46 protein-coding genes, 3 tRNA genes and 1 pseudogene are annotated in these 41,784 nt (G+C 66.4%); 28 read left to right on the top strand and 22 right to left on the bottom strand.

The window, feature by feature from the left end; translation table 11 throughout:
- Window positions 1-103: 103 nt before the first annotated feature.
- Entirely contained in the window at window positions 104-1,159 is a 1,056-nt protein-coding gene (locus E1832_RS02890; protein ID WP_133358234.1) for a proline racemase family protein, read from the bottom strand.
- Between the two features lie 140 nt (window positions 1,160-1,299).
- Here E1832_RS02890 and E1832_RS02885 point away from each other — a divergent pair, with 140 nt between their 5' ends.
- From E1832_RS02885 to E1832_RS02855, 7 genes are all read left to right on the top strand, one after another.
- Window positions 1,300-1,923 carry a hypothetical protein gene (locus E1832_RS02885; RefSeq protein WP_133358233.1) on the top strand — a complete coding sequence of 208 codons (624 nt, stop codon included), beginning with the start codon at window positions 1,300-1,302 and terminating at the stop codon, window positions 1,921-1,923.
- 358 nt (window positions 1,924-2,281) lie between these two features.
- Window positions 2,282-3,403, top strand: a complete 1,122-nt coding sequence (ribB, locus tag E1832_RS02880) for a 3,4-dihydroxy-2-butanone-4-phosphate synthase (RefSeq protein ID WP_133358232.1) — start codon at window positions 2,282-2,284, stop codon at window positions 3,401-3,403.
- Window position 3,404: 1 nt separating this feature from the next.
- A complete protein-coding gene (locus E1832_RS02875) occupies window positions 3,405-3,956 on the top strand; it encodes a 6,7-dimethyl-8-ribityllumazine synthase (protein ID WP_133358231.1) in 552 nt (183 codons plus the stop codon).
- Complete coding sequence (gene nusB, locus E1832_RS02870; protein WP_133358230.1) at window positions 3,953-4,441, top strand: transcription antitermination factor NusB; 489 nt, start codon at window positions 3,953-3,955, stop codon at window positions 4,439-4,441. The genes E1832_RS02875 and nusB overlap by 4 nt, the downstream gene beginning before the upstream one ends.
- A 133-nt stretch (window positions 4,442-4,574) precedes the next feature.
- A complete protein-coding gene (locus E1832_RS02865; protein WP_133358229.1) occupies window positions 4,575-4,910 on the top strand; it encodes a hypothetical protein in 336 nt (111 codons plus the stop codon).
- 449 nt (window positions 4,911-5,359) lie between these two features.
- Window positions 5,360-5,830, top strand: coding sequence for an MmcB family DNA repair protein (locus E1832_RS02860; RefSeq protein WP_133358228.1), 471 nt, complete (start codon window positions 5,360-5,362; stop codon window positions 5,828-5,830).
- Entirely contained in the window at window positions 5,827-6,009 is a 183-nt protein-coding gene (locus E1832_RS02855; protein ID WP_206020987.1) for a hypothetical protein, read from the top strand. Before E1832_RS02860 ends, E1832_RS02855 begins: the two co-directional genes overlap by 4 nt.
- Here the strand turns inward: E1832_RS02855 and E1832_RS02850 are convergent.
- On the bottom strand, window positions 6,006-6,212 hold the full coding sequence (locus E1832_RS02850) for a DUF6324 family protein (RefSeq protein WP_133358227.1): 207 nt from the start codon (window positions 6,210-6,212) through the stop codon (window positions 6,006-6,008). The two genes, E1832_RS02855 and E1832_RS02850, sit on opposite strands and share 4 nt — an antisense overlap.
- A gap of 78 nt (window positions 6,213-6,290) precedes the next feature.
- On the opposite strand from E1832_RS02850, the gene E1832_RS02845 reads away from it, so the two are divergent.
- Together E1832_RS02845 and E1832_RS02840 are read left to right on the top strand one after the other, a co-directional pair.
- On the top strand, window positions 6,291-6,773 hold the full coding sequence (locus E1832_RS02845) for a GNAT family N-acetyltransferase (RefSeq protein ID WP_133358226.1): 483 nt from the start codon (window positions 6,291-6,293) through the stop codon (window positions 6,771-6,773).
- 44 nt (window positions 6,774-6,817) lie between these two features.
- Window positions 6,818-6,894, top strand: a tRNA-His gene (locus tag E1832_RS02840).
- Window positions 6,895-6,944: 50 nt separating this feature from the next.
- Here E1832_RS02840 and E1832_RS02835 read toward each other — a convergent pair.
- Complete coding sequence (locus E1832_RS02835) at window positions 6,945-7,253, bottom strand: DUF6476 family protein (protein WP_133358225.1); 309 nt, start codon at window positions 7,251-7,253, stop codon at window positions 6,945-6,947.
- Between E1832_RS02835 and E1832_RS02830 the strand changes: the two genes are divergently transcribed.
- Window positions 7,252-8,295, top strand: coding sequence for an RluA family pseudouridine synthase (locus E1832_RS02830; RefSeq protein WP_133358224.1), 1,044 nt, complete (start codon window positions 7,252-7,254; stop codon window positions 8,293-8,295). The two genes, E1832_RS02835 and E1832_RS02830, sit on opposite strands and share 2 nt — an antisense overlap.
- Here the strand turns inward: E1832_RS02830 and E1832_RS02825 are convergent.
- A complete protein-coding gene (locus E1832_RS02825) occupies window positions 8,249-8,932 on the bottom strand; it encodes a DUF4386 domain-containing protein (protein ID WP_245513785.1) in 684 nt (227 codons plus the stop codon). The genes E1832_RS02830 and E1832_RS02825 overlap by 47 nt on opposite strands.
- A 311-nt stretch (window positions 8,933-9,243) precedes the next feature.
- On the opposite strand from E1832_RS02825, the gene rpoH reads away from it, so the two are divergent.
- The 3 genes from rpoH to E1832_RS23075 all read left to right on the top strand — a co-directional run bounded on the left by rpoH (window position 9,244) and on the right by E1832_RS23075 (window position 10,840).
- Window positions 9,244-10,140, top strand: a complete 897-nt coding sequence (gene rpoH / locus E1832_RS02820) for an RNA polymerase sigma factor RpoH (protein ID WP_133358222.1) — start codon at window positions 9,244-9,246, stop codon at window positions 10,138-10,140.
- A 170-nt stretch (window positions 10,141-10,310) separates the two neighbouring features.
- A complete protein-coding gene (locus E1832_RS22385; protein ID WP_165978778.1) occupies window positions 10,311-10,475 on the top strand; it encodes a hypothetical protein in 165 nt (54 codons plus the stop codon).
- A 233-nt stretch (window positions 10,476-10,708) separates the two neighbouring features.
- Entirely contained in the window at window positions 10,709-10,840 is a 132-nt protein-coding gene (locus E1832_RS23075; protein WP_280960196.1) for a hypothetical protein, read from the top strand.
- A 60-nt stretch (window positions 10,841-10,900) separates the two neighbouring features.
- Here the strand turns inward: E1832_RS23075 and E1832_RS02815 are convergent, their stop codons facing one another.
- On the bottom strand, window positions 10,901-12,088 hold the full coding sequence (locus tag E1832_RS02815; RefSeq protein WP_133358221.1) for a dipeptidase: 1,188 nt from the start codon (window positions 12,086-12,088) through the stop codon (window positions 10,901-10,903).
- Window positions 12,089-12,223: 135 nt separating this feature from the next.
- Between E1832_RS02815 and E1832_RS02810 the strand changes: the two genes are divergently transcribed.
- Window positions 12,224-12,493 (top strand): DksA/TraR family C4-type zinc finger protein, encoded by a 270-nt coding sequence (locus E1832_RS02810; protein ID WP_133358220.1) that lies wholly within the window; start codon window positions 12,224-12,226, stop codon window positions 12,491-12,493.
- Window positions 12,494-12,512: 19 nt separating this feature from the next.
- Here E1832_RS02810 and E1832_RS02805 read toward each other — a convergent pair whose 3' ends face one another.
- From E1832_RS02805 to E1832_RS02790, 4 genes are all read right to left on the bottom strand, one after another.
- Window positions 12,513-12,761: a hypothetical protein gene (locus E1832_RS02805; RefSeq protein WP_133358219.1), complete on the bottom strand. Its 249-nt coding sequence runs from the start codon at window positions 12,759-12,761 to the stop codon at window positions 12,513-12,515.
- Between the two features lie 125 nt (window positions 12,762-12,886).
- Window positions 12,887-14,722, bottom strand: a complete 1,836-nt coding sequence (locus E1832_RS02800) for a M3 family oligoendopeptidase (protein WP_133358218.1) — start codon at window positions 14,720-14,722, stop codon at window positions 12,887-12,889.
- Window positions 14,723-14,854: 132 nt separating this feature from the next.
- Window positions 14,855-15,811, bottom strand: a complete 957-nt coding sequence (locus E1832_RS02795; protein ID WP_133358217.1) for an alpha/beta hydrolase — start codon at window positions 15,809-15,811, stop codon at window positions 14,855-14,857.
- Entirely contained in the window at window positions 15,811-16,101 is a 291-nt protein-coding gene (locus tag E1832_RS02790) for an SCP2 sterol-binding domain-containing protein (RefSeq protein ID WP_133358216.1), read from the bottom strand. Before E1832_RS02790 ends, E1832_RS02795 begins: the two co-directional genes overlap by 1 nt.
- A 69-nt stretch (window positions 16,102-16,170) precedes the next feature.
- Between E1832_RS02790 and E1832_RS02785 the strand changes: the two genes are divergently transcribed.
- The 6 genes from E1832_RS02785 to E1832_RS02760 all read left to right on the top strand — a co-directional run bounded on the left by E1832_RS02785 (window position 16,171) and on the right by E1832_RS02760 (window position 22,318).
- Window positions 16,171-16,740 carry a tetratricopeptide repeat protein gene (locus tag E1832_RS02785; protein ID WP_133358215.1) on the top strand — a complete coding sequence of 190 codons (570 nt, stop codon included), beginning with the start codon at window positions 16,171-16,173 and terminating at the stop codon, window positions 16,738-16,740.
- A 33-nt stretch (window positions 16,741-16,773) separates the two neighbouring features.
- Window positions 16,774-19,791 carry a helicase-related protein gene (locus E1832_RS02780; RefSeq protein ID WP_133358214.1) on the top strand — a complete coding sequence of 1,006 codons (3,018 nt, stop codon included), beginning with the start codon at window positions 16,774-16,776 and terminating at the stop codon, window positions 19,789-19,791.
- 19 nt (window positions 19,792-19,810) lie between these two features.
- Window positions 19,811-20,191 (top strand): RNA-binding S4 domain-containing protein, encoded by a 381-nt coding sequence (locus tag E1832_RS02775; RefSeq protein WP_165978777.1) that lies wholly within the window; start codon window positions 19,811-19,813, stop codon window positions 20,189-20,191.
- A gap of 64 nt (window positions 20,192-20,255) precedes the next feature.
- Entirely contained in the window at window positions 20,256-20,594 is a 339-nt protein-coding gene (gene fdxA / locus E1832_RS02770; RefSeq protein WP_133358213.1) for a ferredoxin FdxA, read from the top strand.
- Window positions 20,595-20,875: 281 nt separating this feature from the next.
- Window positions 20,876-21,385: a CarD family transcriptional regulator gene (locus E1832_RS02765; protein ID WP_133358212.1), complete on the top strand. Its 510-nt coding sequence runs from the start codon at window positions 20,876-20,878 to the stop codon at window positions 21,383-21,385.
- A gap of 129 nt (window positions 21,386-21,514) precedes the next feature.
- Entirely contained in the window at window positions 21,515-22,318 is an 804-nt protein-coding gene (locus E1832_RS02760) for a potassium channel family protein (RefSeq protein WP_245513784.1), read from the top strand.
- Here the strand turns inward: E1832_RS02760 and cobS are convergent.
- On the bottom strand, window positions 22,315-23,085 hold the full coding sequence (gene cobS, locus E1832_RS02755; RefSeq protein WP_133358211.1) for an adenosylcobinamide-GDP ribazoletransferase: 771 nt from the start codon (window positions 23,083-23,085) through the stop codon (window positions 22,315-22,317). The two genes, E1832_RS02760 and cobS, sit on opposite strands and share 4 nt — an antisense overlap.
- A gap of 80 nt (window positions 23,086-23,165) precedes the next feature.
- Here cobS and cobT point away from each other — a divergent pair, with 80 nt between their 5' ends.
- Complete coding sequence (gene cobT, locus E1832_RS02750; RefSeq protein WP_133358210.1) at window positions 23,166-24,182, top strand: nicotinate-nucleotide--dimethylbenzimidazole phosphoribosyltransferase; 1,017 nt, start codon at window positions 23,166-23,168, stop codon at window positions 24,180-24,182.
- A gap of 75 nt (window positions 24,183-24,257) precedes the next feature.
- Here cobT and E1832_RS02745 read toward each other — a convergent pair whose 3' ends face one another.
- Together E1832_RS02745 and E1832_RS02740 are read right to left on the bottom strand one after the other, a co-directional pair.
- On the bottom strand, window positions 24,258-26,144 hold the full coding sequence (locus E1832_RS02745; RefSeq protein WP_133358209.1) for a monovalent cation:proton antiporter-2 (CPA2) family protein: 1,887 nt from the start codon (window positions 26,142-26,144) through the stop codon (window positions 24,258-24,260).
- A 21-nt stretch (window positions 26,145-26,165) separates the two neighbouring features.
- Window positions 26,166-26,621 (bottom strand): Lrp/AsnC family transcriptional regulator, encoded by a 456-nt coding sequence (locus E1832_RS02740; RefSeq protein ID WP_133358208.1) that lies wholly within the window; start codon window positions 26,619-26,621, stop codon window positions 26,166-26,168.
- A gap of 158 nt (window positions 26,622-26,779) precedes the next feature.
- Between E1832_RS02740 and hppD the strand changes: the two genes are divergently transcribed.
- On the top strand, window positions 26,780-27,895 hold the full coding sequence (gene hppD, locus E1832_RS02735) for a 4-hydroxyphenylpyruvate dioxygenase (protein ID WP_133358207.1): 1,116 nt from the start codon (window positions 26,780-26,782) through the stop codon (window positions 27,893-27,895).
- 102 nt (window positions 27,896-27,997) lie between these two features.
- Here hppD and tpiA read toward each other — a convergent pair whose 3' ends face one another.
- The 5 genes from tpiA to E1832_RS02710 form a co-directional block, all read right to left on the bottom strand.
- Window positions 27,998-28,750 carry a triose-phosphate isomerase gene (gene tpiA / locus E1832_RS02730; protein ID WP_133358206.1) on the bottom strand — a complete coding sequence of 251 codons (753 nt, stop codon included), beginning with the start codon at window positions 28,748-28,750 and terminating at the stop codon, window positions 27,998-28,000.
- A 116-nt stretch (window positions 28,751-28,866) separates the two neighbouring features.
- Window positions 28,867-29,247: a HesB/IscA family protein gene (locus E1832_RS02725; RefSeq protein ID WP_133358205.1), complete on the bottom strand. Its 381-nt coding sequence runs from the start codon at window positions 29,245-29,247 to the stop codon at window positions 28,867-28,869.
- A 312-nt stretch (window positions 29,248-29,559) separates the two neighbouring features.
- Entirely contained in the window at window positions 29,560-29,922 is a 363-nt protein-coding gene (locus tag E1832_RS02720; RefSeq protein ID WP_133358204.1) for an SUF system Fe-S cluster assembly protein, read from the bottom strand.
- An 83-nt stretch (window positions 29,923-30,005) separates the two neighbouring features.
- Window positions 30,006-31,412 carry a 30S ribosomal protein S6--L-glutamate ligase gene (gene rimK / locus E1832_RS02715; RefSeq protein ID WP_133358203.1) on the bottom strand — a complete coding sequence of 469 codons (1,407 nt, stop codon included), beginning with the start codon at window positions 31,410-31,412 and terminating at the stop codon, window positions 30,006-30,008.
- A 130-nt stretch (window positions 31,413-31,542) separates the two neighbouring features.
- Window positions 31,543-32,724 carry an MFS transporter gene (locus E1832_RS02710; protein ID WP_133358202.1) on the bottom strand — a complete coding sequence of 394 codons (1,182 nt, stop codon included), beginning with the start codon at window positions 32,722-32,724 and terminating at the stop codon, window positions 31,543-31,545.
- 122 nt (window positions 32,725-32,846) lie between these two features.
- Here E1832_RS02710 and tgt point away from each other — a divergent pair, with 122 nt between their 5' ends.
- Window positions 32,847-33,977 (top strand): tRNA guanosine(34) transglycosylase Tgt, encoded by a 1,131-nt coding sequence (tgt, locus tag E1832_RS02705; protein WP_133358201.1) that lies wholly within the window; start codon window positions 32,847-32,849, stop codon window positions 33,975-33,977.
- 12 nt (window positions 33,978-33,989) lie between these two features.
- Here tgt and E1832_RS02700 read toward each other — a convergent pair whose 3' ends face one another.
- Window positions 33,990-34,694 carry a winged helix-turn-helix transcriptional regulator gene (locus E1832_RS02700; RefSeq protein ID WP_133358200.1) on the bottom strand — a complete coding sequence of 235 codons (705 nt, stop codon included), beginning with the start codon at window positions 34,692-34,694 and terminating at the stop codon, window positions 33,990-33,992.
- Window positions 34,695-34,861: 167 nt separating this feature from the next.
- On the opposite strand from E1832_RS02700, the gene E1832_RS02695 reads away from it, so the two are divergent.
- Entirely contained in the window at window positions 34,862-35,236 is a 375-nt protein-coding gene (locus tag E1832_RS02695; RefSeq protein WP_133358199.1) for a group I truncated hemoglobin, read from the top strand.
- Window positions 35,237-35,262: 26 nt separating this feature from the next.
- On the opposite strand, the gene E1832_RS02690 is transcribed toward E1832_RS02695, so the two are convergent.
- Window positions 35,263-36,723, bottom strand: coding sequence for an SLC13 family permease (locus E1832_RS02690; protein ID WP_133358198.1), 1,461 nt, complete (start codon window positions 36,721-36,723; stop codon window positions 35,263-35,265).
- Between the two features lie 231 nt (window positions 36,724-36,954).
- On the opposite strand from E1832_RS02690, the gene lon reads away from it, so the two are divergent.
- The 4 genes from lon (at window position 36,955) to E1832_RS02670 (ending at window position 40,333) form a co-directional block, all read left to right on the top strand.
- On the top strand, window positions 36,955-39,366 hold the full coding sequence (gene lon, locus E1832_RS02685) for an endopeptidase La (RefSeq protein WP_133358197.1): 2,412 nt from the start codon (window positions 36,955-36,957) through the stop codon (window positions 39,364-39,366).
- A gap of 181 nt (window positions 39,367-39,547) precedes the next feature.
- Window positions 39,548-39,934: an HU family DNA-binding protein gene (locus tag E1832_RS02680; protein WP_245513783.1), complete on the top strand. Its 387-nt coding sequence runs from the start codon at window positions 39,548-39,550 to the stop codon at window positions 39,932-39,934.
- A 131-nt stretch (window positions 39,935-40,065) separates the two neighbouring features.
- Window positions 40,066-40,140, top strand: a tRNA-Val gene (locus tag E1832_RS02675).
- Window positions 40,141-40,257: 117 nt separating this feature from the next.
- Window positions 40,258-40,333: transfer RNA gene (locus E1832_RS02670), tRNA-Val, on the top strand.
- Window positions 40,334-40,386: 53 nt separating this feature from the next.
- Here the strand turns inward: E1832_RS02670 and E1832_RS22845 are convergent.
- From E1832_RS22845 to E1832_RS23240, 3 genes and pseudogenes are all read right to left on the bottom strand, one after another.
- The gene (locus tag E1832_RS22845; RefSeq protein WP_245513782.1) at window positions 40,387-40,974 is read right to left on the bottom strand and encodes a tyrosine-type recombinase/integrase; all 588 of its coding nucleotides are present in this window, start codon (window positions 40,972-40,974) and stop codon (window positions 40,387-40,389) included.
- Between the two features lie 100 nt (window positions 40,975-41,074).
- Entirely contained in the window at window positions 41,075-41,395 is a 321-nt protein-coding gene (locus tag E1832_RS22840; RefSeq protein WP_245513780.1) for a hypothetical protein, read from the bottom strand.
- Window positions 41,396-41,409: 14 nt separating this feature from the next.
- Window positions 41,410-41,559, bottom strand: a pseudogene (locus E1832_RS23240) (excisionase family DNA-binding protein); the annotation flags it as partial.
- Window positions 41,560-41,784: the final 225 nt, after the last annotated feature.

The raw sequence follows: 41,784 nt of genomic DNA, 5'->3' as shown, positions 1-41,784 counted from the left end.
GTCGTGGCGCTCCCGTGACGAACTTGTCCCATAATGCTTCCTTCCATTCCGACGAAAGGATCACACCATCAAACCGTGGGATCAAACAGCTAGGGTCTGCGCCCTATCCCCACATGTCGCCGACCGTATACCCGGTCTGGAACGGATCTCCGGGGTCCAGCGTCCAGTTCGCGGTGCCGTGGATCCAGCCCTGGCCGGCCAGCGTGGGGATGATGGCCGGATGGGGCCCGACCCGGGTTTCCTCGATGATACGGCCGGTGAAGGTGGTGCCGAGCGGCCCCGCGTTGACGTAGTCCTGCCCCACCTCCAGCTGCCCCCTTGCGTGCATCACCGCCATCTTGGCGCAGGTGCCGGTGCCGCAGGGGGAGCGGTCGAGGATGCCGCTGGCGCGGTCGGGCCGGGCCGGATCAAACGGGCCGGTCGACAGCGTGATCGCCCCGCGCCCGTGGGTGCCGGGCGCCTGCGGCGGACCCCAGAGATTGGTGATGGTGGGACCGGTGATCGCCGGGTTCTCGGGGTGGGCGACGGGGAGCTGTTCGGCCGTCGCATGGCGGATCGCCTCGGACACGCGGACGATCTCGGTGCCGTTGGCGCCGTCGAGCGAGACGCCCAGCGGCGCCGCCTCGGCCAGCACGTAGAACATGCCGCCCCAGGCCACGTCGACGGTGACGGGGCCGAGGCCGGGCACCTCGATCACCGCGCCCAGGTGCACGGCGAAGGCGGGAACGTTGCGGAACTCGACGCGGGTGACCTTTCCGGCCTCGCAGGTCGCGCGTACGCCGATCAGGCCGGCTGGGGTTTCCAGCGTCAGCTCGGTCAGCGGCTCGCGCATCGGCAGGATGCCGGTTTCCAGCAGCACGGTGGTCACGCAGATGGTATTGGAGCCGGACATCGGCGGGTATTCCGTCTGCTCCATGATGATGAAACCGGCATCGGCGCGCGGATCGCAGGGCGGCACCAGCGCGTTGCAGCACAGCGCGGGGTGACCGCGCGGCTCGCGCAGCATGAGCTGGCGGATGTCGTCGGCGTTGGCCTGCATCCACTGCATCTTTTCAAACACGCTGTCGCCGGGAATGGGCGGGAGCCCGCCGGTGATGACGCGGCCCGGCTCCCCCTCGGCATGGGCCTCGATGGTGGTGATCATCCGGGACAGGCGCATGGTTGGGCCTCCTTTGCTGCACAAAAAACAGGCTAAGCGCCAGGCGGACGCCCGGTCCAGAGGCGATCGGGCCGGGCGGGTATGGAAAACCCGGCTTTGAGCGGCTTACGTCGAAAATTGAGCGTTGGAGGAATAAACCCATGAGCGTCGCGACATTTCGCCCAAAGAAGCGGCCCGGTGCCGAGAGTGTGCCCGAGGCCCGGATCGGCCATAACGGCGGCCCGTCGATGGAGCCGGGCGCGGTTCTGCGAACCCATCAATGGCGCCGGGCGCAGCGGGCGTTGATGCCCAACGCGATCCCCAAGCTGGTGCTGCAGATGCGCATAAAACGCGCGGCCGAGCTGGGGATGGACTACAAGACCTACGCCAGGGTGCGGCAGTATTCCGGCGACGATATCACCGGGCTGCTGTTCTCTTCCAACGCGCTGAGGCTCTTTGCCGGCGATGCGCGGATGCCGCAGCCGCAGGCGCGGACGCTGGAGGCGGTCAAGGGCGCGCGGCGGCTGGTGCTGGTGCACCGGCCGCAGACGCCCGAGGCGGTGCTGCTGCGCAATCCGGTGCTGGAGGGCGGCGATGCGGCGCCGCGGTTCACCGACAGCTGGTCGCAGATGCGCGAGCGGATCGAGGGGCTGCTGCGCGGTCAGCGGCTGTCGGGGAGCCGGGTGCTGGTGATCGGCGACGCGCCGCTGGAGGCCGAATGGGTCGCGGCGGGGCGGGCTGCCGGGTATCTCGGCGCGCAGGAGTATTTCCGGCAGGTGGGGTGAACGGGGGCTGATTGCCCGGGGTGAGCGATAGAGCAAGCCGCGCGAGAGCCGGACCGGGGGCTGGCGCAGCGACGGAAGTTCGGCGCGCTTAATAGTTGCCAAATCCTGACGACCTCTGATTGATGCGCCTCTGTTGACACAGCGCCAGACCGTGGGGACGGTCCGGCGCTCGCGCGGCGGCCTGCGGCCTTGATTCCGCGCTGGTGGCTTGTTTCTGAGGGAGAGCTGCGGGCTTTCGAACGCGGCTTTGCCCCCAGTGCAGACCGGATGTGCGCATCGTCACCGCTGCGCGGGGCTGGCATTCGCGGCTGCTGTGGTCTATCTGCGCGGGGACTGCTGCAAGAAAGGCTTCTGCCCCATGAGCTTTGAAACCCCGGGCCCGGTCGAGGCCGGGCTGCGCGACGCGATCAGCCCGATCGAGGAGATCATCGAAGAGGCGCGCAAGGGCCGGATGTTCATCCTGGTCGATCACGAGGACCGCGAGAATGAGGGCGATCTGGTGATCGCCGCCGAGTTCGCCGATGCCGAGGCCGTCAACTTCATGGCCAGCCACGGGCGCGGCCTGATCTGTCTGCCGATGACCGCAGAGCGGATCGACCGGCTGGGTCTGCCGATGATGGCGGTGAACAACTCGTCGCGCCACGAGACCGCCTTTACCGTGTCGATCGAGGCGCGCGAGGGGGTCAGCACGGGGATTTCCGCAGGCGACCGGGCGCTGACCATCGCCACCGCGATCAACGAGCAGAACACCATGGCGAGCCTGGCCACCCCCGGTCATGTGTTCCCGCTGCGGGCCAAGCGCGGCGGTGTGCTGGTCCGCGCGGGCCATACCGAGGCGGCGGTGGACATTTCGCGGCTGGCGGGGCTCAACCCCTCCGGCGTGATCTGCGAGATCATGAAGGAAGACGGCACCATGGCGCGGCTGCCTGATTTGGTCGAGTTCTCCAGGGAACACGGGCTGAAGATCGGTACGATTTCCGATCTGATCGCCTATCGGGCGCGGCACGACAATCTGGTGTTCGAGACCTCGCGCTCGACCGTGATCTCGGAATTCGGCGGCGAATGGGAGCTGTGCATCTTTACCGACCAGACCCACGGGATCGAGCATGTGGTGATGATCAAAGGCGACATCTCGACGCCGGCGCCGGTGCTGACGCGCACCCATGCGCTGCACGAGGCGTCGGACATCCTGGGGCTGGGGCCGAAGCCCGCGCGCGAGCTGCCGCGCGCGATGGAAATCATCGCCGAGGAGGGGCGCGGGGTGGTCTGCCTGTTCCGGCAACCGCGCAATGCGCTCTATGCCGCCGAGGACGACGGGCCGCGCACCATCAAGCAGACCGGGCTAGGGGCGCAGATCCTGTCCAGTCTGGGTCTGCGGGATCTGATCCTGCTGACCGACAACCCGCGCACCCGCTATGTCGGGCTCGACGCCTTTGATCTGACAATCGCGGGCACCCGCCCGATTCTGGGAGAGGGCTGACATGGCCGGACATGAAACCCACTACATTCTGCCGCGCCCGGAATTCGATACGCCGGTGAAAATGCTTATCGTGGTGGCGCCCTACTACAAGGACATCGCCGACAACCTGATCGCCGGCGCCAAGGCCGAGATCGAGGCGGCGGGCGGAACCTGGGACATCGCCGAGGTGCCCGGCGCGCTGGAGGTGCCGACCGCCATCGCCATGGCCGACCGCCATTCCAATTTCGACGGCTATGTCGCGCTGGGCTGCGTGATCCGGGGCGAGACCACCCATTACGACACCGTCTGCAACGATTCGAGCCGGGCGATCCAGCTGATGGGATTGCAGGGGCTCTGCATCGGCAACGGCATCCTGACGGTGGAGAACCGCCGCCAGGCCGAGGTGCGCGCCAACCCCGAAGATCAGAACAAGGGCGGTGGGGCGGCCGCTGCGGCCTTGCATCTGATCGCGCTCAGCCGTAAGTGGGGCGGCCAGAAAAAGGACGTGGGATTCAAGCCCCCGTCCGAGACCATCCTCCTAGCCGGGGACAACGACGGATCCCACACCGCATGAGCACCACGGGCGCGCCCCTTTCGGGCAACCAGAAACGCAAGATGAAATCGGCCGCACGGCTCTATGCCGTGCAGGCGCTGTTCCAGATGGAGCAGACGGGCCAGACCGCCGAAGGGGTGGTGCGCGAATTCCTCGACCATCGCTTCGGCACCGCCTTCGAGGAGGACGGCGCCGAGATGATCGAGGGCGATGCGGAGCTGTTCCGCAAGCTGGTGGCCGATGCGGTGAATTATCAGGCGCGGATCGACCAGATGACCGACCGGGCGCTGGTGGCGAAATGGCCGATCGCGCGGATCGACCCGACGCTGCGTGGGCTGTTCCGTGCCGCGGGCGCCGAACTGATCCAGTCCAACACGCCGCCCAAGGTGGTGATCAGCGAATTCGTGGATATTGCACGCGCCTTCTTCCCCGAGGGGCGCGAGCCGAAGTTCGTCAACGCGGTGCTCGATCACATCGCGCGCGAGGCCCGGCCGGAGGCGTTCTGAGCGCCGCCGTGGCCTTGGGCTTGCCCGTTTCCTTGCCATATTGGCGGCAAACCGCCCCTGCGACGACATGCGCGGCGGTTGGCCATGGACGCCGGCCCCGCGCGTGATACCATTGGGGCATTGGAGACGAGACATGCCCAAACTGATCAAGCTTTACATCCGCAATGTCCTTATCGGCTTCGCCATCGCGGCGGCCTTCGTGGCGATGCTGCTATGGTTCAATGTGATGAACCTGTGGCATCTGGTCAGCGGCTCGGACGTCGGCATTTTGGCCGTCGTGGTGCTGTGGTTCGCCCATGGCATCGTGTTCGCCGGGGTGCAGTTCGCCTGGGCGGTGATGGCCATGGCCGAACCCGACGACAGCGGCCCGCGCGGCAACACGCCGGTGCGCAGCGGCGAGTTGCGCCCGGTGATGGTGCCGGCCGAGGACACCAGCAAGCGCGCCCGCCGGCTGCATCGCCGCCGCTGAGGCCGCGGGCTTGCCGGCCATGATCCCGCGACATGTCGCGGGACGCGAGGAATTGGGCGCCCTGGAGCAATTCTCCGGGGCGTCTTGATTCTCGGGGGGGCTGTCGGGAAGATATTTCAGCGGAGGATATGTGGCGGGACCACCGCAAACGTGCGGTTCGATTCCCGAGGACCTGTATGTACAGGTGGGCGCCAGGTAATCAGGCCAGGACCTGAACAGAGCCAGCCCCCTCGGAAATGTTTAAGGCCACCGGAATGCTACCAGTCACAGGAAGGGCAGTGCCCGCCACCAGACACAGGTAGGACGTTGCCGGGTCCGTAGCAAGGGGCGATTATGCCAATGCGGATCGCGGGTGGCCGGACGGGGCAGGGCGGGGATTTTACGCCTGGAAAAGACGGCGGCGTCGGGCCGGGCTTGATTTTTGTTCCTGTATTGTTCACATTTGCCGCATGAGTGAGACTATGCAACCCGGACAGCTTCTTGCCCGTGGGGTGTCCCGTCAGCTGCGCCGCCATGGCTTTGTGTCGATCGAGGAATTCGTGCCCAGGCGCGGGTTGAGGGTGGACGTGATGGGCCTTGGCCCCAAGGGTGAGCTTTGGGTGATCGAGTGCAAGTCGGGCCGGGCCGATTTTCAGTCGGACAGCAAGTGGCAGGGGTATCTGGAGTGGTGCGATCGCTATTTCTGGGCCGTGGATCTGGCCTTTCCCACCGATCTGCTGCCGGCTGAGACGGGCCTGATCATCGCCGATGCCTATGACGCCGAGATCCTGCGCATGGGGCCGGAGGACAGGCTGGCGCCGGCGCGGCGGAAGGTTCTGATCCAGAAATTCGCCAGCCACGCGGCGCGGCGGTTGCAGGCGTTGCGCGATCCCGGCGTGGCGACCCTGATCGCTCCGGCAGCCGAGGAGGAAGGCCGATGATGATCAAGTATTACTATCCCGATGGCGATTGGTGTTATCGTGCGCTGCACAGCGCGCATGCGGTGTTCCACCGCGACGGCAAGCTGATCGCCCGCGCGGAGAAGCCCGATCAGAGTGGGCTTTACGAGTTCGAGATCACCGGGTTCGAACTGATCGGCCCGGGAGAGATCCACCGTTAGCGGCGCTTGCCGCCGCCTTCTGTCACCGCGCGGGCCTGGGCCGCGGCGGCGCGAATCTCTTCCGCGATTTCCTCGGCCTCTTCGGGCTCGAAATCCATCGGAACCTCGATTCCCTGCGATTCGATAAAGATGCGCACCATTCCCTGGTCGGTTGGACCGATCTGCAGGTTGGCCTCGATCTCGCGTTCGGTGTTGATGCTCATGGCGGCCTCCGGTGTTCAGGCGCCCCTGCTATCGCGCGGAGGGTTGAGAATCAAGCCGGGTTGGGGGTTGATGGGCCGATGAGCGATATGATTCTGCGCCCCTTTTCCGCCGATGATACAGCCTGGCTGATCGAGCGGCACCAGACCCTTTATCGCCGCGACGAGGGGTTCGACGACACATTCGGTCCGCTGGTGGCGGATATTCTCGCCGATTTCGACGCCGGACACGATCCGCTGCGCGAACGCGGGTGGATCGCCGAGCAGAACGGCGCGCGGCTGGGCAGCATATTCTGCGTCGACGCGGGCGGCGGGACCGCCAAGCTGCGGCTGTTCCTGCTGGACCCGAAGGCGCGGGGCAAGGGGCTGGGCAAGCGTCTTCTGGCCATCTGCATGGGGTTCGCGCGCCAGACGGGATACCGCGACATGGTGCTCTGGACCCATGAAAGCCACCGGGCCGCCTGTGCGCTTTATGCCGCCGCCGGATGGCGCCTGACCGAGAGCAAGCCGGTTCATTCCTTTGGCGTCGATCTGGTCGAGCAAAGCTGGCGGATTGATCTGTAAACTGCTTGCATTCGCCCGAACGGTTGGCTAAATCGCACCCCAGTGCCGCCTTAGCTCAGTTGGTTAGAGCGCTGGATTGTGGATCCAGAGGTCTCCCGTTCAAGCCGGGAAGGCGGTACCATTCCCCCCCCCCCTGACAGGCCATGAACGATGCAGGCCATATCTGGCCGGTCACTCGATCCCGACCGTCTGGCGGAGCTTTCCGCTGGTGGCGTCGAAGATCAGGATCCGCTGATCGTCCGTGACCACGGCGTACCAACCAGGCCCCATGGTCACCGCCAGCGCCTGCGCGCCGCCGGGCAGGGTGATCGTCTCCGGCAGGGGCGGGGTCTTGTTCGACAGCCGCGTGACAAGCAGGCCGACGACCACTACAAGGCCGACGATCATCACCGCGGTGAGCGTGGTGACCAGAAGGCGCAACAGGCGCAGGTTCCCCGGCTCGGGGGTGGCGTCGTCGGAGTGGGGCAGGGGATCAGTCATGGCCAGCCGTATTGTCGGTTTCGAGATCGCGGCTGCTCCGCCGCCCCGCCTTGATAAGGCGCTTGCGCGCGATGTGCCAGATGAGGCGGCGCTGTCGCGCACCCGGCTGGTCCGGCTGATCGCCGAGGGCGCGGTGCGGATCGACGGCGTTGCGGTCACCGACGCCAAGGCGCGGGTGGCCGAGGGCGCGCAGATCGAGATCGTTCTGCAGGCCGCGGAGGAGAGCCACATCGGCCCCGAGGCGATCGCGCTCGATGTGGTCTATGAGGATGACGAGCTGATCGTGGTGAACAAACCCGCCGGCATGGTGGTGCATCCCGCGCCGGGCACGCCCTCGGGCACCTTGGTCAATGCGCTGCTGCACCATTGTGGCGACGATCTGTCGGGCGTGGGCGGGGTCAAGCGGCCCGGCATCGTGCACCGGATCGACAAGGAGACCAGCGGGCTTCTGGTGGTGGCCAAGACCGACGCGGCACATCACGGGCTGGCGGCGCAGTTCGAGGTGCATACCGCCGAACGGCTATATCAGGCGGTCTGCTATGGCGTACCCGAGGCCAGCGATCCGCGCCTGCGCGGCATCAAGGGCGTGAGTTTCGAGCCCGGCAACATCATGAAGATCACCACCCAGCTGGCCCGCCACAGGACCGACCGGCAGAAACAGGCGGTGCTGTTCCAGGGAGGGCGGCATGCGGTGACGCGGGTGCGGGTGGAGGAGCGGTTCGGCACGCCGCCGGTCGCGGCGCTGGTGGCCTGCTGGCTGGAGACCGGGCGCACCCATCAGATCCGGGTGCATATGGCCCATGCCGGTCACGGGCTGATCGGCGATCCGACCTATGGCGGCAAGCGCAAGCTGGCGGTGAAGGCGCTGTCCGAGGTGGCGTTGGAGGCGGTGCGCAGCTTCCCGCGGCAGGCGCTGCACGCCGCCGTTCTGGGCTTTGACCACCCGGTGACGGGCGAGGCGCTGCGGTTCGAGGCGCCGCTGCCCGAGGATATGGTCAGGCTGCTTGAGGCACTGCGCGGGGGCGCCGCAGACCCCGGATGATGAGCCACAGGCAAAAGGCGCTTTCGGCCAGAAGCGGCAGGGCATAGGCGGGCTCCATCGCGGCATTGAGCGCGGGGGCGAAAAGCGCGGTGAAGCTGCCGGCGAGATAGACCAGCCCGGATCCGGCCAGCGCCAGCGGCAGCACCCGCCCGAACAGCCCCGCCCGGCGCAGCATCACCGCCATGACCACGCAATTGACCCCGAAGAAGATCAGCCCGAGGTCATAGCCCAGCCCGTGCAGCGTGATGGCGTGCCACAGCATCCCCGGCGCGAGTTGCGGCGCCAGCGTCAGCGGCAAGAGCGCCGCACCGATCAGCGCCGCCTGCACCAGCCGCAGCGCGAAGGCCAGCGGCGCCAGCGTCGGTGAGCTGGCGGAAAACAGCCGCAGGAAGGTTGCCGCGATGGCCACATCGGCCAGCAGCATGATCAGATCGGCGGCGATGGACAGCCGCCAGAGCCCCGGCGCGGCCATGATCGCCTCTTGGGTGGCCTCGGGCGCGCCGGGGGTGATCAGCGCCGCGCGCGCGATCCCTTCGCTCCATACCCCGCAGGCGATTATGACGAGGTAGAGCAGCCCGGCGGCGGCAAAGAGCGGCCGGGCCGCATCGGGCAGGGTGGACGCGGAGGGCGGCTTCAAGAAATCGTGAGACTGCGGCATGTCGGGGACCTCGATCTGAATGCTGGCGACCTTAGGGCGCCGGGGAATCAATGAAATTCCGAAAATTCGCAGGTATTCTATGCAAAAACGCATGGAAATTGCACTTCGCCGCGGCCGGACGGCTATGCTAGACATGATCTCCCACCGGCGAGTGCGGCCGTTCTGGCCGCGCAGCGACGGAAATGGAACGCCGGGACGTTAAAGGATCTGAAGCGCGGTCCCCTTGAAAAGGCAAGATCGCTTACCTAAGTCAATGTTAAGCTAATAAACATCGAGGGTGACAGACGACAATGGCAAATTACGCAAATCTGCCGGCCCCGTCCCCGGAAGGCGGGATGAACCGCTACCTGCAGGAGATCCGCAAGTTTCCGCTGCTGGAGCCGGAAGAGGAATACATGCTGGCCAAGCGCTGGGTCGAGGAACAGGACACCGCCGCGGCGCACAAAATGGTAACCAGCCACCTGCGGCTGGCGGCCAAGATCGCCATGGGCTACCGCGGCTACGGTCTGCCGCAGGCTGAGGTGATTTCCGAGGCCAATGTGGGCCTGATGCAGGCGGTCAAACGCTTCGATCCGGAAAAAGGCTTCCGCCTGGCCACCTATGCGATGTGGTGGATCCGTGCTAGTATCCAGGAATATATCCTGCGGTCCTGGAGCCTGGTGAAACTGGGCACCACCAGCGCGCAGAAAAAGCTGTTCTTTAACCTGCGCAAGGCCAAGGCGCGCATCGGTGCGCTGGAAGAGGGCGATCTGCGCCCCGAGAACGTCCAGCGGATCGCGCATGATCTGGGCGTGACCGAGGATGAGGTGATCAGCATGAACCGGCGGATGTCGGGCGGCGATGCCTCGCTGAACGCTACGGTCGGCTCCGAAGGCGAAGGCACCATGCAGTGGCAGGACTGGCTGGAGGACGAGGATGCCGACCAGGCCGGCGACTATGAGGCCAGGGACGAACTGGAGGCGCGGCGCGAGCTGCTGGCGCAGGCGCTGGACGTGCTGAATGACCGCGAAAAGGACATCCTGACCCAGCGCCGTCTGGCCGACCGGCCGGTGACCCTGGAGGATCTGAGCGGCCAGTACGGCGTGAGCCGGGAGCGCATTCGCCAGATCGAGGTGCGCGCCTTTGAAAAGCTGCAGAAAAAGATGCGCGACCTGGCCAAGGAAAAGGGCATGATGGCGACCGCCTGATTGCATGCGCCCGCCGCCGAGTGGCCCGCAACGGTTCCTGCCCCCGATATGGGGCAGGGTGCGGGCCGTTGCGGGGGGCTGTCGCCACCGTTCCTCCCGCTGCACCTTGTGCAGGGGGACCATTTGGGGCATCACGCTGTGCAAAACGCCCCAGTCTTGAAAGAATTGCCATGAACTACGGAAAATTGGGAGCTCCCAAGCCGGGCAGGAATGCGCCGCGTCACAAGGAGCATAACGCCGCCGGGACCGACCAGAAGCCCGTTGGCGGTCGCGCGACGAAAGAAGAGCTGCTGGCCCGGATGAAAGCCGCGGCCGAAGCAAAGAAAAAGGGCTAACGCCGCTTTTTCCCGGGGCTCTGCGCAGGCTGTGACCGGCGCGGCGCCCTCAGCTGCCGCTTGCGCAGTGTCTGGCGCCGGCGTAGGCTATTTCCGCGCAGGACGGCCACGACTCGGCCGCGAATGCGACTCACCAAAATCATCGACCTGACTCTTGTCGGGACACCCTGGTTTTCTTGAGGGACGATCCCCCGGCCTGTCGCCGGCGGGACATTTCTTTGTGGGAGACACTTATGGGAAAAGGCAACAACAAACGCGGCAACAAAGAAGCCAAGAAGCCAAAGCAGGAAAAGCCGAAGGTTCTGGCAACGGCGAATTCCGGAGCGGCCAAACCGCTCACGCTTGGCGCGAAAAAGGGCAGATAGATACGGGTTCCGGGCGGGCGCGTCGCGCGCGCCCGCCCTTTGCCGTGCCGGAGACCCGGGTCAGTTCAGCCGGGCGCGCAGCACGCGGACCATGTTTTCACCCATCACCTTGCGGATCTGCTCGTCGCTCAGCCCCTGATCCAGCAGCGCAGAGGTCAGCGCGGCCAGTTCCGAGCTGTCGAATGCGGTCTCCACCGAGCCGTCATAGTCGGACCCGAGCGAGACGTGATCGGCCCCCAGCTGGTCGATGGCGGAGCGGATCATCCGGGCGATCCCCTCCGGCGTGATGTTGCCGCAGGTGACCTCGTCCCAATAGCCGATGCCGATCACACCGCCGGTGGCCGCGATCTGCTGCATCAATTCGTCGGGAAAGTTCCGCTTGACCGGGCAGGCCCCGTGAATGCCGGTATGGCTGACCACCAGCGGGATGTCGGTGATCGCCAGCACATCGCGGGCCACCTGCGGGCTGGAATGTGCCAGATCCAGCACCATGCCCCGGCTGGCCACCTCGCGCACCACGGCGCGGCCGAACTCGGTCAGCCCCTGACCGGATGTTCCATGCAACGAACCGCCAAGAGCGTTGTCAAAGAAATGCTGGAGTGCGACCAGACGATAGCCCGCCGCCTCCAGCCGGTCGAGATTGGCCAGATCGCCCTCCAGCGGGTGCCCGCCCTCGATGCCCAGCAGCCCGCCGACGATCCTGCGGCCGCTGGCGCGCGCCTCGAGCACCATGTCGAGGTCGGCGCGGCTGCGGATCACCTTCAGATCGTCCGGCGCGGCAGCCTCGAAGCCGCGCAGTTTCGCGGCTTGATGCAGCGCACGCTCCAGCAGGCTGGTCCACGCGGCCCGGGGCCAGAGCTGGGCGATCGCCAGCAGCGTGATGTTGTCGAACGCCTCGGCCGAGTTTTCGTCGTAATTCTGGCCGGTGGGGCTTTTGGTCACGGCGGTAAAGACCTGCACCGCGACATTGCCCTCCTGCAGGCGCGGGATGTCGACCTGGCCGCGGCTGCCGCGTTCGGTCAGATCGCGCGACCATAGCAGGCTGTCGGCATGCCAGTCGCCCACGATCAGGCTGTCGTGCAGCGTCTTTGCCGCCCCGGACACCGGATAGGGATCGTGGTCGATCACGTTGTTGCGGGTGTTTTCCACGTAGCCGGGCAGAAACAGAAAGAACACCGCCGCCCCGATCGCGGCCAGCACGATCGCCAGACCGATCAGACGGCCCAGCCATTTGCCAAAAGTCCGCATTTTTCTGAATGCCTCCCGTTCATGCGTTGTCTCGCACACGCTATGCGAGAAAAGGCAACTGGCAAAGTGGAACGTGGCTTCCCCCTAGGCAAGCGGCGCGTCCGGGACTAGATTTTCGGGAAAGGGGGATCGGCCATGGCAGGTGGATGGGCGCGCGACGGCGCGGTGAGCGAACAGATCGAAGCCTCGATCAACGACGAGTTGGCGCGGCTCAAGGCGCGGCGCGCGCCGGTGGGCGAAAGCCTGACCCATTGCGCCGAATGCGAGGAACCGATCCCGGAGAAACGCCGTCTGGCGATCCCCGGCGTCAAACTGTGCATCGACTGTCAGCAGGAACGCGACGGCGCCCATCAGGCGCGCGGCGGCATCAACCGGCGCGGGTCGAAGGACAGCCAGTTGAAATAGGGCCCGGGTCGGGCTGGCCTCAGCGCCGGTGGTTGTTCCGCCTCTGGCGCCACCAGCGCAGGGCCAGCCGCACGTCGAAGGCGGCGACCATCACGCCGAGCGGGATCATCCAGAAGCCCAGCACAGGCAGGAACCCGAAGACCCCGCCCGCGATCATCAGCAGTCCCAGCACGAAGCGCAACCCGCGGGGGACGCGGGTGCGGATCCGCCTCAACATGGCCCGCAGGCGGTCCCTGAGCGGGGGCGGGTTGTCCTTGCGGTCTGTCATTCCGGCCCCCCGAGATCAAAGAATGCGAAGGGGCGAAGCCCCGCCGCAGCCCCGGCGCCCGCGTTGCCAGGGCTCGGCCCGTTCGCAGGCGAAACGCTCCTCTGGAGCGTTTCCGGAGAGCCTGCTCAGCCCTCCATCGCCTCCAGCTCGTCGATGAAACCCTCGATCATGCTCAGCCCCTTGTCCCAGAACCCGGGGTCGGAGGCATCGAGGCCGAAGGGCACCAGCAAATCCTTGTGGTGCTTCGATCCGCCGGCTTTCAGCATGTCGAAATACTTCTCCTCGAACCCCTCGGCGCCCTCGGCGTAGACCGAGTAGAGCGCGTTCACCAGACCGTCGCCAAAGGCATAGGCATAGACGTAGAACGGCGAATGGACGAAATGCGGGATATAGGCCCAGAAGGATTCATAGCCGTCCATGAACTCGAACGCCGGCCCGAGGCTTTCGGCCTGCACCGACATCCACAGCGCGTTGATGTCGTCCGGGGTCAGCTCTCCGCCGCGGCGCGCCGCGTGCAATTTGCACTCGAAATCGTAAAACGCGATCTGGCGGACCACGGTGTTGATCATATCCTCGACCTTGCCGGCCAGCAGTACCTTGCGCTCGGCGTCGTCCCTGGCGGTGTCGAGCATCTTGCGGAAAGTCAGCATCTCGCCGAACACGCTGGCGGTTTCGGCCAGGGTGAGGGGGGTGGAGGACAACAGCTCGCCCTGACCGGCGGCCAGCACCTGATGCACCCCGTGGCCCAGCTCATGTGCAAGGGTCATCACATCGCGCGGCTTGCCGAGATAGTTCAGCAGCACATAGGGATGCGCGTCGGTCACGGTGGGGTGGGCAAAGGCGCCCGGCGCCTTGCCGGGTTTCACGCCCGCGTCGATCCAGCCCTTGCGGAAAAAGGGTTCGGCGATTTCGCCCATGCGCGGATCGAAGGCGCTGTAGGCCGTCATCACCATCTGTTCGGCCTCGTCCCAGCCGATCTTGCGGGTCACCTCCATCGGCAGCGGCGCGTTGCGGTCCCAGACCTGCATCTTGTCAAGGCCGAGCCATTTGCGCTTGAGTTCGTAATAGCGGTGGCTCAGGCGCGGATAGGCGGCGACCACCGCGCTGCGCAGCGCCTCGACCACCTCGGGTTCGACATCGTTCGACAGGTGCCGGGCGGTCTGCGCGCTGGGCATGCCGCGCCAGCGGTCGACGATTTCCTTTTCCTTGGCCTGGGTGTTGTGGACCCGGGAAAAGACCTTGATCGTCTCGCCGAACACGCGGGCCAGTTCGCGCGCGGCGGCCTCGCGGGTGTCGCGGTCCTGTTCGGTCAGCAGGTTCAGCGTGCCCTCGATGCCCAGCGTCTCGCCCTGCACCTCGAACTCCAGCCCGGCGATGGTCTCGTCAAAGAGCCGCTCCCAGGCGTCGCCGACCACGCCCAGATCGTGCAGGAACTTCTCCAGCTCGTCGGAGAGCTGATAGGGTTTCATCGCGCGGATGCGGCGGAACACCGGCTCGTATCGCGCCAGATCGGCGTTCTCGGCCATCAGCGCGCCCAGACGGTCGTCCTCGATCCGGTTCAGCTCCAGCGAGAAGAAGACCAGCGGGGTGGTAAAGTTGGTGATCTTTTCCTGGCAGTCGGACAGGAACTTGGCCCGGCCCGCATCGGTGGTCTGCTGGTAATACCGCAGACCGGCGTAGGACATGATGCGTCCGGCGACCTGGGTGATCTTCTCGTCGCGCAGCACACAGTCGAGCAGCCCCTTGGCGTCGAGCCCGGCCAGCTTGCCTTCGTAATCGGCGGCGAAATCGGCGCAGGCGCGTTCCAGCCAATCCAGGTCGCGTTTCAGCTCAGCGGCGTTCTCGGATGAGTAGAGATCGCTCAGATCCCATTCCGGCAGATTGCCCAGCGGCGCGCCGCCGGTCTCTGGTTTCTCGAAGGTCGGGACGGTTTCGAAGAGCAGGGCGGAGAAACGCGGCATGGGGAACCTCTGTGTTGTTTGGAGAATGATTATGTGTCCGGGGCGCGAGGTTCAAGGCGATGGGCCGGTGCGCGCCCGCGAACGGGCGGTGCCCATGGGGCCAGAAAGGACCGGACGCGCCGCGCCCGGCTGTCAGCTGCCGGTCCCGCCGGATTGGGAAAACAGCGCTGCGATGCGGTCGAAGACCTGGGCGCGGATCTCCGGGCCCTCCATCATGACTTCGTGCCGGGCGCCCTCGACCATGTCGAGGTGCCCGCCGGGCCAGCCGGCCATTCGGTCGCGGATGGCCTCGGCGCTGACGATGCTTTCGCAGGTGCCCAGAAACGTCACGCAGGGCAGGGCGGGGGCGGGCCTGCGCGCCAGATCAGCCATCTCGTTCAGCGACGCGCGCATCCAGTTCACGCTGGGGCCGCCGAGACCAAGGTCGGGATGGGCGGAAAGCTGCGCCTGCATCATTGCGTACATTCCGGGGTCGGTGGTCAGCGCGTTGCCGTCAAAGGCTTGCATCTCGACGTAGTTGTCCGGCTTGGTAGATGGCATCAGCCGCCCGCCCAGACCCAGCAGCGGACCGATATAGGCGGCGCCATAGGCGGCCGGGCGCAGCAGAATCGGCATCCGGATGCCCCACATCGGGCCGGTAAAGGCGCAGGCCTGCACCGGCGCGCCCTCGATCAGCGCGCGCAGCCCGATGCAGCCGCCCATGGAATGGGCGAGCAGGAACAAGGGTTTCGGCAGGTCAAGCCGGGTGGCGGCCTCCACCACCGCGGCCACATCGCGCTGATAATCGGGGAAGTGTCCGATATAGCCCGGGCGCGGGTCGTCCAGCAGCCGGTCGGCCAGTCCTTGACCGCGCCAGTCGACCGCCAGGGTGGCAAAGCCGCGCGCGGCCAGATCGGCGGCGGCGGCGCCATATTTCTCGACGTATTCCGTGCGTCCGGGAAACAGAAGGACGGTGCCGCGCGCCGCGCCCTCGGGGCGCCAGCAGCCGATACGGATACGCACCCGGTCCGAGGCGCGCAGCCACCAGGCCGCGCCGCCCGGCGGGCCGCCGGCCACGTCATCAAAGAGCGGGGCCGACGCCGGATCCATCAGGCCAGGACCGCGGCCAGTTTCATCGCCAGCCCCATGTCGCCGTCGATGGTGAGCTTGCCGCTCATGAAGGCGGCGGTGGGGTTGGTCTCGCCCGACACGATCCCCTCGAAGGTTTCGGCATCGGCGCTGAGGGTGACGTCGGCCTCGTCGTCCGAGACCCGCGCGCCACTTGCGTCAAGCACGATGGCGCCCAGATCCGTCACCTGCAGCTTGGCCAAGCCGTCGAAGCCGCCGCCGGAGAGCTTTTCATTCAGTTCGGCCGCGGCCTTTTCCAGAAAGTCGCTCATAATTTCCTCATTCTCGCTGGGCCGGCCCCTCTGGTATTCGGCGCCCGCCGCGTTACATTACGCCTTGTTATGAGCGTTAAACACCGCAATCTCAAAGGTATCGTGACGGCAACCGTGCTGTTTTCGGCGATTTGCCAGCCTCTGGCCGCGCAAAACGCCGATACCGGCGATGAACGGGCGCTGCTTTCGGCGCTGAGCGATGCCGGGCCGGAGGAGGCGCGGCGGCTGGAACGGCAGTTGAATGCGCTGTGGAGCAAGAGCGGGTCGCCGGCGATGGATCTGCTTCTCAAGCGCGGGCGAGAGGCGCTGGAGAACGGCGATACGGCAGCGGCGATCGAGCATCTGACGGCGCTGACCGACCATGCGCCGGGATTTGCCGAAGGCTGGCATATGCGCGCCTCGGCCTATTTCGAGGCGGGGCTGCTGGGGCCGGCGGTGGCGGATCTGGAGCATGCGCTGGCGCTCAATCCCAGCAATTACCGCGCAATCTTTGGTCTGGGCACCATTCTGGAGGGCTTCGGTGACACCGAAACCGCCTATCGTGCCTATCAGCGCGCCCAGGCTATCAATCCCCATCATGAGGATGTAGCCAAGGCGCTGGAGCGGCTGAAGCCCGAGGTCGAGGGCAAGGCGCTGTAATCCCGCCAGGCGGGCCGGCATGAGGCAGGATTGATGGGTAACGGGTCATCCCGGATCGTGGCCGTGCTGGGGCCGACCAATACCGGCAAGACGCACTATGCGATCGAACGCATGCTGGGCCACCGCACCGGCGTGATCGGCCTGCCGCTGCGGCTGCTGGCGCGCGAGGTCTATGACCGCATCGTCGGCCTGCGCGGCCCCTCGGTGGTGGCGCTGGTCACGGGCGAGGAGCGGATCGTGCCGCCGCGCACCCGGTACTGGGTCTGCACGGTCGAGGCGATGCCGGAGGGGATGGGCGCCGATTTCGTCGCTGTGGACGAGATCCAGCTGTGTGCCGATCCCGAGCGCGGCCATGTCTTTACCGACCGCCTGCTGCGCGCGCGCGGGCAGCATGAAACATTGTTCCTGGGCTCTGACACCATGCGCGGTCCGATCGCCGCGCTGGTGCCCGATGTGCAGTTCGCGCGGCGCGATCGGATGAGCCAGCTTGTGTATACAGGTTCCAAAAAGATAGGCCGTATGCCGCCGCGCAGCGCCATCGTCGGGTTCTCGGTTGAAAACGTTTACGCCATCGCCGAGCTGATCCGACGGCAAAAGGGCGGTGCGGCGGTTGTGATGGGGGCGTTGTCACCACGGACGCGCAACGCGCAGGTGGAGCTCTATCAGAACGGCGAGGTCGATTATCTGGTGGCCACCGATGCCATCGGCATGGGGTTGAACCTCGACGTCGATCACGTTGCTTTCTCATCGCTTTCAAAGTTCGACGGACGGCGGATGCGACCGCTGCAACCGAACGAGCTGGCGCAGATCGCCGGCCGCGCCGGGCGCGGGATGTCGGACGGAACCTTTGGCGTCACCGGCGATGTGCGGCCGCTGGACGAGGGGATGGCGCAGGCGATCATGGAGCATCGCTTTGCGCCGCTGAGGAAGCTCAACTGGCGCAACGCGGCGCTGCAATTCGGCTCGGTCGACCGGCTGATCCGGTCGCTTGAGGCGGCGCCGGAGGGCGAGGTTCTGATGCGCGCCCGCGAGGCCGACGATCTGGCCACGCTGAAAACCCTGGCGCAGGTGCCGGACATTCTGGCCCGTGCCGGCGATGGGCCCACCATCCGGCTGCTCTGGGATGTCTGCCGGATCCCCGATTTCCGCGGCATCAGCCACGCCGAACATGCGGGCCTTCTGGAGGTGATCTTCAACCACCTGCATCAGGGCGGGGTGATTCCCGACGATTTCCTGGCCCGCCAGATCCGGCGCATCGACCGGACCGACGGGGATATCGACACATTAAGTAAACGTTTGGCTTATATTCGCACATGGACCTATGTCGCGCAGCGTCGGGGCTGGGTCGGTGACGAAAGCCATTGGCGCGGGGAAACGCGCGCTGTAGAAGACAGGGTGTCCGATGCGCTGCATGAGCGCCTGACACAGAGATTTGTGGACCGGCGCACCAGTGTTCTGCTGCGCCGGCTCAAACAGAAGGAGGCCCTTTTGGCCGAGGTGAACGACAAGGGTGAAGTGACCGTCGAAGGCGAATTCGTCGGTCGGCTGGAAGGGTTCCGGTTTTCACCGGACAAGGGCGCCGCAGCCGGCGCCGAGGCAAAAACCGTCAAATCGGCCGCGTTGCAGGCGCTGGCGCCGCAATTCCATCTGCGCGCCGACCGCTTCTACAACGCCCCCGATACCGAGATCGACTATACCGAACAGGGCGGGTTGATGTGGGGCGAGCATGCGGTTGGCAAACTGGTCGCCGGGGCCGATCCGCTGAAGCCACAGGTCGAGGTCTTCGTCGATGACGTCGCCGGCCCCGATGTGGCACAGAAGGTGCAGCGCCGGTTGCAGCATTTCATCGACCGCAAGATCGCCGCGCTGTTCGAGCCGCTGCTGACCCTGCAGCGGGACGAGACGCTGAACGGTCTGGCCAAAGGGTTCGCCTTTCGCATGGTCGAGGCGCTGGGGCTGCTGCCGCGCGCCAGCGTGGCGCAGGACGTCAAGGCGCTGGACCAGGAGGCGCGTGGCGCCCTGCGCAAGCATGGCATCCGGTTCGGCCAGTTCACCGTGTTCATGCCGTTGCTGCTGAAACCGGCGCCGACCCGTCTGCGGCTGGTGCTATGGTCGCTGGCGCGCGGGCTGGATGAGTTTCCCGAGGCGCCGCCGCCGGGGCTGGTGACCGTTCCCACCGCCAAGGACGCGCCCGAGGGCTATGACACCATGTGCGGTTATCGCGCCGCCGGCGAGCGGTCGATCCGCATCGACATGCTGGAGCGTCTGGCCGACCTGCTGCGCGGCCAGGACAGCCGCAGCGGGTTCGAGGCAACGCCGGACATGCTGTCGATCACCGGCATGACTCTGGAACAGTTCGCGGACCTGATGCAGGGCCTGGGCTATGCCGCCGAGAAGGGCGAGCGGGTGAAGGCGAAACCGACTGCCGCCCCAGCCCCCACCGTCGAGGCCGCGCCGGACGTGGCGGGGGATGCGCCGGCCGAGCCGGCCGTTGCCACGGACGCAGCTGTCGAGGCTGCCGAATCCGGTGCTGTTTCCGAGCCCGCAGCCGCCGCGGGCACTGAAGGCTCCGCAGCAGACGAATCCGTGACCGACGAGCCTGCGGCAGACGAATCCGTGACCGACGAATCCGTGACCGACGAGCCCTTGACAGACGAGCCCGCGACCCCAGACGCTGTGACCGACGAGCCAGCCGCAGAAGAGGGCGTTGCCGCCGAGGCCGGAGACGCGGGCGTGGTTGACGACGCGCAAGTCGATGCGGCGGGCGAGCCGGAGATGGAGGTCTATTATACCTTCACCTGGGCGCGCAGCGCCGCGGGCCGGGGCCGGTCCGCGCAGGGCCGCGGCAGGCCGCAGGGCAAGCCCGGCGGTAAGCCCGCCGGAAAACCGCGCGGCAAGAAACCCGAGGGCAACAAGCCGAGGGGCGAGCGCGGCCAGGGCCAGGGTCAGGGCGCCAAGAGCTTTTCCGCGCGTCCGCCCCGCAAGGAGAAGCCGATCGATCCTGACAACCCCTTCGCCGCCGCGCTGATGGGGCTGAAGACCGGCAAGTAGCGCGCCGGTGGCGGAGCAGATGACAAACCCCGTGCCCGGGGCCAGGCTGCGGCTGGACAAATGGCTGGTGCATGCCCGGTTCTGCAAGACCCGCAGCCTGGCCGCCGCGCAGGTCACAGCGGGCCATGTGCGGGTGAACGGGGTGCGCGCGCAGAAGCCGGCGCAGGCGGTGACGCCGGGCGATGTCTTGACCCTGGCGCAGCCGAACCTTGTGCGGGTGGTGCGGGTCGAGGCGCTGGGTCTTCGCCGCGGCCCGGCGCGCGAGGCGCAGATGCTGTATACGGAATTGACCGAAACACGGGACGATGCCCCGCCCAATCCGCGGTTCGAGGGAAAAGGTCGCCCCGGCAAACGGGATCGGCGGGCGCTTGATCTTTCCCGCAGGCCGGGGACGGATTGACGCCTTGAAGTACCGTGCGCGCTGCTCTAGCTAAGGGCGCAGACGTTCAGACGGAAACCTGCCCATGACCTATGTTGTGATCGACAACTGCATCGCCTGCAAATACACCGACTGTGTCGAGGTTTGCCCCGTGGATTGTTTCTATGAGGGCGAGAACATGCTGGTCATCCATCCCGACGAATGCATCGACTGCGGCGTGTGCGAGCCTGAGTGCCCCGCCGATGCGATCCGTCCCGATACCGAGCCGGATATGGATCAATGGGTGGAGTTCAACCGGAAGTACTCCGAAATGTGGCCGGTGATCATCACCAAGAAGGATCCGCTGCCCGAGGCCGAGGAGCGCGATGGCGAGACCGGCAAACGCGAGAAGTACTTTTCCGAGAATCCCGGCGAAGGCGGCTGAGTGATTCGACGCCCCGGGGGGGTGCGGCGCATATGGATTGCGGCGTAAGGCATTGAAACCAAGGCTGGTTTCAGGTTGGCCGCCTGCTGCCCCTTTCGGAAAGGGGTATTTTGTGTTATATATTCACAACAGTTGATGGAAACGCCCGGATCTCCCCACCATGAAAGCTCGCACTGGGGTGGGTTAATTTTGTCGAAAACGCAGCGTGACGGGGCATATCGTTTGGCCCGCGGCTGCTTTTTTGTCGCCTGGCGATGCGGACGATAACAAGGAAGACCTGAATGACCAAGTCCAAGAAACTCGAATTCCGCCCGAACGAATACGTTGTCTATCCGGCGCACGGCGTCGGCCAGATCGTATCGATCGAGGAACAGGAAGTGGCCGGCATCAAGCTGGAGCTGTTCGTGATTTCTTTCGAAAAGGACAAGATGACCCTGCGGGTCCCCACCAACAAGGCGACCGAGGTGGGCATGCGCTCGCTCAGCTCGCCCGACGTGATCGACCAGGCGATGAAGACGCTCAAGGGCAAGGCCAAGGTAAAACGGGCCATGTGGTCGCGCCGGGCCCAGGAATACGAGCAGAAGATCAACTCGGGTGACCTGATCTCGATCGCCGAGGTGGTCCGCGACCTGCATCGCACCGACGATCAGCGCGAGCAGAGCTATTCCGAGCGTCAGCTTTACGAGGCCGCGCTGGAACGTCTGACCCGCGAGGTTGCCGCCGTCTCGGGGGGCGACGAGATTCTGGCCGCCAAGCAGGTGGACGATGTGCTGATGTCGCGCGCGGCCTGACCGGCCCGCAGGACAATCCCGGACCGCGCCCTGCCGGGCGCGGTTTTTCTTTGCCGGACGGGCGGTTCGCGCCGGTTTTTCAGGCGCTTTTCCTTGCGGTTCGCCGCCGCTTTGCGCTTAGCTTGACGCATGATCCGCGATCCTGACCCGACCGAGATGAACGACAATCTGAAGACCCGCGTCAAACGCCTCTACAAGGGGCAGGACCCGCGCTCGGTCCGGTTCCGCTATGCGTTGATCCTGTTCGACGCGCTGAGCATTCTCTATTTCATCGTCGCCGCGCCCTTTACCCAGACCCTGGCGGTGCATCTGGTCAGCTCGGCGATCGGCCTGATGATCCTGCTGGATTTCTCGGCCCGCCTATGGATCGAACGCAACCGGATGCGGCTGCTGCGCCAGATCCACACCCTGGCCGATCTGGTGGTGATCGTGGTCCTAATCCTTGATCCCTTCCTGTCGCACAGCCTGGCCTTTCTGCGCATCCTGCGGGGGCTGCGCCTGATCCATTCCTATCACCTGCTTCGCGACCTGCGGCGCGACAGCCCGTTCTTCCGCGCCCGTGAGGATGCGGTGATCGCCGCGGTCAATCTGACCGTGTTCCTGTTCGCCACCTCCTCGCTTGCCTATGTGCTGTTCTTCGACAGGCAGCCGGGGCCGGCGGCCTATATCGACGCGATCTATTTCACCGTCGCCACGCTGACCACCACGGGGTTCGGCGACATCACCCTGCAGACCACGCTGGGCAAGCTTTTCTCGATCTTCGTAATGGTGTTCGGCGTGGCGCTTTTTCTGCAACTGGTCCGGGCCCTGTTCCAGCCGCAAAAGGTGCGCTTTCAGTGTTCCGAATGCGGGCTGCTGCGCCACGACCCGGACGCGGTGCATTGCAAGCATTGCGGCCATATCCTGAAGATCCCGACCGAGGGGTCCGATTAGGCCGGAATCACGGCCAGAAAGCTGATCAGTGCCGCGATCTCGGCCAGTTGCTGCGCCGCGCCCAGAATATCGCCGGTCTGCCCGCCCAGTCTGGCCCGCGCCAGCGCGCCCGTGCCCGCCACCGCCAGCCCAGCCCAGAGCGCCGCGGCAAGGGTCGCGGCGCCGGTCAGGATCAGCGCGGCGATCAGGGCGAGCGCAACCGCCGCCCAGGCAGGCCCGCGTCCGGGGCGCCCCACCGCCCGCGACAGCCCGTTCTCGCGGGCATGGGGCAGGGCGGTCATCAGCGCCGGTAGGCCCGCGCGCGACAGGATCGCCGCCGCCAACACCGCGCCCCAGGCGCCGGCGGCCGCCAGCCCGGCCAGCGCGCTCCAGCGCAGCCCCACCGACAGGATCAGCGCCAGTACCCCGTAACTGCCGACGCGGCTGTCCTTCATGATCTCCAGCCGCCGGGCCGGGGTCATCCCGCCCCAGAGCCCGTCGGCGCTGTCGGCCAGCCCGTCCTCGTGCATCGCGCCGCTCAGCATCACCTGTGCGGCCAGCACCAGCCCGGCCGCAACCGCCGGCGGCAGCCCGGCCCGCGCGGCCAGCGCCCCCAGCGCACAGGCCGGCGCCGCAACGGCAAGCCCGGCCAGCGGAAACGCCCAGCCGGCCCGCGCCTGTCGGGCAAAGGCGGCCTCGGGCAGGCGCGGCAGCGGCAGCCGCGTCAGCAGCACCAGCGCCAGAAGGATATCGCGCGATACGATGGACAGGATGTCGTTTTTCCGCATGATGGTTTCCTTTCCGGGGTTGAGGCCGGTCGCCACAGGGTTAAACACCGGGGTCTGACCCGATGCAACGAGAGTGGCCCATGCTTCCGGATTTCAATGACCTCGATCAGTTCCGCGCCGTGCTCGCGGCCGCCCCCGAGCCCGACGGCGCCGCCCGCAAGGCCGCCGAGGCGCACAACAGCCAGTTGACCAAACCGCCAGCGGCCCTCGGCCGTCTCGAGGATCTGGCGGTCTGGTACGCCGGCTGGCGCGGCGAGCCGCGGCCGCAGATCGCCGCGCCGCAGGTGATCGTCTTTGCCGGCAACCACGGGGTGACGGCGCAGGGGATCTCGGCCTTTCCCGCCGATGTGACCGCGCAGATGGTGGCGAATTTCGAGGCCGGCGGCGCCGCGATCAACCAGCTGGCCCGGGCCGCCGGGGCGCGGATGGACGTGGTCGCGCTGGAGCTTGATCGCCCGACCGCCGATTTCACCGAAGCGCCCGCGATGAGCGCGGCCGAGCTGACCGCCGCCCTGCGCGCTGGCTGGGTGGCCGTCGACCGCGATGCCGATCTGCTGGTGGTGGGCGAGATGGGCATCGGCAATACCACCGCCGCGGCGGCCCTCTGCCATGCGCTTTATGGCGGCGAGGCGGCGGATTGGACCGGGCGCGGCACCGGCCTTGACGACGAGGGGGTGGCGCGCAAGGCGCGCGTCGTCGAACAGGCGGTGGCGCTGCACAAGCCGCAGATCAACGATGGGCTCGATGCGCTGGCGCATCTGGGCGGGCGCGAGATCGCGGCCATGGCCGGTGCCATCGCGGCGGCTCGGATGCGGCGGATCCCGGTTCTGCTCGACGGGTTTATCTGCTGCTCGGCGGCGGCCTGTCTGCAGGCGGTGAATGCCCGCGCGCTCGACCACACGCTGGCCGGTCATCAAAGCGCCGAACTGGCCCACGCCGCCCTGCTGCAGCGGCTGGGCAAGGAGCCGCTCTTGTCGCTGGGTCTGCGCCTGGGCGAAGCCTCCGGCGCGGCGCTGGCGATCCCGGTTCTGCGCGGCGCGCTGGCCTGCCATTCCGGCATGGCCACCTTTGCCGAGGCGGGCGTCAGCGAAGGTTGAGCGGGAAACCGACTTGCCGAAACCAAAACGCCCGGCCAATGGCCGGGCGTATTCGTTCAAGGCAGGAAACCGGGCTCAGGCCGATTTTTTGTCCTCTTCCTGCGCCAGATCCAGCAGCGCCGCCTCCAGCTCCTTTTCCAGCTCGGTGGCGCGCTGGATATAGGCGGCGTTTTCGCTGGCCGGGACGTTCGGATCCCAGACCTTGGCCAGTTCCCGAACGGTATAGCGGTCGTGGGCGTAAAAGGTCTGTTCGGCCTGCGCCGCCTCGAACTCGGTGAGGCCGATATTCTCCAGCACATAGCGCCCGGCGCGCAGCGAGCTGTCGAACATCTCGCGCACGATGTCGTCGGCGCCCGCACGGTAGAGCTCGTAGACATGATGGCGGTCATGGGCGCGCACCACGATATGCAGGTCGGGCCGTTCCCGACGCGCATAGGTCACCAGCCTTGTGGCATTGGCCGGGTCGTCCAGCGCCACCACCAGCACCCGCGCCTTGCCCAGACCCGCCGCCTTGAGCAGCTCGGGCCGGGTGGGGTCGCCCAGGAACCCCTTGACGCCAAAGCGGCGCATCAGCTGGATCGTCTCCATGTCGTGATCAAGAACGATGGTCTTGACCCCGCTGGCGCGCACCAGCCGGTTGACGATCTGCCCGAACCGCCCGATCCCGGCGATGATGACTGGGCCCTGATCGTCGATCTCGTCCGCTTTGACTTTCGGCGCCCCCTCCTTCATCCGGTTGGACAGCAGATCATAGGCGATGAAAAGAAGCGGCGTGATCAGCATGGTCAGCGCGACCACCAGCAGCAGCTTTTCCGACAGTTGCTGCGGGATCACGTTCTGTTGCGTCGAAAACGCCAGCAGGACAAAGGCGAATTCCCCCGCCTGGGCGAGGCCGAGGGTGAACAGCCAGTGATCGCGCCCCCTGAGATTGAAGGCACGGCCGACGAAGAACAGCACCGTGCCCTTGGCCAGGATCAGCAGCAACGCCAGCCCGATCAGATCGAGCGGATCGGCCAGGAAGGCGCGGTAATTGATGCCGGCCCCGACGGTGATGAAGAACAGGCCCAGCAGCAGCCCCTTGAAGGGTTCCAGATCGCTCTCCAGTTCATGCCGGAATTCGCTGTTGGCCAGCACCACGCCGGCCAGGAACGCCCCCAGCGCCGGCGACAGCCCGACCAGCGTCATCAGGAACGAGATGCCGACCACGATCCCCAGCGCCAGCGCGGTATACATCTCGCGCAGGTGGGCGGCGTGGATATAGCGGAACACCGGCCGGGTCAGATAGACTCCGGCGAGGATGATAAAGCCGACGGCGGCGATGGTCACCAGCGTGACGCCCCAACCCGGCAGCCCCTCGACCAGCGACAGCCCGTCCTGACCGCTGCCGTGGGCGCCCTCTTGCACCGCGCGCCGGATCGAGCCGTCATTGCCAAGCTGGGCCCCCGGCGGCGCCATCGCCAGCAGCGGCAGCAGCGCCAGGATCGGGATCACCGCGATGTCCTGCGTCAGCAGCACCGAGAACATCGAGCGGCCGCCGCCGGTCCGCATCAGCCCCTTTTCCGACAGCGTCTGAAGCACGATCGCGGTCGAGGACAGCGACAGCGCCAGACCCACGGCAAGACCCACCTCCCAGGTTTCGCCGGCCAGCATGGCCACCCCCATGATCGCCAGGGTCGAGAACACGATCTGCAGCCCGCCCAGCCCGATCAGCCGGTGGCGCATGTCCCACAGCGCCCGCGGGTCCAGCTCCAGCCCGATCAGGAACAGCATCATCACCACGCCGAACTCGGCGAAATGCTGCAGATCCTGGGTTTCCGAACCGACCAGACCCAGCACCGGCCCGATCACGATGCCGGCGGCGAGATAGCCCAGCACCGACCCCAGCCCCATACGCGCGGCAAAGGGCACGGCGATCACCGCCGCGGCCAGATAGATCGTGGCCTGGAACAGGAAGGTCTCCATCAGGTGCGGTCCTTTCGGGCGTCAGGTGGGCAGCGGCGCGTCGCGTTTGAGCTGATCCATGACGATCTGGCTCTGCACGCGGGCAACGGCAGGATGGGGCAGGATGATCTCGTGAAGCAAGGTGTTCAGGGCCGGCAGGTCGCTGCAATAGACCCGCAGCAGGTAATCTGCCTCTCCGGTCATCGTCCAGGCGCTGATGATCTCGGGCCGGGTGCGCACCAGCCGGGCGAACCCCTGCGCCTGTTCGGGGCCGTGCGAGTGCAGCTGGACCTGGATGAAGCCCTGCACGTGCAGCCCCAGTTTCAGCGGGTCGAGCCGGGCGGAATAGCCCACGATATAACCCTCGGCCTCGAGCCGCTGGCGGCGGCGGCCGGCCTGGCTGGGCGAGAGGTTCAGCAGATCGCCCAGCTCCTGCGCGGTCAGATGGGCGTTCTTTTGCAGCGCGTCCAGCAGGCGCGTATCGGTTTCATCCAGCATGTGCGGTGTTTCCTCGTTCACATTCAAGGTAATGCAAAAAATCCGCATATCAACTGCGGTTGATGCGAAAGAATGCGCAATTCGCGCGGATCTCATGACGTATTTTAAGCATCAGTGACCACCCCAGTGACCACCATAGCCTGAAAAGGAGACGCGCCATGGGACCGTTCCCGCACAATGCCCCGAAATCGGTGATCAGCGCCGCGAACCCCGCCGGGACCGACGGGTTCGAGTTCGTCGAATTCGCCAGCCCCGAGCCGCAGGCGCTGCGCGATCTGTTCGCCAGCATGGGCTATGAGCTGGTCGGTCGCCACAGGCGCAAACCGGGCATCGAGCTTTGGCAGCAGGGCGACATCACGTACATTCTGAACGCCGAACCGGACACATTCGCCGCCCGCTTTGTCGACGAGCACGGCCCCTGCGCCCCCTCGATGGGCTGGCGCGTGGTCGACGCGCAGCATGCCTATGATCACGCGGTGAAAATGGGCGCGGAACCCTATGAGGGCAGCGACAAGACCATGGAGGTGCCGGCGATCAGGGGCATCGGCGGCAGCCTGATCTATTTCATCGACCAGTACTACGACACCTCGCCCTATAACGCCGAGTTCGAGTGGCTGACGCAGTCCAAGCCCGCAGGCGTCGGTTTCTATTACCTCGATCACCTGACCCACAACGTCTTCAAGGGGAACATGGACAAATGGTTCAGGTTCTATGGCGATCTGTTCAACTTCAAGGAAATCCGGTTCTTCGACATCGAGGGGAAATTCACCGGCCTGTTGAGCCGCGCGCTGACCTCTCCCTGCGGCCGCATCCGCATCCCGATCAACGAGGATCGCGGCGAGAAGGGTCAGATCGTGGCCTATCTGAAGAAGTACGGAGGCGAGGGCATCCAGCATATCGCAGTGGGCACCGAGGATATCTACGGCTCCACCGATGCCATCGCCGCGCGCGGCATCCGGTTCATGCCCGCCCCGCCGGCAGCCTATTACGACATGAGCCACGACCGTGTCACCGACCATGAGGAGCCGATCGAGCGGATGAAGACGCACGGCATTTTGATCGACGGCGAGGGGGTCGTGGACGGCGGCGAGACCCGGATCCTGTTGCAGATCTTCTCAAAGACGGTGATCGGCCCGATCTTTTTCGAGTTCATTCAGCGCAAGGGCGACGATGGTTTCGGCGAGGGCAACTTCAAGGCGCTGTTCGAGTCGATCGAGCGCGAGCAGATCGAAAGCGGGGAGTTGTCCGAGGCAGACGTGACCGCCGCCGAGTGACGCCTGTCCGGTTGCGTTCACCGGAGGCCACCGGGCGCGCCCGGACATGAGAAAGCGCCGCGAAGGTCACACTTCGCGGCGCTCTGCCATGCATAGAGGGTGTCAGGCCGAGGCGTCCAGCGCCGCCACTATGGGCGAAAAATCGGCGGCGGTCAGGCTGGCGCCGCCCACCAGCGCGCCGTCCACGTTGGGCACTGCAAAGATCTCGGCGGCGTTGTCGCCCTTGACCGAGCCGCCATAGAGCAGCCGGACCGAGCGGCCGACGCCGGCGCCAAAGCGGGCCTCGAGCCGGGCGCGCAGGAAATCGTGCACTTCGCCGATCTGCGCCGTGGTGGGCACCTTGCCGGTGCCGATGGCCCAGACCGGTTCATAGGCAATCACAAGATTTTCGCCGGTGGCCAGATCCGGCACCGATCCCGACAATTGTCCGCCGATGATGTCGAGCGTATTGGCCGCCTCGCGCTGGGCCAGCGTTTCGCCCAGGCAAACGATTGCGGCGAGGCCCACCTGCATCGCCGTGCGGGCCTTGGCGCGCACGGTCTCGCTGGTCTCGCCATGGTCGGCGCGCCGTTCGGAGTGGCCAAGGATGACATATCGCGCGCCAGCATCCAGCAGCATCCCGGCGCTGGTGTCGCCGGTGTGGGCGCCCGATGTCTCGGCATGGCTGTCCTGGCCGCCAATGGCGACGGCGGTGCCCTGTGTGGTCTGGGCGGCGCGGTGGATGAGCGGGGCAGGCGGGCAGATCAGGATCTCGCAGCCCGGCGCGGGGTGCGCCTTGACCAGAGCGTCCAGCTCGGCCAGCGCGCCGCCGGTGCCGTTCATCTTCCAGTTTCCCGCCGCAAGTTTCCGCCGCATACCTTACCCCCGCTTTTGTTCCGACCTGTCCTAACACCGGGCGTGGGGCGAGACAATTGGCCAGGCCCCTGCGGGGGCGCGCGCCGGGAGCAATGTCGTGATGTCCGGCCGGGTGCCTATTTCTGCGCCGCGGCTTCGGCGGCGTCGGGCATATCCTTGAACTTGATGGATTCGCCGCAGCCGCAGGCCTCGGCCACATTGGGGTTGTTGAACTTGAACCCCGATTCCAGCAGGCTCACCTCATAATCGATCTGGGTGCCGAACAGGAACATCTGCGCCATCGGCGCGATCATCACCCGGGCGCCGTCCTGCTCGACCACCTCGTCATTGGGATCGGCCTCGTCGACATAGTCCATGGTGTATTCCATGCCGGCGCAGCCGCCCTTTTTCACACCGATGCGCAGCCCGGCATGGCCGGCCTGCTGCATCAGCCTGGCGATCTGCGCCGCGGCGCGGGGGGTTATCGTCACGGCTTGCTTGCCGGGAATGCCAAACATGTGCGTCTCCTTCATGTTTAACCTAGTTGGCGCGTCCGCGCGGCTCAAGGGGGCGTTTGAAAAGGGATGGTGCGAAAAGGACCGCCCGATGTCCGGGCGGTCCGTTCGGGGCCCGGGACACCATGGGTACGCCGGGGGGATGGCGGTGCGATCACAGACCCGTTGCGGCGCGGCGATGGGCTGCTTGCCGCGCGATGGGATCACGCTGGCGCGCGCATGTGACGCCGGGCCGACAGTTCGGCAACGGTGGGGTCAAGGTTTCATGACAGCGGGCGGTTTTCTGTGGATAACCGCCCGGCCCACAGTCGGGCCTCACATGAATCCCAGTTCCAGCCGGGCCTCGTCGCTCATCATCTCCATGCCCCAGGGCGGCTCCCAGGTCAGGTCCACATCGACCTGCTTGACGCCGGGCACCGGTTCGATCGCCTCGACGATCCAGCCGGGCATGTCACCGGCCACCGGACAGCCGGGCGCGGTCAGGGTCATGATGATGTGAACCTCGTTCTGATCGTTGATCTCGATGGTATAGATCAGTCCGAGTTCATAGATGTTGACCGGGATTTCGGGGTCATAGACCGTCCGGCACGCCTCGACGATCTGCTCGTAGAGCGGGTGGTCGACGGTCGAGGGCGCGATCAGCGGCGCGCCTTCCAGCGGTTCGGGAGATTTGGTCATCAGAGCCTCGGTGTCTTTTCCTGAGCGATTATATAGGGAATGCCGGGCCGGGCGTCCAGAGGCAGCGTCCAGAGGGGGCGGCCTCAGCCGGGGCGTTTGCGCCGTGGCAGCGGGTTGGGGCGCACCTTGTGTTCAATTTCATCGTAGAGCTTGCCGACCAGATCCTTGCCGGTTGCGCGTTCGATCCCCTCGAACCCGGGCGAGGAGTTGACCTCCAGCACCTTGGGGCCGTCATCGCTGCGCAGCAGGTCGACCCCGGCCATGTTCAGCCCGAAGGCCCGGGCGGCGCGCACCGCGGCCTCGCGTTCGGGTCTGGAGATGCGGGCAACGGTGGCGGTGCCGCCCTGATGCAGGTTCGAGCGGAAGTCCCCCTCGGCGCCAGTGCGTTTCATCGCCGCCACCACCTTGCCGGCAATCACCAGGCAGCGCACGTCCTCGCCCGCGGCCTCCTTGACGAAATGCTGGACCAGAAAATTGGCGCGCAGCCCGCGAAAGGCCGAGATGACGGATTCGGCGGCCTTCTTGGTTTCCGCCAGCACCACGCCCTTGCCCTGTGTGCTTTCCAGCAGCTTGACGATCAGCGGCGCACCGCCGACCAGCCCGATCAGATTGCCGGTATCCTTGGGCGAGGCGGCAAAGGTGGTCGCAGGCATGCCGATCTTGTGGCGGGCCAGCACCTGATGCGCATGCAGCTTGTCGCGGCTGGCGGTGATGCCGGCGCTGCCGTTGACGCAATAGGTGCCGACGGTCTCGAACTGGCGGATCACCGCGGTGCCGTATTGGGTGACCGAGGCGCCGATGCGCGGGATCACCGCGTCGTAGCGCGGCAGTCGCTTGCCGTCGTAATGCACCTCGGGCGCAAGCGCGTTGATGGCCATATAACAGCGCGTGGTGTCGATCACCTCGACCGAGTGGCCGCGCGCCTCTCCGGCCTCGACCAGGCGGCGGGTGGAATAATTGTTCTCGCGGCTCAGGACGGCGATGCGCAGGGCCCGGTTGGGTGCGGACTGGCGCACCTGGATCGAATGGTAGACCTCATAGCTCAGTTCCGGCTGCAGATGCCGTTCGGTGGGCGAGATCGAGATATGGTCGGTCAACGCCTGCCGGCCCAGCAACATGCGCGAGGTCATGCTGGAACGGTCGGTCAGCGTGATTTCGATCGGCCAGGACTGGCCGGCCACCTCCAGCGTGGTGGAGATGACATAGCGCAATTCGGTCTCGCCGTTCGACGAGGTGACCTCGCGCCGGTCGGTGATCAGCGCCGAGCAGGGGATCGCCAGATCGCCGCGGCCGGGGATCGGATGGACAGAGAACCGCACCTTGGGCGCGGTCGAGGAGCCGAAAACCTCGATGTCATAGGCATGCAGCGCAGAGGTGCGCGCGCCGGTATCGACCTTGGCGCTGATCGCGGGCAGGCCGAGGGCGGGAAGCGAGATCCACTCTTCCCAGCCGAAGGTCAGAGGGCGGGGGGTGGTCGGGGAATCGGTCATGGCGTCGGGCCCTTTTCTGTCCTGCGCTGTGCGGCCTCCCTATCGGTTTGCCACTGTCACGCAAGGGGATTGTAGCGCAGGGGGGGCTTTGCGCAGGGGGCCGCGCGCCGGTGACGCGCCGGTGACGCGGTCAGGCGCACAGGCGGCGGACCCGGTCAAGGGCAAGATGGGTCAGGGCGGCGGCAGCGTAACACCCGGCGATGACGGTGGTCATGCCGGCGATGCCGGCCAGCCCCAGCACCGCCAGCATCAGCGGGGTGCCCAGCATGTTGCCCAGGTTGCCCATCTGTGCCAGCGCGCCATTGGCCAGCGCGCGGTGCTCGGCGCTGTCGTTGAGCTGGGCGATGGCGGTAAAGCTCGCCCCCTGAACCAGCCCCAGCGCGGCAAAGAGCAGGATGGCCGGCAGGGCGCTGTGCGGCGCCAGCGGCAGCCCCGGCGCCAGCGCGGCGGCCAGGGCAAAGCCCGCAATCACGACGCGGATCGCGCTCCAGCGGCGCAGCAGCGCCACCCCCAGCGTCATCGACACCGCGATGGCCCCGAGCGGGGCCAACGTGGCGGTCAGTGTGGCGGCGCGCACCGGCAGCAGAGGCGGCCAAACGGCGAGGACGGCGACGAAGGTCAGCGTGTAGAACAGCCAGCCCCAGGCCGGCGCGGCGAGGAAAGGCGAGCGATAGATCTCGACATGCCGGCGCAGCAGGGAGGGCAGGGTGAGCGGGGGCTCGGTCCGGGCCGCGCGTGCATTGGTGGGCGCATCGGCGGGTACCAGCCGGAGCAGCAGCAACGCCATAGCCGCCATCCACAGCCCATGGGCGGCGAACAGCGGCCCGGGGCCGAACCGCTGTGCCACCGGCACCCCCAGCAGCGCGGTCACCGCGAAGGCGACGCCGAAGAATGTGCCCCAGAGCGTCAGCGCGGCGGGGCGGAGACGGTCGGGCGCGACCTGTGCGATCAGCGTCGGCGCGGCGACGACGATGGCCAGATGGGTGCCCCCTTCGATTACCCGCAGGACCAGCATCGCCGGCAGCGGCGGCAGCAGGCTCTGGATCAGCGAGATCGCGGCGCCGACCGCCAGCGCGCCGATCAGCGTGCGGCGAAAGCCGGCACGCGCCACCAGCATCCCGGCCACCACCCCCAGGACCACGCCCACCAGGCTGAGCAGCGAGACCAGAAAGCCGAGCGTTGTGCCCGCCTCGGGATAGGCCCGCCCCAGCTGCGGCAGGATCACCGCCATCTTGGAAAACTGCCCGGCCGCGCCGAGGCCGGCGGCATAGAGCGCGAGAATGGCGATCCAGGGTGAGGCGGGGCGGGTCATGGCGGCTTTGGTGACCCGCGCCGGTGCGGAATGCAAGAGGCGGCGGACTGCGCAGGCTCAGGCCCTTGCCAGCGCGGCGCCTTTGCCGCAATACCGGCGCTGACACAGAAGGGCCCCGCGCGATGACGACACGATTTTCCTTTCAGCTAGGCGCCACCGACGGCAAGGCGCGCAGTGGCGTGATCGACACCCCGCGCGGGGCGATCCGCACGCCGGCCTTCATGCCGGTGGGCACGGCGGCGACGGTCAAGGCGATGATGCCGGAAAGCGTGGCGGCGACCGGGGCCGACATCCTGCTGGGCAATACCTATCACCTGATGCTGCGCCCCACCGCCGAGCGGATCGACCGGCTGGGCGGGCTGCACCGGTTCATGAACTGGTCAAAGCCGATCCTTACCGACAGCGGCGGCTTTCAGGTGATGAGCCTGGCGAGCCTGCGCAAGCTGACCGAGGAGGGGGTCACCTTCAAATCCCATATCGACGGCTCGAAACATCACCTCAGCCCGGAACGGTCGATGGAGATCCAGCGCCTTCTGGGCAGTGATATCGTGATGTGTTTCGACGAATGCCCGGCGCTGCCGGCCGACCGCGACCGCATCGCGGCCTCGATGCGCCTGTCGATGCGCTGGGCGGCGCGGTCGCGCGAGGCGTTTGGGGATCGTCCCGGCCATGCGCTCTTCGGCATCCAGCAGGGCGGGCTGGAGCGCGACATGCGCGAGGAAAGCGCCGAGGCGCTGAAGGCGATCGGCTTCGAGGGCTACGCCATCGGCGGGCTGGCGGTGGGCGAGGGGCAGGAGGCGATGTTCGAGTGCCTCGACTATGCGCCCGAGATGCTGCCGGTGGACCGGCCCCGTTACCTGATGGGCGTGGGCAAGCCCGACGATATCGTCGGCGCGGTCAAGCGCGGTGTGGACATGATGGATTGCGTGCTGCCATCGCGCTCGGGGCGCACCGGGCAGGTGTTCACCCGCCACGGGGTTCTGAACATCAAGAATGCGCGGCATCAGGACGATCCGCGGCCGCTGGACGAGCAATGTACCTGTCCTGCGTGCCGCAACTATTCGCGCGCCTATCTGCACCATGTGTTCCGCAGCCAGGAGATCATCTCGTCGATGCTGCTGACCTGGCACAACCTGCATTATTTCCAGGAGCTGATGCAGGGCATGCGCGAGGCCATCGGCGGCGGGCGGTTCGACGCCTGGGAGGCGGAGTTCCACGCGCAGCGGGCAGAGGGCGATATCGAACCGCTGTGACGACCTGCGCTGTCACGGCACCCGTTTGCGTTCGGTGGCGAACGGACTGAGGCCCAGCCAGTCCTGAATGCTGCGCGCGATGGCGGGGTCGCCGTCGAGCTCGATGTCGTCTGACGCGCCCGAAACCGTGGTCAACCCCATCCAGATTGCCGTCATGGTCCGCAGATCGGTGGTTACGTAGAGGTCGACCTCGAAACCGGGATGCGACTGGCACAGATCGACGGTGCCGTCGGCCTCGACCACCAGCCACCAGTCGCGTTTGGAGGCGGCAAGTTCGGGGTAACGGAACTGGACCACGACGCGCCGCTGGGGCAGGGGCGCGGGGGTCAGGCCGCGGCGCATGTCCCACATCAGCAGCGACGGATCCAGATTCTCCAGCGAGGGTTGCGATTCCACCCATTTCTGGCCCCAGAAACCGAACGCCTCGATCACCGGGCGCAGCTCGCGCCCGGCCTCGGTCAGCCGGTATTCCAGAACCTCCGGCTGATCCGGCACAGGGTGGCGGGTGACGATGCCGGCCGCTTCCAACTCGCGCAGGCGCTGCGACAGCAGGCTGGGCGACATCCGCGGCACCCCTCGGCGCAGATCGTTGAACCGGGTCGAACCGGCGACCAGCTCGCGCAGCAGCACCATGGTCCAGCGGGTGCAGAGCACCTCCGCCGCCATCGCCACCGGGCAGAACTGCCTGTATCCGGGCCTGTATCCCTGCTGGCTCATCCGCGGAATTCCCTTTCGATGGTGCGGCACCGTCCGCCGGTACAGTTCCTGTACTATCACGGCCGGGGCCTGCTGGATAGAATCGCGGCCATGGGACAGCGGCTGCGCCCCGACAGGGCCAGCATGCCGCATTGTTCCGTACCGGACCGGGAAACAGGAGAATGACAATGGAACGCAGTCTTTACGAACGCCTTGGCAGCGCCGCCGGGATCAAGGCGCTGGTCGCCGACGTCGTCGAGGCGCATATGAACAACCCGGTGATCCAGGCCAGGTTCCTGCCCTACCGGGACGACCCGGACAACCTGGCGGCCGTCTCGCAGCAGCTGTGCGATTTTTTCTGCGCCGGCAGCGGCGGGCCGGAGGCCTATACCGGGCGCGGCATGGTCGAGGCGCATCGCGGCATGAACATCAGCGCCGAGGAGTATCTGGCGGCCACCGATGACATCATGTCGACGCTGACCGCGCATGGCATCGACGAGCAGACCCGCAACGACGTCCTTGCCATCGCCTATGCGCTCAAGGGAGAGATCATGCGGGTCTGAGCGCCCCGGGCCGCGGTGGGCCGGGCTCAGAGCTCCAGCACCGGCCGCACCACCAGCCACATCGCCCCGGTGATCACCAGCGTGGCGATCAGGTTCAGCCAGACGCCGGCGCGGATCATGTCGCCCATGCGCAGCCCCTCGTAGCCGAAGACGATGGCGTTGGGCGGGGTGGCGACCGGCATCATGAAGGCCATCGACGAGGCCAGCGCGACCGGCACCATCAGCCATTCCACCGGCAGGCCCATGCCGGTGGCGACCGCGCCCAGGATGGGCAGAAAGGTGGCGGTGACGGCGGTGTTCGAGGTCACCTCGGTGATCATCAGGGTGACACCTGATACCGCCAGCACCAACAGCCAGAGCGGCACCTCGGCGAGACCTGAAAAACCTCCGCCGATCCAGCCCGCCAGCCCGGTCGCGTCGAATCCGGCGGCCAGCGCCAGCCCGCCGCCGAGCAGCAGCAGGATGCCCCAGGGCACGGTCCGGGTATGGGCCCAGTCGAGCAGGCGCGCGCCGCTGCCGTCGCCGGCGGGCAGGACAAAGACGGCGATGGCGGCGGCGATTGCGATGCCGGCATCGTCCAGCGGCAGGCCCAGCACGCCGCGGAACATCCAGCCTGCCGCGGCCAGCGCAAAGATGGCGGCGACGCGCCGCTCGGGCCGGCGCATGGGGCCGAGCGCGCGGCGCTCCTCGGCGATCACCGCATCGGCCCCCGCCGCGCCGAGGTCGCCGAAATGAAAAAGCACCCGCGTCAGCAGCAGATAGCAGATCGCCAGCATCACCGCCGCCACCGGCAGACCGACCAGCATCCATCGGCCAAAGCCCAGCTCGATCCCGTAGCCGGTCGCCAGAACGCTGGCCAGCAGCGCGTTGCCAGGGGTGCCGATCAGCGTGCCGACGCCGCCGATCGAGGCCGAGTAGGCCACCGACAGCATCAGCGCCACACCGAAGCGGCGCGCCGCCGCGGAATCGTCGCTGCGCGCGCCTGTAAGGTCGATCACCGGCAGCGCCACGGCGAACATCATCACTGTGCTGGCGGTGTTGGAGATCCACATCGACAGCGCCGCCGTGGCCAGCATGAAGCCCAGCAGGATGCGCCGCGGCGCCGCCCCCATCGCCGCGACGATGGCAAGCGCGATGCGCCGGTGCAGCCCGTGGGCCTGCATCGCCGCCGCGATCAGGAAGCCGCCGAGGAACAGAAAGATCAGCGGGGTGCCGTACTGGCCGGTGACCGTGGCGGCGGGCGCGATCCCCAGCGCTGGCATCAGCGGGATCGGCAGCAGCGCGGTGGCGGGCAGCGGGGCGGCCTGCCCGATCCACCAGATCACCATCCAGGCGGTCAGTCCGGTCAGATGCCAGGCCGGCGGCGCCAGTCCTGCGGGCGCGGGCGCCAGCCACACCGCCGCCATCACCGCCGGGCCGGCCAGCAGCGCCAGCGCGCGCAGCCGCCGCGCCGGTGTCCCGGCCTTGCTCTGAAGTCTGTCGGCCATCTGCCGCGCTCCTGCCTCGCTCTGCCTATGCCTGTATGTCCCTCCTATCAGTCCCCGCCCGCGCGAGCCATAGGGCCGGGACCGGCGCAGGCGCGGGGCGCGGGCCGCCCGGGGACGCAATGCGCGCTTGAAACCCCGGGGTATGTGCCCCAGATTACTAATCCGTAAGAGGAGACGCCCCGCGCTGCCTGATTCAGGGGCCGGACGTCTTGCCAAAAACAAGGACCGAGCATGCAAGAGCCCCTCAATTCCTCCTATCCCGTTCTGCCGCTGCGCGACATTGTGGTGTTTCCCCACATGATCGTGCCGCTTTTCGTGGGGCGGGAGAAATCCGTTCGGGCGCTGGAAGAGGTGATGGCGGACGACAAGCAGATCCTGCTGTCCAGCCAGATCGACCCGGCCGAGGACGATCCCGAGATCGACGGCATCTACAAGGCCGGCGTGCTGGCCAATGTGCTGCAACTGCTGAAACTGCCCGATGGCACCGTCAAGGTGCTGGTCGAGGGTCAGGCGCGGGTGCGCATCACCGAATTTCTGGACAACGAGTCCTTTTTCGAGGCGCGCGCCGAGTATCTGACCGAGATGCCGGGCGACATGACCACCACCGAGGCGCTGTTGCGCACTGTGGTCGATGAATTCGAGCGCTATGCCAAGGTGCGCAAGAATATCCCCGAAGAGGCGCTGGCGGCGGTTGGCGAAAGCACCGATCCGGCCAAGCTCGCCGATCTGATCGCCGGTCATCTGGGCATCGACGTGGACCGCAAGCAGGAACTGCTTGAAACCCTCTCGATCTCCGAGCGGCTGGAAAAGGTCTATGGGCTGATGCAGGGCGAGATGAGCGTTCTGCAGGTCGAGAAGAAGATCAAGACCCGGGTCAAATCCCAGATGGAGAAGACCCAGCGCGAATATTATCTGAATGAGCAGATGAAGGCCATTCAGAAGGAGTTGGGCGACGGCGAAGAGGGCGAGGGCGAGATTGCCGAGCTTGAGACGCGCATCGCCGAGACCAAGCTGTCCAAGGAGGCCCGCGAAAAGGCCGAGGGCGAGCTGAAAAAGCTCAAGAACATGTCGCCGATGTCGGCCGAGGCCACCGTTGTGCGCAACTATCTCGACTGGATGCTGTCGATCCCGTGGGGCACCAGATCCCGGGTGAAAAAGGATCTCAGCCGCGCGCAGGACATCCTCGATCACGACCACTACGGCCTTGAGAAGGTCAAGGAGCGGATTGTCGAATATCTCGCGGTGCAGCAGCGTTCGAAAAAGCTCAAGGGCCCGATCATGTGCCTGGTCGGCCCTCCGGGCGTCGGCAAGACCTCGCTGGGCAAGTCGGTGGCGCGCGCCACCGGGCGCGAGTTCATTCGAATCAGCCTTGGCGGGGTGCGCGACGAGAGCGAGATCCGCGGTCACCGCCGGACCTATATCGGCTCGATGCCCGGCAAGATCATTCAGGCGCTGAAAAAGGCCAAGACCACCAATCCGCTGATCCTGCTCGACGAGATCGACAAGATGGGCCAGGATTTCCGCGGCGATCCTGCCTCGGCGATGCTGGAGGTGCTGGACCCGGAACAGAACTCGTCCTTCGTGGACCACTATCTGGAGGTGGAATACGATCTGTCGGACGTGATGTTCCTGACCACCTCGAACAGCTACAACATGCCCGGGCCGCTGCTCGACCGGATGGAGATCATCCCGCTGGCAGGCTATACCGAGGATGAAAAGCACGAGATCGCCAAGGCCCATCTGGTGCCGAAGCAGATCAAGAACCACGGGCTCAAGGCCAAGGAGTTCGATCTGACCGATGACGCGCTGACGGGGATCATCCGCACCTACACCCGCGAGGCGGGGGTGCGGAACCTGGAGCGCGAGATCGCCAAGATCTGCCGCAAGGCGCTGACCCGGATCATCCGCAAAGAGGCCGAGAGCGTCACCGTGACAGGCGACAATCTCGACGAATTCCTCGGCGTGCAGAAGTATCGCTATGGCCTGGCCGAGAAGGAGGATCAGGTCGGCGTGGTCACCGGGCTGGCCTATACCAGCGTCGGCGGCGAGCTGCTGTCGATCGAGGCGCTGCGCCTGCCCGGCAAGGGCCGGATGAAGACCACCGGCAAGCTGGGCGAGGTGATGAAGGAATCGATCGAGGCGGCCTCGTCCTATGTCCGTTCGGTCAGCCCGCAGCTCGGCATCAAGCCGCCGCGTTTCGACCGCTGGGACATCCACGTGCACGTGCCTGACGGCGCCACCCCCAAGGACGGCCCCTCGGCCGGCCTGGCGATGGTCACGGCGATCGTGTCGGTGCTGACCCAGATCCCGGTGCGCAAGGACATCGCCATGACCGGCGAGGTCACCCTGCGCGGCAATGCCACCGCCATCGGCGGGCTGAAGGAGAAACTGCTGGCGGCCCTGCGCGGCGGCATCAAGACGGTGCTGATCCCGGAAGAGAACGAAAAGGATCTGCCGGAGATCCCGGACAACGTGAAGGAGGGGCTGGAGATCATCCCGGTCAGCCACGTGTCGGAGGTGCTGAAACTGGCGCTGGTGCATCAGCCCGAGCCGGTGGAATGGGACGAGGCGGCCGAGGAAGAGGCCGCTGCAGCCCGCGCCGCACTACGGCCCGAGGATGGGGTCGGCGCGACCGCGCACTGAGCAGCCTTGCAGGCTTTGTGACGATGATCGGGGCGGACCTTCGGGTCCGCCCTTTGTCGTTGAAGGGCTCCGGCCTCGGTGCAGGGGGCTTTCGGAGCTGTCGGGGTGCGCCGCTTCTGGTCATGGCGCAGACGGGCGGCTAGGATGGCGGCAGGCAAACCGATGGCAGGGGGACAGTAAGATGACGGCACCCGAGAAACCCGCAACCACGGTATCGGCGGCAGCTCCGGCCAGGACCGCCCCGGACGTCGCCCCGCAGACCGCCCCGGCGGAACCGTCGCTGGTGCGCATATCCGAACCCGGCATGGCCCGCCCGGACCTGCGCAAGCAGGACTTGATCGCGGCGGTGCTGGAGCGCTGCGAGATCAAGAAGCGCGACGCCAAGCCGGTGATCGAGGCGATGCTCGCCGTGCTGGGCGAGGCGCTGGCCGAGGGGCGCGGGCTGAACCTGGCGCCGATGGGCAAACTCCGCATCAACCGGATCGAGGAAAAGAACGGACGCCGCATCGTCGTCTGCAAGCTGCGCCAGGGCCGGCTACCGGACACCGCCGGCGACCCGGACGAATAGCCCGGAACGCGGCAGGACCCCCCCGGATCGCAGGATCCATACCCGATGCCCGCGGCGCAGGCACGAGCCGCGATATTCTGCCCGATAGGGGCTTGCACGTGGCGGAAAGCTTGTATAAATCCCGCTCGCACGGGTGATTAGCTCAGTGGTAGAGCGCTTCGTTCACATCGAAGATGTCAGGAGTTCGAATCTCTTATCACCCACCATTTTCCCTGTCCGTTGCCATGTCCCCGCAGAGCGTCCCGGGGAGAGTCTGATCTCGGAAAATGCGGTGCGCCGGATGGCTTGCCTCGCCCGCCGGGAATGGATAAGCACGGCGCCAGGGGTGATTAGCTCAGTTGGTAGAGCGCTTCGTTTACACCGAAGATGTCGGGAGTTCGAGTCTCTCATCACCCACCAATAATTTTAAAGACTTACGGTGATTTTGCGAAGTGCTCCTTGGTTCACTGAACCTAGAGAACCACTTTTCGAGGCTCATCGAAGTCAAGAATCTCTGCCGCATCAGCCATGTGGTCAGGCATGAACCTGGCATAAGTCTTGTAGGTGATCGCCGTGTTCGAGTGCCCGAGGTACTGCGAAACCTTCTCGATGGGCTGACCGGCGGCCAGCATTCGCACCGCGACCGAATGCCGGATCTGGTGAATGTTCGCCTGACCGATCTTGGCCCTGTCCAGCGCCGCGCTGTAACCCTTGCGGATAGACTTGACGCGGCCCCCGGCCCACTCGATCACATAGACAGTCAGCCGCGCGCGATATGCCGTTTCCAGCGCTGCGCGAGCCATGCGGTTCATCGGCACGACCGCGCGCCCTTTGCGCGTCACGCCGTCCGGCAAACGCAAATCTATCCCGCCGCGCTCGAAGTCGATCCTGTCCCATGTGAGGTCCAGCACCGCGCTCACCCGCGCGCCGGTGGCCAGCAGGAGGACCACGGCGAGCCGGATGTGGGGCGCATGGCACCCATCCAGCAGGGCGCGCACCTGTGCGTCGCTGAGCGGGCGCACGTCGCTGTCCGGTTTTGGCGGCAGCTCGATCGGCGGCACATGGTCGATCAGGTTGTGCTTGCGAGCCCAGCGAAGGGCGCTGCGCAGATGCCCGAGCTCGGTATGTACGCTGCCGATCTTCCGGCCTGCCGCGATGCGGTCAGAGAGGTAGTCCCGGCAATCCCTGATCGTGATCTGGTCCGGCCGCAGTGCGCCGAAATGGCAGGATCGCGCGGCCTGTATAGCTCATTGTCTTGGCCGTCGGCTTGGTGCCGAGGTGATCGATGTAGGAGGCCCATATCTGGCCTACAGTGAGCCGCCCGCGCGGGGCGGTCTCTTTCAGGTATCTGTCGCGGCCTTCGGCCTCTGCCTGCGCTCTGGTGCGTGCCTCAAGCTGATAACGCTTTCGCTTTCCCGTCTCAGGATCTGGCCAGTAGACGCAGAAGCCGCCGCGCAGGCGTCCGATTGGGATGTCTGACATTCGTATTCCTCAGCGGCATCGGCTGGAATCCGGATCATGCGCCCGACGCGAAATCCGCGCAACTCCCTGCGGTGGACAAGCTGGCGCACCGTCTCGGCACTGCAATCCCAGCGCGCGGCCAGGCTGTCCGGGGTGAATGGTCTTGGGGTGTCATGCACCGCCATGGATCAGTCCTCCGTCTTGCTGATCTTGCCGGCACCCTGGTGCACGGTCTCCTGCCCGCTGTTCGCGGCCCCCGCTCATTGTTACGATGGCTGCGGTGATGCTCGATGTGTTTCCGGTGCTCATGCCACAGCCTCCTTGCCCATCGCCCATCCGCCCCATTGGTCCGCCATGGCGGCGGCGATGCCGGGAAATGTCTTGCTGCGCTGTTTCCAGCGCTCGGGGCC

Source organism: Antarcticimicrobium luteum, assembly GCF_004358185.1.
GTDB classification, from domain to species: Bacteria; Pseudomonadota; Alphaproteobacteria; order Rhodobacterales; family Rhodobacteraceae; genus Antarcticimicrobium; species Antarcticimicrobium luteum.
This window is presented reverse-complemented; position numbering and strand designations above follow the sequence as displayed.

Excerpts from the sequence above, each read along its gene's own strand:
- E1832_RS02795 (WP_133358217.1), bottom strand. The coding sequence starts at position 15,811 with ATGGATCCGGCGTCGGCCCCGCTCTTTGATGACGTGGCCGGCGGCCCG.
- E1832_RS02725 (WP_133358205.1), bottom strand. The coding sequence starts at position 29,247 with ATGTTTGGCATTCCCGGCAAGCAAGCCGTGACGATAACCCCCCGCGCC.
- E1832_RS02890 (WP_133358234.1), bottom strand. The coding sequence starts at position 1,159 with ATGCGCCTGTCCCGGATGATCACCACCATCGAGGCCCATGCCGAGGGG.
- E1832_RS02785 (WP_133358215.1), top strand. The coding sequence starts at position 16,171 with ATGAGCGTTAAACACCGCAATCTCAAAGGTATCGTGACGGCAACCGTG.
- E1832_RS02800 (WP_133358218.1), bottom strand. The coding sequence starts at position 14,722 with ATGCCGCGTTTCTCCGCCCTGCTCTTCGAAACCGTCCCGACCTTCGAG.
- rpoH (WP_133358222.1), top strand. The coding sequence starts at position 9,244 with ATGGCAAATTACGCAAATCTGCCGGCCCCGTCCCCGGAAGGCGGGATG.
- ribB (WP_133358232.1), top strand. The coding sequence starts at position 2,282 with ATGAGCTTTGAAACCCCGGGCCCGGTCGAGGCCGGGCTGCGCGACGCG.
- E1832_RS02745 (WP_133358209.1), bottom strand. The coding sequence starts at position 26,144 with ATGGAGACCTTCCTGTTCCAGGCCACGATCTATCTGGCCGCGGCGGTG.
- E1832_RS02830 (WP_133358224.1), top strand. The coding sequence starts at position 7,252 with ATGGCCAGCCGTATTGTCGGTTTCGAGATCGCGGCTGCTCCGCCGCCC.
- E1832_RS02740 (WP_133358208.1), bottom strand. The coding sequence starts at position 26,621 with ATGCTGGATGAAACCGATACGCGCCTGCTGGACGCGCTGCAAAAGAAC.
- E1832_RS02695 (WP_133358199.1), top strand. The coding sequence starts at position 34,862 with ATGGAACGCAGTCTTTACGAACGCCTTGGCAGCGCCGCCGGGATCAAG.
- fdxA (WP_133358213.1), top strand. The coding sequence starts at position 20,256 with ATGACCTATGTTGTGATCGACAACTGCATCGCCTGCAAATACACCGAC.
- E1832_RS02720 (WP_133358204.1), bottom strand. The coding sequence starts at position 29,922 with ATGACCAAATCTCCCGAACCGCTGGAAGGCGCGCCGCTGATCGCGCCC.
- cobT (WP_133358210.1), top strand. The coding sequence starts at position 23,166 with ATGCTTCCGGATTTCAATGACCTCGATCAGTTCCGCGCCGTGCTCGCG.
- tpiA (WP_133358206.1), bottom strand. The coding sequence starts at position 28,750 with ATGCGGCGGAAACTTGCGGCGGGAAACTGGAAGATGAACGGCACCGGC.
- E1832_RS02885 (WP_133358233.1), top strand. The coding sequence starts at position 1,300 with ATGAGCGTCGCGACATTTCGCCCAAAGAAGCGGCCCGGTGCCGAGAGT.
- E1832_RS02845 (WP_133358226.1), top strand. The coding sequence starts at position 6,291 with ATGAGCGATATGATTCTGCGCCCCTTTTCCGCCGATGATACAGCCTGG.
- E1832_RS02850 (WP_133358227.1), bottom strand. The coding sequence starts at position 6,212 with ATGAGCATCAACACCGAACGCGAGATCGAGGCCAACCTGCAGATCGGT.
- E1832_RS02860 (WP_133358228.1), top strand. The coding sequence starts at position 5,360 with ATGAGTGAGACTATGCAACCCGGACAGCTTCTTGCCCGTGGGGTGTCC.
- E1832_RS02710 (WP_133358202.1), bottom strand. The coding sequence starts at position 32,724 with ATGACCCGCCCCGCCTCACCCTGGATCGCCATTCTCGCGCTCTATGCC.
- E1832_RS02865 (WP_133358229.1), top strand. The coding sequence starts at position 4,575 with ATGCCCAAACTGATCAAGCTTTACATCCGCAATGTCCTTATCGGCTTC.
- lon (WP_133358197.1), top strand. The coding sequence starts at position 36,955 with ATGCAAGAGCCCCTCAATTCCTCCTATCCCGTTCTGCCGCTGCGCGAC.
- E1832_RS22840 (WP_245513780.1), bottom strand. The coding sequence starts at position 41,395 with ATGTCAGACATCCCAATCGGACGCCTGCGCGGCGGCTTCTGCGTCTAC.
- E1832_RS23075 (WP_280960196.1), top strand. The coding sequence starts at position 10,709 with ATGGGAAAAGGCAACAACAAACGCGGCAACAAAGAAGCCAAGAAGCCA.
- tgt (WP_133358201.1), top strand. The coding sequence starts at position 32,847 with ATGACGACACGATTTTCCTTTCAGCTAGGCGCCACCGACGGCAAGGCG.
- E1832_RS02855 (WP_206020987.1), top strand. The coding sequence starts at position 5,827 with ATGATGATCAAGTATTACTATCCCGATGGCGATTGGTGTTATCGTGCG.
- E1832_RS02805 (WP_133358219.1), bottom strand. The coding sequence starts at position 12,761 with ATGACAGACCGCAAGGACAACCCGCCCCCGCTCAGGGACCGCCTGCGG.
- E1832_RS02760 (WP_245513784.1), top strand. The coding sequence starts at position 21,515 with ATGATCCGCGATCCTGACCCGACCGAGATGAACGACAATCTGAAGACC.
- E1832_RS02690 (WP_133358198.1), bottom strand. The coding sequence starts at position 36,723 with ATGGCCGACAGACTTCAGAGCAAGGCCGGGACACCGGCGCGGCGGCTG.
- cobS (WP_133358211.1), bottom strand. The coding sequence starts at position 23,085 with ATGCGGAAAAACGACATCCTGTCCATCGTATCGCGCGATATCCTTCTG.
- E1832_RS02815 (WP_133358221.1), bottom strand. The coding sequence starts at position 12,088 with ATGCGGACTTTTGGCAAATGGCTGGGCCGTCTGATCGGTCTGGCGATC.
- E1832_RS02835 (WP_133358225.1), bottom strand. The coding sequence starts at position 7,253 with ATGACTGATCCCCTGCCCCACTCCGACGACGCCACCCCCGAGCCGGGG.
- rimK (WP_133358203.1), bottom strand. The coding sequence starts at position 31,412 with ATGACCGATTCCCCGACCACCCCCCGCCCTCTGACCTTCGGCTGGGAA.
- E1832_RS02775 (WP_165978777.1), top strand. The coding sequence starts at position 19,811 with ATGACAAACCCCGTGCCCGGGGCCAGGCTGCGGCTGGACAAATGGCTG.
- E1832_RS02810 (WP_133358220.1), top strand. The coding sequence starts at position 12,224 with ATGGCAGGTGGATGGGCGCGCGACGGCGCGGTGAGCGAACAGATCGAA.
- nusB (WP_133358230.1), top strand. The coding sequence starts at position 3,953 with ATGAGCACCACGGGCGCGCCCCTTTCGGGCAACCAGAAACGCAAGATG.
- E1832_RS02780 (WP_133358214.1), top strand. The coding sequence starts at position 16,774 with ATGGGTAACGGGTCATCCCGGATCGTGGCCGTGCTGGGGCCGACCAAT.
- E1832_RS02790 (WP_133358216.1), bottom strand. The coding sequence starts at position 16,101 with ATGAGCGACTTTCTGGAAAAGGCCGCGGCCGAACTGAATGAAAAGCTC.
- hppD (WP_133358207.1), top strand. The coding sequence starts at position 26,780 with ATGGGACCGTTCCCGCACAATGCCCCGAAATCGGTGATCAGCGCCGCG.
- E1832_RS02875 (WP_133358231.1), top strand. The coding sequence starts at position 3,405 with ATGGCCGGACATGAAACCCACTACATTCTGCCGCGCCCGGAATTCGAT.
- E1832_RS02765 (WP_133358212.1), top strand. The coding sequence starts at position 20,876 with ATGACCAAGTCCAAGAAACTCGAATTCCGCCCGAACGAATACGTTGTC.
- E1832_RS02700 (WP_133358200.1), bottom strand. The coding sequence starts at position 34,694 with ATGAGCCAGCAGGGATACAGGCCCGGATACAGGCAGTTCTGCCCGGTG.
- E1832_RS02680 (WP_245513783.1), top strand. The coding sequence starts at position 39,548 with ATGACGGCACCCGAGAAACCCGCAACCACGGTATCGGCGGCAGCTCCG.
- E1832_RS22385 (WP_165978778.1), top strand. The coding sequence starts at position 10,311 with ATGAACTACGGAAAATTGGGAGCTCCCAAGCCGGGCAGGAATGCGCCG.